Source organism: Pseudomonas sp. Tof1 (assembly GCF_055390395.1).
The window spans coordinates 5,881,028-5,936,067 of the sequence record NZ_AP024344.1 but is presented as its reverse complement, the minus strand read 5'-3'; the positions used below and the strand labels follow the sequence as shown (position 1 = coordinate 5,936,067).

The window sequence follows — 55,040 nt, the reverse complement described above, 5'->3', positions numbered from 1 at the left end:
TGCCGATCGCCAGTTGCAGGCGCCTGGGCAGGCGTGACAGCGGCCAGAGCCCGGCCATGAACAGGGCCGGAAAGGCGATTTCCAGCGGCCGTCGGGGCAATCTCTCGCAGATGTGCTCGGCGGCCTTGTCGGCAGGCCAGCTCAGCGGCATCGGGAAGTCGTTCTTGCGGGTCAGCGGCGTGTCGACGAAGCCTGGGCTGACGATGGTGACGTCGATTCCCTCGTAGGCCAGGTCGATGCGCAGCGATTCGAACAGGTAGCGCATGCCGGCTTTCGAGGCGCCATAGGCCTCGGCGCGCGGCAGTGGCAGGAAGGTCACGGCGCTGGCGATGCCGACCAGGTGCGGTGTGGTGCCGGCCCGCAGCAGCGGCAGGGCGGTCTCGATGCAATAGCTGCTGGCGAGCAGGTTGGTGCGTACCACCCGTTCGACGACCGAGGCATCGAACTCCCGGGCGTCGACATATTCACAGGTGCCGGCATTGAGAATCACCGTGTCGAGGGCGCCCCAGGCCTGGCTGATGCGTTCACCGATCTCGCGCACCTGCTGGTTGTCGGTCAGGTCGCCGGGAACTACAAGCACCTGGCCCGGATAACGCTCGCCGAGCTCCTCCAGGGCCTGTTCATTGCGTGCGCTGACCGCCAGTCGGGCGCCACCCTTGAGCAGCACTTCGGCCACGGCGGCACCGATGCCACTGCTGGCGCCGGTCAGCCAGATGCGGCGTGGGGGTTTGGGACTCATGCCATTCTCCTTTTCAGCCATGCGGTGGCCCAGCCGAGCAACGGCAGGTGGTCGTAGAGCAGGGCGCCGGCATCGAAGTAATCGCGATGGCGATAGACCTTTTCGTGCCAGAGCAGATGGGAACAGCCCTCGACATGGATCGGCTTGCCACCGGCCAGCCTGGGGTGGCGGTAGCTCATGTGCCAGCGCAGGTAGCCTTCGCCGTCGCGAACCGGGTCGAAGCCGTGGAAGTCGAACGCCAGTTCGCTGACGTTGCTGTACAGGTCGGCGAAATAACGGCGCACCGCCGGCAGGCCGTGAACCTCGTGCAGCGGGTCGGTGAAGTGCACGTCCTCGCTGTACAGTTCGTCGAGCAGCCCCAGGTTGTGCCTGTCCACGGCGCAAAAGCGCCGGGCGAAGTCGCGCAGGAACTCACTCATGCAGACCTCCGTCATCCTGGCGCGGCGCCAGGCTCTTGAACGCGGCCAGGGCCCGGTCGCGACTGCTGGCCAGATCGACGATCGGCTGCGGATAACCGGACACGCCGAACAGCCCGCCGAGGGCGGCCGGGTTGTGCACGTCCTTTTTGTTCAGCGCCGCCAGTTCCGGCAGCCAGTGCTTGATGAACAGGCCTTCGCTGTCGAATTTCTGCGACTGGCTGATCGGGTTGAAGATGCGGAAGTACGGCGCCGCATCGGTGCCGGTGGAGGAACTCCACTGCCAGCCGCCGTTGTTGGCCGCCAGGTCGCCGTCGATCAGATGGCGCATGAAGAAGCGCTCGCCCTCGCGCCAGTCGATCAGCAGGTTCTTGGTCAGGAACATCGCCACCACCATGCGCAGGCGGTTGTGCATCCAGCCGGTGTCGAGCAACTGGCGCATGGCGGCGTCGATGATCGGCAGGCCGGTGCGGCCCTGCTGCCAGGCCTCCAGGTCCCGGGGCGCATGGCGCCAGGCCACGGCTTCGGTCTCCGGGCGGAACGCGCGATGCCGCGAGACCCGCGGATAACCGACCAGGATATGTTTGTAGAACTCGCGCCAGAGCAGTTCATTGATCCAGGTGATGGCGCCGGCGTTGCCGCTGTCGAACTCGCCTTGGTTGCTTTGCAGGGCCGCGTGCAGGCATTGGCGCGGGGACACCACCCCAGCGGCCAGGTAGGCGGAGAGTTGGCTGGTGCCGGGCTTGGCCGGGAAGTCGCGTTCGCTCTGGTAGGCGTCGATCTGCTGGTCGGCGAAGTGCTCCAGACGTCGCCGGGCTTCGCTTTCACCGGCGGGCCAGAGGTCGCGCAAGGCTTGGGAGGGGCTGTCGAAACCGTCGATCGCGGCCGGAACCGGGTCGCTCCCGATCGGCAGGGGCGCCTGGGTCGCAGGGGCCGGGACCAACGCCGGTAAGGCGCCATGCAGGCGGCTGTAGCAGACCTTGCGGAACTGGCTGAAGACCTGGAAGTAGCCGCCGGTACGGGTCAGGACACTGCCCGGGCGGAAGAACAGTTGGTCGAGATGGCTGTGGAAGGCGATGCCGTGGGCCTCGACGGTCTTGCTCACGGCGTGGTCGCGGCGGGTTTCGTGTACGCCATATTCCTCGTTGACGTGCACGGCATCAATGCCCAGCGACTGGCACAGTTCGAGCAGGACGGCGGGGGCCTGGTCCCAGGTATCCGCGTGGCGGATCAGCAGCGGGATGTTCAGCCCGGCCAGCGCCTGGCCCAGTTCGTGCAGGTTACGCAGCCAGAAGTCGACCTTGCACGGTGCATCGTCATGGGCCCGCCATTGCCCGGGAGTGAGCAGGTACACCGCCACCGTTGGCCCGCTGCGGGCCGCGGCGCTGAGCGCGGTGTTGTCATGCAGGCGCAGGTCGGTGCGCAGCCAGAACAATTGCATAGTCATTCCTTGGGGCCGGGGAGCATCAGAGCAGGCCGAGCCGGGTGAGGCTCTGGCAGGCCGCCAACGGATCCTGGGCGAGGCTCAGTCCGGGGTGGTCGTCAGTACAGGCGGACAGTTCGGTGGCGTGGATGCACACCGAGGCACCGGCGATCAGTACGGGTTGTTCGATCCCGCCGATCAGCCTGGGCAGCGCCGCCAGATTCAGGGTCTTGCTGGAATACAGCAGCAACGCGCGGGCCTTGAGCTGTTCGACGGCCAGCGCCAGTTCGCCGGGTGGCACCGGCCAGTCGAAGACTTCCACCGGGCAGTCGGCGCTGCTCGCCAGCCAGGCGGTCAGCCACAGGTGGGGTTCGAGCGGCAGGTCCGACTGGTTGACCAGCAGCAGCGGCTGGCCCCTGAGCTGGCGGTTGTTGTGGTAGATCCGTGCGCCCAGCTTGCTGCGCAGCCAGGAATGGAAGAACACCCGCTCCATCTGTCCGCCGAACTGGCCCTGCCAGCGCTGTTCGAGTTCGGCCAGCAGCGGGATCAGCAACTGTTCGCAGACGGTGCGCGGCGGGTACAGCGACATCGCCTGGTTGAAACGGTCGTCGACCTGGCGCTCGTCCAGGCGGCCGATGGCCTGGACCAGGTCCTGGTGCAACCGGTGCCAGTCGTTTTCCGGCGCCTCGGCGGGCGGTTGCGGGGCGTCGAGCAACTGCTTGACCTGGCGCACCGCCACGCCGCGATTCAGCCAGGTCAGGATCGCCTGGATGCGTTGCACGTGGTCGGCGGAGAATAACCGATGACCCTTGGCCGTGCGATGGGGCACGATCAGGCCATAGCGACGTTCCCAGGCACGCAGGGTGACGGCATTGACCCCGGTCTGCCGGGCGACTTCGCGAATCGGCAGCCAGCCGGCGGCCAGGGCGCTGACATAGTCGGGATGGGACTCATCGTCTTCGGGGAGAGGCTTGGACATGATCAGATCGAGTTTCGCAGGCTGAGGTTTTCCGGGTGGGGTTGCAGATAGACCTGCAGGCCCACGTAGGGATCGGGGTATTGGCGGAAGTGGTGCTTGAGCAGGGTCAGCGGCACCACCAGCGGGACGATGCCGAGGCGGTACTGGCCGATGACCTGCTGCATTTCCTGCTTGTCCTCGGCGCTGATGGAATGCTTCAGGTAGCCGCTCAGGTGCTGCAGGACGTTGGTGTGGGTGCGGCGGGTGGCGCATTTCTTCAGGGCGCTCATCAACTGGCTGAAGTAGTGCGGGCCGATCTCGTTCGGATCGGCCCTGCCCATGCTGCCCAGCAGGTTGCCCAGTACCTTGTACTGCTCCGGGTTGTGGGCCATCAGCAGGTATTTGTGGCGCGAGTGAAATTCGGTCAGGGCGCGTCGGCTCAGGCCAGCGGCGAGCAGTTGCTGCCAGTCGGCGTAGGCGAACACCCGGGTCAGGAAGTTCTCGCGCAGCACCGGGTCGTTCAGGCGGCCCTCTTCCTCCACCGGCAGGTCGGGATGCAGGGCGCAGAAGGCGGCGGCGAACAGGCCACGACCGGCGTGCTCGGCGGGCCGTCCGCGATCCTGGTAGACCTTGACCCGCGCCAGTCCGCAGGACGGGGATTTCTGCATGAAGATGTAGCCGCAGATATCCGTCAGTTCATTCGCCATGCGCGTGCCGTAGTCGGTCAGCGCCCGGCTGACGTCCCGCTCCCCATGGACCGTGCCCACGGCCCTGGGCTGCTGCGGGTCACCGACCAGACGGATCGGCTCGCGCGGTGTGCCCAGGCCGATCGCCACTTCCGGGCAGACCGGGAGGAAATCGAAATGCTCGCTGAGGCTCTGGCTGCACAGCCGCGATTCCTTGTGCCCGCCGTTGTAGCGCACTTCGGCACCCATCAGGCAGGCGCTGATGGCGATCTTCGGTTTGGTGCGGGAGACGCTGGACGTGGGCATTGCAGAACCTCGACGATTTACTTGTACAAGCGTGAATTCTTGTACAACTAAGTTTCATCATAGGTTCTATCTTGTACAAGTCAAATTCTTTGTACAGGATTGCCCTGGTCCGCTTATCGCCAGCCCATGCGCCAGCGTTCGGCGTTCTGCAACTGTTGCCAGGGGATGCGCTGGTTGCGGCGGGTCAGTACCGCCTGCAGTTCCAGCTCCAGCAATAGCGTGCCGGTTTCATCGTGGAACAGCTCGGTGACCAGGAAATGTCTTTCCCGGTTCTCCGGCCGGGCTGCTGTCCACTTCGACAGCAGCAGTTTGCGTGGGTTGATGCGATTCATGCCTGGTGTTCCAGCAGCCGGCGGGCGGCTTCCTGGCCGCTGAGCCAGGCGCCTTCGACCCGGCCGGACATGCACCAGTCGCCGCACACGTACAGGCCCAGGTCGGCGTCGGCCAGCGCCCCCCATTCGCGGGCACCGGCCGGCCGTGCATAGAGCCAGCGGTGGGCAAGGGTGAAGGCCGGGGCGGGCATGGTGATGTGCAGCAGTTCGGCGAACGCGCCGTGCAGGTGCTCGATCACCGCTTCCCTGGACAGGTCCAGGTGCTGCTTGCTCCAACTGCTGGTGGCATGCAGGACCCAGGTGTCGAGACGGTTGTCGCGCCCCGGCTTGCTGCGGTTGCGGGCCAGCCAGTCGAGCGGGCTGTCCTGCACGAAGCAGCCTTCCATGGGCGTCTCCAGCGCGCTCTCGAAGGCCAGGGCGACCGCCCAGGTCGGCTCCATCTGGACCCCCGCGGCGGCACCGGCGAGCTTCGGCGCGGCAGCGAGCAGCGCGGTGGCCTGGGGCGCCGGTGTGGCGATGACGACGTGACTGAACGGGCCGTGGGTGACCCCTTCGGCATCCTGCAGGTGCCAGTGCTGTTCACCCCGGAAGACTTCGGTGATCCGACAGCTGAAGTGGCTGTGCAGATCGCCGAGCAGGCCGCGGGTGATGGCGCTCATGCGCGGGGTGCCGACCCAGCGGGTCTGTTCGTCCGGCGATAGATTGAGCTGGCCGTTCTGCCAGGTGTAGAGCTTTGGCGCCCATTCGGCGACCCAGCCCTGGCCTTGCCAGCGCTGCACTTCGTTGACGAAGCGGCGGTCGCGGGCCGTGAAATATTGGGCGCCCATGTCCAGCGACCCGGCGTCGCTGCGTTTGCTCGACATGCGCCCGCCGCTGCCGCGGCTTTTGTCGAACAGCTCGATGGCGTGCCCGGCATCGTGTAACGCGCGAGCGGCTGACAGTCCGGCGATACCGGCACCGATTATTGCGATAGGTACAGTCATAGGGACCTCGTTACCTGTTTGCACAGACTACGCCGTCGGTAAAACCTGTACAATCTTATTTTTAGGTATAAGTCGCGACCATCCTGTCGTCTGAAGCTGTCCTATTGTTAAAACAGTCGAAAAGAAAAGAGCCTTGCCTATAAAAGTAGACTAACGCTCTTGGCAAAACGTTACGCGAGGACGCTCTCATGCACATATTGCTGACAGGCGGTACTGGTTTGATCGGGCGTCGGTTGTGCGAGCACTGGTTGGCGCAAGGTCATCACCTGACGGTGTGGAGTCGCCGGCCCGAGGAGGTTGCCCGCCTGTGCGGAGCCCAGGTGCGTGGCGTGCGGCATCTGGAGGAGTTGGCCGGCGAGCCGCTGGATGCGGTGGTCAATCTGGCCGGTGCGCCGATCGCCGAGCGTCCCTGGACCCATCGGCGCAAGGCGCTGCTGTGGAGCAGTCGGATCCAGCTGACCGAAACCCTGCTGACCTGGCTCGAAGGCCTGGAGCAACGCCCGGCGGTGTTGCTTTCCGGCTCGGCGGTGGGTTGGTATGGCGATGGTGGCGAGCGTGAGCTGAGCGAGGATTCACCACCGGTCAGCGAGGATTTCGCCAGCCAGTTGTGCATTGCCTGGGAGGAGACCGCGCAACGTGCGCAGGCCCTCGGCATGCGCGTGGTGCTGGTGCGAACCGGCCTGGTGCTGGCGGCCGAGGGCGGCTTTTTGTCGCGCCTGCTGCCGCCGTTCAAATGGTGCCTGGGCGGCCCGATCGGCAATGGCCGGCAGTGGATGCCGTGGATTCACCTGCGGGATCAAATCGCCCTGATTGATTTTCTTCTGCACCGCAGCGATGCCAGCGGTCCTTATAATGCCTGCGCGCCCAGGCCGGTGCGCAATCGCGACTTCGCCAGGGCGCTGGGACGGGTGTTGCACCGTCCGGCGCTGATCCCGCTGCCGGCTCCGCTGCTGCGGGTCGGCCTCGGCGAGTTGTCGCAGTTGTTGCTGGGCGGCCAGCGTGCCGTGCCCAAGCGCCTGCTGGCGGCAGGGTTCGAGTTTCAGTTCACCGATCTGCCCGCGGCCCTCGACGATCTGTCGGGTCGCCTCTGATATAGGACATTGCATGACCGATCACGCGTTGCTACTGGTCAACCTGGGCTCGCCGGCCTCTACTTCGGTGGCGGACGTGCGCAGCTACCTCAATCAGTTTCTGATGGATCCGTACGTGATCGATCTGCCCTGGCCGATCCGGCGCCTGCTGGTGTCGCTGATCCTGATCAAGCGGCCCGAGCAGTCGGCCCATGCCTATGCCTCGATCTGGTGGGAGGAAGGGTCGCCGCTGGTGGTGCTGAGCCGACGTCTGCAGCAGCGCATGACCGAGCAATGGCAGCATGGGCCGGTGGAACTGGCGATGCGTTATGGCGAACCGTCGATCGAGTCGACGCTGACCCGGTTGGCGGCACAGGGCATCCGCCAGGTGACGCTGGCGCCGTTGTATCCGCAGTTTGCCGACAGCACGGTGACCACGGTGATCGAAGAGGCGCGGCGGGTGGTCAGGGAGCGGAGGCTGGATGTGCAGTTTTCCATCCTGCAGCCGTTCTACGACCAGCCGGAATACATCGAGGCGCTGGTCGCCAGCACCCGGCCGCACCTGGAACAGGGCTTCGATCATTTGCTGCTCAGCTTCCACGGTTTGCCGGAGCGCCACCTGACCAAGCTCGATCCCACCGGCAGCCATTGCCTCAAGGATGCGGACTGCTGCCGGAATGCCTCGCCAGCGGTGCTTGCCACCTGTTACCGCGCCCAATGTCTGCGTACGGCGGCGGCGTTTGCCGAGCACATGGGCTTGGCGGACGGGCAGTGGTCGGTCTCGTTCCAGTCCCGGCTGGGGCGGGCGAAGTGGATCGAGCCCTACACCGAGGCACGCCTGGATGAACTGGCCAAGGCCGGAGTGAAGAAGCTTCTGGTGATGTGCCCGGCGTTCGTCGCCGACTGCATCGAGACCCTGGAGGAGATCGGTGACCGTGGGCGCGAGCAGTTCATCGAGGCGGGCGGCGAGGAGTTGGTGCTGGTACCGTGCCTGAACGATGACCCGCAGTGGGCGATGGCGCTGAACACGCTCTGTGAGCGGGCTCCGCGTTCCCTGTAGGAGCCGGGCTTGCCCTTGAAGCCGCCAAGCGCTTCGCGGGCAAGCCCGTCTCCTGCAGGGGGGGCGTGGTGAGGTTATGCCAGCGGCTCGTCGGCCCTGTTCTTCTTCCAGCCGTCGTTGCCCGGTAGGATCAGGTTCAGCGCGATCGCGACGACGGCGCACAGGGCGATGCCCTTCAGGCCGAAATCGTCGGGGCCGGTACCACTGCCGACCAGCACACCACCAATGCCGAACACCAGTGTGACCGAGACGATCACCAGGTTGCGCGCTTCGCCCAGGTCGATCCTGTGGCGGATCAGGGTGTTCATGCCCACCGCTGCGATCGAGCCGAACAGCAGGCAGAGGATCCCGCCCATCACCGGTACCGGGATGCTCTGCAGCAGCGCGCCGAACTTGCCGATGAACGCCAGGGCGATGGCGAAGAGCGCCGCCCAGGTCATGATCTTCGGGTTGTAGTTCTTGGTCAGCATCACTGCGCCGGTCACTTCGGCATAGGTGGTGTTGGGCGGGCCACCGAACAGGCCGGCCGCGGTGGTGGCCAGACCGTCACCCAGCAGGGTGCGATGCAGGCCCGGCTTCTTCAGGTAGTCGCGACCGGTCACGCTGCCGACCGCGATCACCCCGCCGATATGCTCGATGGCCGGGGCCAGGGCCACCGGTACGATGAACAGGATCGCCTGCCAGTTGAATTCCGGTGCGGTGAAGTTCGGCAGCGCCAGCCAGGGCGCCGCGGCGATCTTCGCGGTGTCGACCACGCCGAAGTAGAACGACAGGGCGAAGCCCACCAGCACGCCGGAGATGATCGGCACCAGGCGGAAAATCCCCTTGCCGAACACCGCGACGATCAGGGTGGTCAGCAGCGCCGGCATGGAGATCAGCATCGCCGTGCGGTAGGGGATCAGCTCGCTGCCATCGCCGGCCTTGCCCATCGCCATGTTGGCGGCGATCGGCGCCATGGCCAGGCCGATGGAAATCACCACCGGGCCGATCACCACCGGCGGCAGCAGCCGGTCGATGAAGCCGGTGCCCTTGATCTTCACCGCCAGGCCCAGGAAGGTGTAGACGAAGCCCGCCGCCATCACGCCGCCCATGGTCGCAGCGAGGCCGAACTGGCCCTTGGCGAGAATGATCGGGGTGATGAAGGCGAAGCTCGACGCCAGGAACACCGGCACCTGACGGCCGGTGACCAGCTGGAACAGCAGAGTCCCCAGGCCCGCCGTGAACAGCGCGACGTTCGGGTCCAGGCCGGTGATCAGCGGCATCAGCACCAGTGCGCCGAACGCTACGAAGAGCATCTGCGCACCGGACAGCACCGTGCGCCAGAGCGGGTCGTTGAACTCATCCCGCATGTTCAGGCGTCCTTCTGCTTGGTGCCGAAAATCTTGTCGCCGGCATCGCCCAGGCCTGGAATGATGTAGCCGTGTTCGTTGAGTTTCTGGTCGACGGATGCGGTGTAGAGGGTCACGTCGGGGTGGGCCTTCTCGACCGCGGCGATACCTTCCGGCGCGGCGACCAGCACCATGGCGCAGATCTCCTTGCAGCCGGCCTTCTTCAGCAGGTCGATGGTGGCGACCATCGAGCCGCCGGTGGCGAGCATCGGGTCGATGATCATCGCCAGGCGCTCGTCGATTTCCGGCACCAGTTTTTCCAGGTAGGTATGGGCTTCGAGGGTTTCCTCGTTGCGGGCCACGCCCACGGCGCTGACCTTGGCGCCCGGGATCAGGCTGAGTACGCCTTCGAGCATGCCGATACCGGCACGCAGGATCGGTACCACGGTAATTTTCTTACCGGCGATTTTCTCGACTTGTACGGTGCCGCACCAGCCTTCGATGTCATAGGTTTCGAGGGGCAGGTCCTTGGTCGCCTCATAGGTCAGCAACGCTCCGACTTCCTGGGCAAGCTCACGGAAGTTCTTCGTGCTAATGTCTGCGCGGCGCATGAGGCCGAGCTTGTGACGGATCAGCGGGTGGCGGATCTCACGGATGGGCATAGGGAAAGGCTCCGAGGGCGGGCAAAAAAACCGGCCTAGATTAATCTATCCGGGGTTTATGTCCTATAGACCCGTAGTACGTTAGTCCAGAAACGCTTGATCTGACCTGCGCGGGTGCGTACCTTTGCCCGCTTTTCTTGCGCAGCCCCCTGTGCGAGTCCCCTTTGAGCACCCTTTGGAGAGCGCCATGTCCGCTGATCTCGAGCATATCCGTCAAGTCATGCGCGAAGCCGACTGCCTGTACACCAACGCTGAAGTCGAGGCGGCCATCGCCCGTGTCGGCGCCCAGATCAACGCCGACCTGGCCGAGCGCAACCCGGTGGTATTCTGCGTGATGAACGGCGGCCTGATCTTCTCCGGCAAATTGCTGCCCCACCTGGATTTCCCGCTGGAAGCGTCCTACCTGCACGCCACCCGCTACCGTAACGAAACCAGCGGCGGCGAGCTGTTCTGGAAGGCCAAGCCGGAAGTCTCGTTCATCGATCGTGACGTACTGATCATCGACGACATTCTCGACGAGGGTCATACCCTCGGCGCGATCATCGATTTCTGCAAGCACGCCGGTGCCCGCCAGGTGCACACCGCCGTCCTGATCGACAAGGAACACGACCGCAAGGCCCGGCCGGACCTCAAGGCCGACTACGTCGGGCTGCCGTGCATCGACCGCTACATTTTCGGTTATGGCATGGACTACAAGGGCTACTGGCGTAACGCTGCCGGCATCTTTGCCGTCAAGGGCCTGTAACCCATGGCCGGCCCCAGCTTTCTCGACGCTGCGTTGTTCGCCGACCTGGCCGCGAAGGCGGCGGCCAGTCCCCGTGGGCGCACGCACCACAACTTCCATGAGATGGACGAGCCGTGCCACCGCATGGCGGTCGGCCTGCAGCCGGGCACTTATGTGCCGCCCCATCGGCACCTGAGCGCGGACAAGGCGGAAACCCTGCTGGTGCTGCGTGGCAGCCTGGGCCTGCTGGTGTTCGACGAGGACGGTCAGGTCGTTACCCGGCGCGTCCTGCAGGCCGGTGGCGAATGCCCGGCGGTGGACTTGCCGGCCGGCGTGTTCCACGGCCTGGTGGTGCTTGAGCCCGATACCGTGATGTTCGAGTGCAAGGCGGGCCCGTATCGTCCGGTGGGCGAGGGCGAGATGGCCGCCTGGGCCCCGCGTGAGGGCGAGGCCGGAGTCGCTCAGTACCAGGCCTGGATGCGCGCGCAGTTCAACTGAGCCGCTCGGGCAGGATGGCCCGCTTTGCCGTATCATTAGCCTCCTAACGACGGGCAACGGATTCTCAGGGCAATGCTGGCCATCTTTCTCGATACACTGACCATCACCGCTCCGGTCTTCGCCATGTTGTTCCTCGGCGTGGCGCTCAAGCGCGTGGGCTGGATCAACGACAACTTCATCCACACCGCCTCGGCACTGGTATTCAACGTCAACATGCCGGCGCTGCTGTTCCTCGGCATCCTTCACGCCGACCTGCATTCGGCCCTCAAGCCCGGTGTGCTGGGCTACTTCGTCGTCGCCACCCTGGTGACCTTCGCCGGGGCCTGGGGCTGGGCGATCTGGCGCTGCCCCGGGAAGACCGCGGGATCTACACCCAGGGCGCCTTTCGTGGCAACAACGGGGTGATTGGCCTGGCACTGGCGGCCAGCCTGTATGGCGACTACGGCATTTCCCTCGGGGCGATCCTCGCCGCGTTGGTGATCCTGTTCTACAACACCCTGTCGACCATCGTCCTGGCGGTCTACAGCCCGGTGATCAAGTCCGACCCGTGGAGCATCAGCAAGAGTGTGCTGAGCAACCCGCTGATCATCAGCGTGATCGCGGCGGCGCCCTTTGCCTACTTCCAGATCGGCCTGCCCGGTTGGCTGGAAACGTCCGGCAACTACCTGGCGCAGATGACCCTGCCGCTGGCGCTGATCTGCATCGGCGGCACCCTGTCGCTGGCGGCGTTGCGCAAGAGTGGCGACATGGCGTTGAGCGCCAGCCTGGTGAAGATGGTCGGCATGCCGCTGTTCTCGACCCTGGGTGCCTGGCTCTGCGGCTTCCGTGGGGCGGAACTGGGCATCCTGTTTCTCTACTTCGGCAGCCCGACCGCGGCGGCCAGTTTTGTCATGGCCCGTGCCGCCAATGGCAACCACGAACTGGCGGCCGCGATCATCGTGATCACCACGCTGATGGCGGCGGTCACGACGAACATCGGCATTTTCGTCCTGCAGTGGGGGGGCTGGATCTGAGTCAGCCCTGTCGCGCTCAGTCGGCTTTCTGGTAGGCGTCGATCACTTCCTGCGCGGCGCGGAACGCATCGATCGCCGCCGGTACGCCGGCGTACACCGCGCAGTGCAGCAGTGCCTCGCGAATCTCTTCCACCGTGCAGCCGTTGTTCAGGGCGCCGCGCACGTGGCCCTTGAGCTCCTGCGGGCACTTGAGCGCGGTCAGCGCGGCGAGGGTGATCAGGCTGCGGGTCTTGAGCGGCAGGCCGTCACGGTTCCAGACGCCGCCCCAGGCGTGTTCGTTGACGAAGTCCTGCAGGGGCTGGCTGAACTCGGTGGCATTCCCCAGGGCGCGGTCGACGAAGGCATCGCCCATGACCTGACGACGCATTTCGACACCGGTTTTTTTCTGATCGCTCATTGCAGTGGCTCCTAGGAATGTTGGCGACGCCAGGCTCGCAGCGTACTGAACAGCAGATACACCAGCAGCGCCGGCAGGATGAAGAACAGCATCAGGTGTTCCAGCCGCACCGCCATCGGCATGCCGGTGGTGAACCACACCACGTGCAGCCCGTAGGCCAGGTACAGGCCGAGAAACAGCAGGCCCTCGGCACGGGTGATGCGATAGCCGGAGTAGAATACCGGCCAGCACAAGGCCGCGACGGCGAGCATTACCGGCAGGTCGAACGACAACGCGTTGGGCGAGACCGACAGCGGTTGCGGGGCGATCAGCGCGGTCACTCCGAGCACGCCCAGCAGATTGAACAGGTTGCCGCCGATCACGTTGCCGACGGCGATATCGCGCTGGCCGCGGATGGCGGCGATCAGCGACGTGGCCAATTGCGGCAGGGAGGTGCCGACCGCGACCACGGTCAGGCCGATGATCCTTTCCGACAGGCCCAGTTCCGTGGCCACTTCGACGGCGGCATCGAGCAGCAGGTGGCCGGCGAGGGTCAGCAGGGCCAGGCCGAGCAGCATCCAGAACGCACTGCTGAGCCAGGGCGCAGGCCGGCGCTGTGTTTGCAGCACGGGGGCGGGGTGCGGCAGGCCGTGTTGCGAGGTGCGCAGCAGCAACCCCAGGTACAGTGCAAACACCAGCAGCATCAGCACACCGTCGAAGCGGCTCAGCTCTTCGTTGAGGGCCAGGCCGAAGACCATGAGGCTGGCGACGATCATCAGCGGTATGTCCAGGCGCACCAGTTGGCGCGAGACCCGCAGCGGGATGATCAGCGCCGAGAGACCGAGGGTCACCAGGGTGTTGAAGATATTCCCGCCGATCACGCTGCCGACCGCGATGTCGGCGTTTTCCTGGAGGGCGGCCTGCAGGCTGACGGCCATCTGCGGGGCGCTGCTGCCGAAGGCGACGACGGTCAGGCCGATCAGCAGCGGCCGCACTCGCAGGCGGGCGGCCAGGCGCACGGCTGCGCGCACCAGCAGTTCGGCGCCGATGACCAGCAGGAACAGGCCGCCGAGCAGCTGGATCAGGCTCAGGATCGGCAGGTGGGTCAATCCGAAAATGGCGGGGCTCCCCGGGGTCAGTCGCTGAGGCTCTGGACGCGCACGCGCGCGGTACCGCTTTGTAGCATGCCCAGCTCTTCGGCGGCTTGTCGGGAAACATCGATCAGGCGTCCGCGGGTATGCGGGCCGCGATCATTGATACGGACCACGACGCTGCGGTCGTTGGCAAGATTAGTGACTTTTACCCGCGTACCGAACGGCAGTTGGCGATGGGCGGCGGTCAGGCCGTTCTGGTTGAAGGGTTCACCGCTGGCGGTGCGCTTGCCGTGGTGCTGGCGACCGTAATAGGAGGCCGTGCCGGTTTCGTCGTAGCCGCGCGGGTCGATATCGTGAGTGGCACAACCGGCCAGCAGGCTGAGGAAGGCAAGGGCGGCGAACAGGCGTTTCATCTGGGGGCGCTCCCTACAGAGATCGCATGGGGCGATCGATAGGTGGGAGCGGGCTGGCCCGCGAATGCAATGTGTCGGATACATCGTCTTCGCGGGCGAGCCCGCTCCCACAGTGGGCTGGTGTCAGGGCCTGTTTGGCCCGACTCAGCCTTCGAGCTTGCTTTTCAGCAGTTCGTTCACCTGTTGCGGGTTGGCCTTGCCCTTGGAGGCCTTCATCGCCTGGCCGACGAAGAAGCCGAACATCTTGCCGCGCTTGGCTTCGTCCGCCGCACGGTACTGCTCGACCTGCTCGGCGTTGGCCGCCAGCACTTCGTCCAGCACCTTCTCGATCGCACCGCTGTCGGTGACCTGTTTCAGGCCGCGGGCCTCGATCACCTGGTCGGCATTGCCTTCGCCGTTGGCCATGGCTTCGAACACGGTCTTGGCGATCTTGCCCGAGATAGTGTTGTCCTTGATCCGCAGCAGCATGCCCCCCAGTTGCTCGGCAGTGACCGGCGCCTGGTCGATTTCCACGCCCAGCTTGTTCAGCAGGCTGCCCAGCTCGACCATGACCCAGTTGGCCGCCAGCTTGGCGTCGGCGCTGATGGCGACCACCTGTTCGAAGTACTCCGCCTGCTCGCGGCTCGAAGCCAGGACGCTGGCATCGTACAGCGACAGGCCGTACTGCGACTGGAAGCGCTCGCGTTTCTGCGGTGGCAGTTCCGGCAGCTTGGCGCGCACTTCATCCAGGAACGAGTCCTCGATGATCACCGGCAGCAGGTCCGGGTCGGGGAAGTAACGGTAGTCGTTGGCTTCCTCCTTGCTGCGCATCGCCTTGGTCGTATCGGTGTTCGGGTTGTACAGGCGAGTCTGCTGGACGACCTTGCCGCCATCCTCGATCAGCTCGATCTGGCGTTGTACTTCGTAGTTGATCGCCTTCTCGATGAAGCGGAACGAGTTGACGTTCTTGATCTCGCAGCGTGTGCCGAACTCGGCCTGGCCCTTGGGGCGTACCGAGACGTTGCAGTCGCAACGCAGCGAGCCTTCGGCCATGTTGCCGTCGCAGATGCCCAGGTAGCGTACCAGTGCGTGGATCGCCTTGACGTAGGCCACGGCTTCCTTGGCACTGCGCATGTCCGGCTCGGAAACGATTTCCAGCAGCGGGGTACCGGCGCGGTTCAGATCGATCCCGGTGGAGCCGCTGAAGTCTTCGTGCAGGCTCTTGCCGGCGTCTTCTTCCAGGTGCGCACGGGTGATGCCGATACGCTTGACCGTACCGTCTTCCAGAGTGATATCCAGGTGGCCCTTGCCGACGATCGGCAGTTCCATCTGGCTGATCTGGTAGCCCTTGGGCAGGTCCGGGTAGAAGTAGTTCTTGCGGGCGAACACGTTGTGCTGGCCGATCTCGGCGTCGATCGCCAGGCCGAACTGCACCGCCATGTGCACCGCTTCCTGGTTCAGCACCGGCAGCACGCCAGGCATGCCCAGGTCGACCAGGCTGGCCTGGGTGTTGGGTTCGGAGCCGAAGGTGGTCGAACTGCCGGAGAAAATCTTCGATTGGGTGGCGAGCTGGGTGTGAATCTCCAGCCCGATCACGACTTCCCATTGCATGGTGTTTTTCCTCAAATCTTGCCAGGGGACTTTTGAAGCGTCGCGAGCGAAGGTAAGGCAAGGCGAAGGCTGGCGAGTAAGCGCAGTTGACTGTAGTCAATGAGCATTACGAGCCAGCTTTCAACGCAGCATTACCGAGCGCAGCAGCTTCAAAACCCCTGGGGGGTGCGGGTGTGCCAGTCAGTGTTCAACTGATACTGGTGCGCAACATTGAGCAAGCGGCCTTCCTGGAAATACGGGGCAAGCAATTGCACGCCGACCGGCAAGCCGTCGACGAAGCCCGCAGGCATGGACAAGCCCGGCAGACCCGCGAGGTTGGCGGTGATGGTGTAGAAGTCTTCCAGATACTCGGCGACCGGATCGTTGTTCTTGGCACCGATCTTCCAGGCCGGATTCGGCGTGGTCGGGCCGAGGATCACGTCGACTTCCTTGAAGGCGTTCATGAAGTCGTTCTTGATCAGGCGGCGGATCTTCTGGGCCTTGAGGTAGTAGGCGTCGTAGTAGCCGGCCGACAGGGCGTAGGTACCGACCATGATCCGGCGTTGCACTTCGGCACCGAAGCCTTCGCCACGGGAACGCTTGTACAGGTCGGTGAGGTCGACCGGGTTCTCGCAGCGATAGCCGAAGCGTACGCCGTCGAAACGCGACAGGTTGGAGGAGGCCTCGGCCGGCGCGATCACATAGTAGGCGGGGATCGCGTGCTGGTTGTTCGGCAGGCTGATCTCCTTGATCACCGCACCGAGCTTTTCCAGCGCCTTGACGCTGTCGTGCACCCGTTCGGCGATGCGCGGGTCGAGACCGGCGCTGAAGTATTCCTTCGGCACGCCGATGCGCAGGCCTTGCAGCGAGTCGTTCAGGCTGGCGCTGTAGTCCGGCACCGGCTCATCGATGCTGGTGGAGTCCTGCGGGTCGAAACCGGCCATGCCCTGCAGCAGCAGTGCGCAGTCTTCGGCGGTACGGGCCAGCGGGCCACCCTGGTCGAGGCTGGAGGCGTAGGCGATCATGCCCCAGCGCGAAACGCGACCGTAGGTCGGCTTCAGGCCGGTGAGGTTGGTGAACGCCGCCGGCTGGCGGATCGAGCCGCCGGTGTCGGTCGCCGTGGCGGCCGGCAGCAGGCGCGCGGCAACGGCCGCGGCGGAACCGCCCGACGAACCGCCCGGCACGTGCTCCAGGTTCCACGGGTTCTTCACCTTGCCGTAGTAGCTCGACTCGTTGGCCGAACCCATGGCGAACTCGTCCATGTTGGTCTTGCCCAGGGTCACCGCGCCGGCGGCGGCGAGCTTGGCCACCACGGTGGCATCGTAGGGTGCCTTGAAGTTGTCGAGCATCTTCGAGCCGCAACTGGTGCGCACGCCCTGGGTGCAGAACAGGTCCTTGTGGCCGATCGGCGCGCCGAGCAGGGCACCGTTTTCGCCATTGGCGCGACGCACGTCGGCAGCCTTGGCCTGCTGCAGGGCCAGTTCCTCGGTAAGGCTGATGAAGCTGTTGACCTGCGGGTCGAGCTGGGCGATGCGCGCCAGCAGGGTGCGGGTCAGTTCTTCGGCGGAAAACTTCTTGTCGGCGAGTCCGCGGGCGATCTCGGCCAGAGTCATTTGATGCATTGCAGGCTCTTTCCCTTTAGTCGATGACTTTCGGAACCAGGTAGAGGCCGTTTTCGACCGCTGGTGCGATGGACTGATAGGCCTCGCGGTTATTGCGTTCGGTCACGGCGTCGGCGCGCAGGCGCTGGCTCGCTTCCAGAGGGTGGGCAAGGGGTTCGATACCGTCGGTATCGACAGCCTGCATCTGGTCGACCAGACCCAGAATGCTGTTCAGGGCTTCGGTGGTGCGTGGAATATCGTCTGCGACCAGGTCCAGGCGGGCCAGGTGAGCGATTTTTTCCACGTCGGAGCGGTCAAGCGCCATGGGAATCTCCAGTGGAAAACAAAATGGAAGCTGTCCGGATGTTGGATTGGTGGAACACTACCGCATTTGCACGGTCACATGGCCGCGATTGTATGGGATGGTGCTCGGAAAAACGCCTAATTTAACATATTGGCGCCTTGCCCAAAATCCCCGTCGTTGTTAGAGTTTGCCGCACTTTTTTACCCACGCGTTGCCCAGGGTCCCTTTCCAATGTTCAAGAAACTGCGTGGCATGTTTTCCAGCGATCTTTCCATCGACCTGGGTACAGCCAACACCCTTATTTACGTGCGCGAGCGCGGTATCGTCCTGAATGAGCCATCGGTTGTTGCGATTCGCACCCATGGCAACCAGAAAAGTGTCGTCGCCGTCGGTACCGAAGCCAAGCGCATGCTCGGTCGTACGCCGGGCAACATTGCCGCCATTCGTCCGATGAAGGACGGTGTGATTGCCGATTTCAGCGTCTGCGAGAAGATGCTGCAGTACTTCATCAACAAGGTTCACGAAAACAGCTTCCTGCAGCCCAGCCCACGTGTGCTGATCTGCGTGCCCTGCAAGTCGACCCAGGTCGAGCGTCGCGCCATCCGTGAATCGGCGCTGGGCGCCGGTGCCCGTGAAGTGTTCCTGATCGAGGAGCCGATGGCGGCCGCGATCGGTGCCGGCCTGCCGGTCGAGGAAGCCCGTGGCTCGATGGTCGTCGATATCGGCGGCGGTACCACCGAAATCGCGCTGATCTCCCTGAACGGTGTGGTCTATGCCGAATCCGTACGTGTGGGCGGCGACCGCTTCGACGAAGCGATCATCACCTACGTGCGTCGCAACTATGGCAGCCTGATCGGTGAATCCACCGCCGAGCGCATCAAGCAGGAAATCGGTACCGCCTATCCGGGCGGCGAAGTCCGTGAAGTCGACGTCCGCGGTCGTAACCTGGCCGAAGGCGTACCCCGTGCCTTCACCCTCAACTCCAACGAAGTGCTCGAGGCGCTGCAGGAGTCCCTGGCGACCATCGTCCAGGCGGTCAAGAGCGCTCTGGAGCAGTCGCCTCCGGAACTGGCTTCGGACATCGCCGAGCGCGGCCTGGTGCTGACCGGTGGTGGCGCACTGCTGCGTGACCTCGACAAGCTGCTGGCCCAGGAAACCGGCCTGCCGGTGATCGTTGCCGAAGACCCGCTGACCTGCGTGGCCCGCGGCGGTGGCCGTGCCCTGGAAATGATGGACAAGCACACCATGGACCTGCTCTCCAGCGAGTGAGTTCGCTGGCAGACGCTACGACGGTCCGTTCACAGGCAGCACTTTGCAGTGCTGCCTGTTGCGTTTATCTTCTGTCAATCTGCATCCAGGCCGGTTTGATGCCGTATGAATAAAATGTCTATTTGCCTGGGAGGAGCGGCTCATTAAACCGCTTTTCGCCAAAGGCCCCTCATTGGGCGTGCGCCTGCTGGTGCTGGTCGTGCTGTCGGTTGCGCTGATGGTGGTCGATGCCCGCTTCACGGTGCTCAAGCCGATCCGCAGCCAGGCCTCGCTGGTGCTGATGCAATCGTACTGGATCACCGACCTGCCGCAGCGGCTGTGGCAAGGCGTGGCCAGCCAGTTCGGCAGCCGTACCGAACTGGTCGCCGAGAATGAGAAACTCCAGACCGAGAACCTGCTGTTGCAGGGGCGCCTGCAGAAACTGGCCGCCCTGACCGAGCAGAACGTGCGCCTGCGCGAACTGCTGAACTCCTCGGCACTGGTCAACGAGAAGGTCGAGGTCGCCGAACTGATCGGCATGGACCCCAACCCCTTCACCCATCGCATCATCATCAACAAGGGCGAGCGCGATGGCGTGGTGCTTGGGCAACCGGTGCTCGATGCCCGTGGCCTGATGGGCCAGGTGGTCGAGTTGATGCCGTACACCTCCCGTGTGCTGCTGCTGACCGACACCACCCACAGCATTCCGGTACAGGTCAACCGCAACGGCCTGCGGGCGATCGCCAGCGGTACCGGCAACCCCGAGCGCCTGGAGTTGCGTCATGTCGCCGATACCGCGGACATCAAGGAAGGCGACCTGCTGGTCAGTTCCGGCCTGGGCCAGCGGTTCCCGGCCGGCTACCCGGTGGCGACGGTCAAGGAAGTCATCCATGACTCGGGCCAGCCGTTCGCCATTGTTCGCGCCGTGCCGACCGCCGCGTTGAACCGCAGCCGCTACCTGCTGCTGGTGTTCAGCGACAGCCGTACACCGGAAGAGCGGGCCAACGATGCGGCCCAGGCCCAGGAAGCCGACAAGCAGGGTGAAGGCGCGGCGGCGATTCCGGCGACCGTGCCCAAGCCTGCGGCGACCCCGGCCACGCCCGCCGCCACGGCCCCGGTGACCAAGCCGACCGCCCATGGCGCGGCGGCTGCCGCTGCCGCGCAGGGTGCGGCCAACAGCACTCCGGCGCCAAAACCGACCACCGCCAAACCCGCGGCCAAGCCGGCCAGCAGGCCGCCGGCGGCCACTCAACGGCAGGAGGAATGATGGCGGGCGCCACTCTTTCGCGTAACGGCTGGATCGTCTGGCTGACCTTTCTGATCGGCCTGCTGCTCAGTGTCTCGCCGTTGCCGCAGTTCATGGAAATCCTGCGTCCGCTGTGGCTGGCGCTGCTGCTGGCGTTCTGGTCGCTGTACCTGCCGCACAAGATCGGCATGGTCACCGCGTTCCTGCTCGGCCTGGCCGAAGATGTGCTCTATGGCACCCTGCTCGGGCAGAGCGCGCTGATCCTGACGCTGATCACCTTCCTGGTGCTGTCGCTGCAGCAACGGCTGCGCATGTTCCCGATGTGGCAGCAGAGCCTGGTGATCCTGGTGATCTTCGGCCTGGCGCAGTTGGTCCAGCTGTGGCTGAGCGCCCTGACCGGTAACCGCCAGCCCACCCTCGCGCTGGTGCTGCCGGCCCTGGTCAGCGCGCTGCTGTGGCCCTGGGTCAGCTTCGGGCTGCGTGGATTGCGCCGGCGCTACAAGATCAACTGATTGAATCATCGGCCATTTCCCGGTGCCTGATGATCCGCGTGACGAGCCCCGACAAGGAGATGTCCTGATGAACCCGCTCTACCTGGCCTCCGGCTCGCCGCGTCGGCGTGAACTGCTGACCCAGATCGGTGTGCCGTTCACGGCCATCAGTGCCGATATCGATGAAACACCCCTGGGCGACGAATCTCCCGTGGCCTATGTCGAGCGCCTGGCGCGTGGCAAGGCTGCGGCCGGGCGTGCCGCCCTCGGTGCGGATGTCGCGGCCTGTGTGCTGGGTGCCGATACCGCCGTGGTGCTCGATGGGCGAATTCTCGGCAAGCCGCTGGACGAGGCGGACGCGGTCGCCACGCTGCTCGCACTGTCGGGGCGCGAACATGAGGTGCTGACGGCCATCGCGTTGCTCGACGGCGAGCGCTGCGAGTCGCGGGTGGTTCGCAGTCTCGTGAAATTTCGTACTATCAAAATAGAAGAGGCACACACCTACTGGGCCAGCGGCGAACCCCGCGACAAGGCCGGGAGCTATGCCATTCAAGGTCTGGCGGCGGTTTTCGTGGAGAGCCTGAACGGCAGCTATTCGGGCGTTGTCGGCCTGCCTGTGTGCGAAACCGCAGAACTGCTTGGCCGTTTCGACATACCCTGTTGGCAAAACCTTATCGTGCGCTGATTGCCGCACCCCAGTGAACGGCAATAATTGTGAACACGCCTGAACGAGACGCAGCCATGAGTGAAGAGATCCTGATCAACATCACGCCGATGGAATCGCGCGTGGCGGTGGTAGAGAACGGTGTGTTGCAAGAGGTCCATGTCGAGCGGACGCAGAAGCGCGGTATCGTCGGCAATATCTACAAGGGCAAGGTGGTCCGGGTGCTGCCGGGCATGCAGGCGGCGTTCGTCGATATCGGCCTGGACCGGGCTGCGTTCATCCACGCCTCGGAAATCTCCATGCGCGAAGGCCCGGCGGTGGAAAGCATCAGTGCGCTGGTTCACGAAGGGCAGAGCCTGGTGGTGCAGGTCACCAAGGACCCGATCGGTACCAAGGGCGCCCGCCTGACCACGCAGCTGTCGATTCCGTCGCGCTACCTGGTGTACATGCCACGCACCGCACATGTCGGCATTTCGCTGAAGATCGAAGACGAAGCCGAGCGTGAGCGGCTGAAGAAGGTGGTCAGCGACTGCGTGGCCCAGGAAGGCATCAAGGAGGCCGGCGGCTTCATCCTGCGTACCGCCGCCGAGGGCGCCGGGGCCGACGAGATCATGATGGACATCCGTTACCTGCGGCGCCTCTGGGACCAGATCGGTACGCAGATCAAGACCATCGGTGCGCCCAATGTGATCTACGAGGACCTCGGTCTGGCGCTGCGCACCCTGCGCGACCTGGTCAGCCCGAAGATCGAGAAGATCCGTATCGACTCCCGGGAAACCTTTCAGAAAACCACGCAGTTCGTCGCCGAGCTGATGCCGGAAATCGCCGATCGCCTCGAACACTACCCCGGCGAACGACCGATCTTCGATCTGTACGGTGTCGAGGATGAGATCCAGAAGGCCCTGGAGCGCAAGGTCCCGCTCAAGTCCGGCGGCTACCTGGTGGTCGACCCGGCGGAAGCCATGACCACCATCGACGTCAATACCGGGGCTTTCGTCGGTCATCGCAACCTCGAGGAAACCATCTTCAAGACCAACCTCGAGGCGGCCACCGCGATCGCCCGCCAACTGCGCCTGCGCAACCTGGGCGGGATCATCATCATCGACTTCATCGACATGGAGGACGAGGAGCATCAGCGCCAGGTGCTGCGTACCCTGGAAAAGCAGCTGGAACGCGACCACGCCAAGACCAACATCATCGGTATCACCGAACTGGGCCTGGTGCAGATGACCCGCAAGCGCACCCGCGAAAGCCTGGAGCAGGTGTTGTGCGAGCCGTGCAGCAGTTGCCAGGGGCGCGGCAAGCTGAAGACCCCGGAGACGGTTTGTTACGAGATTTTCCGCGAAATCCTCCGCGAGGCCCGTGCCTATCAGGCCGAAGGCTATAGAGTATTGGCCAACCAGAAAGTCGTCGACCGGCTGCTGGATGAAGAGTCGGGCAATGTCGCGGAACTGGAGGCCTTTATCGGGCGCACCATCCGTTTCCAGGTCGAAACCATGTACTCCCAGGAACAATACGACGTGGTGCTGCTCTGATTCCCTGTTCCGTATACATATTGCCCGCACTGCCTGAAGCCGGCCTTTTCATCGAATTCTGCCTGAGGGGCCACTGACATGGAGCGTTTGTCGCGCTTTGTTGCCGCGTTGACCCGCTGGAGCCTGGGCATCTGTGCGTTGCTGCTGGTATTGCTGGCGTTGTACGTCAGCCTGGGGCGGCAACTCGTGCCGCTGGTGGCCGAATACCGGGCCGATGTCGAAACCAGGGCGCAGGCGGCATTGGGCATGCCATTGGCCATCGGCAGCCTGGAAGGGCACTGGAGCGGGTTGGCACCGGTGCTGTCGGCCCACGATGTAATGATCGGTACGGGGGCCTCGGCCCTGCGCCTGGACCATGTGCAGGTGATCCCGGATATCCGCGCCAGCCTGCTGGCCCGCGAGCTGCGTATCGCCCGCCTCGAACTGCATGGGCTGCAGCTCAACCTCAGGCAGGGCGAGGATGGGCAATGGGCCCTCGAAGGCCTGCCGCGCCCGGCTGATGACCAGCCGCTGGACCCTGAACAGGTGCTCAAGCGCCTGCAGGTGATCGAGCAGTTGTCGGTGCTGGACAGTCAACTGACGCTGGAACCTTATGGCGAGTCGCCGCTGACCCTGACCTATGTCGGCCTGAACCTGCGCGTCGGCCCCGGTCGCCAGCGCCTCGATCTGCGCCTGAACCTGCCCGACGGCCAGCCACTGGCGCTCAACCTGACGACCCGCATGCGCCCCAGCGACTGGCGCCATGCGTCCGCCGAAGCCTACCTGAGCCTGCCGCAGAGCGACTGGGCGCGCTGGCTGCCGGCGAGCCTGGCCGGGAAATGGAAGATCGCCGAGCTCAAGGCCGGCGGTGAATTCTGGTTGAAGTGGGCCGATGGCACGGTGCAGAGCGCCGTGGCGCGGCTCAATGCCCCGCAGTTTCGCGGTGGGTACGCCGATCGCCAGCCGGCGAAAATCGACAACCTCGCCCTCAATGCCTATCTGCAACGCAACGACCAGGGCTTTAGCCTGCTGCTCGACTCGCTGGCGATGAACCTGGGGGAGACCCGCTGGGAGTCCCACCTGCAATTGCAGCAGAGTGCCGCGACCGACAAGAGCGGTGAAGTGTGGCACGTGCAGGCCGATCGCCTGGACCTGACGCCGATCACTGCGCTGCTCGACAGCCTGGCGCCGCTGCCGCAAGGGCTGGCCACGGTGATCGACCACCTGAAAGTCACCGGGGCCTTGCGCAATGTGTTGCTCGATTACCGGCCACAGGAAACCGGTGACCGTCGCCTGAGCTTCGAGGCCAATCTCGAGCGGGTCGGTTTCGACGCCTATCACGGTGCGCCGGCGGCGCGCAATGTCACCGGCAGCATCAGCGGCGACCTGGGGCACGGCGAGTTGCGCATGGACAGCAAGGACTTCTCGCTGTTCCTCTATCCGATCTTCAACAAGCCCTGGCAGTACCTGCAGGCTAACGCCCGGCTGACCTGGAAGCTCGATCAGGAGGGCTTTACCCTGATCGCGCCCTATATCAAGGTGCTCGGCGAGGAGGGGCGGATCGCCGCCGACTTCCTGATCCGCCTGCATTTCGCCCCGGAGCAGGAAGACTACATGGACCTGCGGGTCGGCCTGGTCGACGGTGACGGACGTTTCACACCCAAGTACCTGCCGGCGGTGTTGAGCCCCTCCCTCGACGAATGGTTGCGTACCGCGATTCTCCACGGTGCCGTGGACCAGGGTTTCTTCCAGTACCAGGGTTCGCTGAACCACGATGCCGCCGCCGCCGCACGCAGCATCAGCCTGTTCTTCAAGGTCCATGACGCCGAACTGGCCTTCCAGCCGGGTTGGCCCCATGTCGGCAAGGTCAACGGCGATGTGTTCATCGAGGACAGCGGGGTGCGGATCAAGGCCAGCAAGGGCCAGTTGCTCGATACCCAGGTCAGCGATGTGATGGTCAACATCCCGCACTCGACCGCGGGCAAGGCGCCGCACATGTTCCTCGACGGCAACTTTGCCGGCGGTCTCGGCGATGGCCTGAAGATTCTCCAGGAGGCGCCGATCGGTACCGGCCCGACCTTTGCCGGTTGGCAGGGCGAGGGCAGCCTGCAGGGCAAGGTCAGGCTGGATGTTCCGCTGGAGAAGGGCGACGAGCCCAAGGTGCTGGTGGACTTCGCCACCGACCAGGCGCGGCTGAAGCTGGCTGACCCGAGTCTCGAACTGACCCAGCTCAAGGGCAATTTCCGTTTCGACAGCGACAAGGGCCTCAGTGGCGATGGCATCAGCGCCCAGGCGTTCGACCGGCCGATCACCGCGCAGATCAGTGCCGACGGCAAGCCTGGCAGCCTCAGCACCCGGGTCACCGCCAAGGGCCAGGTGGCCCTCAGGAAACTCACCGATTGGCTGGGCGTCAGCCAGCCGCTGCCGGTATCCGGCGACCTGCCGTACCAGCTGCAGTTGAACCTCGACGGTGCCGACAGCCAACTGATGATCAGTTCCAACCTCAAGGGCGTGGCCGTCGATCTGCCCGCTCCTTTTGGCATGCCGGCCAGCCAGGGGCGCGACAGCGTGTTCCGCATGACCCTGCAAGGTGCCGAACGGCGCTACTGGTTCGACTATGGCGAGCTGGCGAACTTCACCTTTGCCGCCCCGGGCGGCAGGTTCGCCGACGGCCGGGGGGAGTTGTTCCTCGGCGATGGCGATGCACAACTGCCGACGGTCAAGGGCCTGCGGGTACGTGGCGTACTCTCGGAACTGGACATGGAACCGTGGAAGGCGGTGATCGACCGCTATGCCGGCCAGGATCCGGGCGGCAATGCCAAACAGTTGCTCAGCAGCGCGGATTTCAAGGTCGACAAGCTCAGCGGTTTCGGCACCCGGTTCGACCAGGTCAGCCTGCAGATGGCCCGCAGTGGCTCGACCTGGGGATTGTTGATCGACAGCCAGCAGGCCAAGGGTAGTGTGACGCTGCCGGATGCCAAGGGGGCCCCGATCGGCGTCAAGCTGGCCTATGTGCGCTTGCCGGCCCCGGACCCGAGCGTGGTCGCCGATGAAAATGCACCGGACCCGCTGGCCTCGGTGGACCCACAGCAGATCCCGGCGCTGGATATCGCCATCGACCAGTTGTTCCAGGGCCAGGACCTGGTGGGCGCCTGGTCGCTGAAGGTGCGGCCGACGCCCAAGGGAATCCAGCTCAACGACCTCAATCTCGGCCTCAAGGGCATGCAGTTGCAGGGCAATGGCGGCTGGGAAGGCGCGCCGGGCAGCAGTGGCAGCTGGATCAATGGGCGCCTGGAGGGCAAGAACCTCGCTGATGTGCTCAAGGCCTGGAGCTTCGCGCCAACCGTGACCAGCGACGAGTTCCACCTCGATGTCGATGGCCGTTGGCCCGGCTCGCCGGCCTGGGTCGGGCTCAAGCGTTTCTCCGGCAGCCTGGATGCGACCCTGCGCAAGGGCCAGTTCGTCGAAGTCGAGGGCGGTGCCCAGGCCTTGCGGGTGTTCGGTCTGCTGAACTTCAACTCCATCGGTCGCCGCCTGCGCCTGGATTTCTCCGACCTGCTCGGCAAGGGCCTGAGCTATGACCGGGTCAAGGGACTGCTGGTAGCCAGCGATGGCGTATATGTCACCCGCGAACCGATCACGTTGACCGGGCCGTCGAGCAACCTGGAACTCAACGGTACGCTGGACATGGTCAGCGACCGGGTCGATGCCAAGCTGCTGGTGACCTTGCCGGTGACCAACAACCTGCCGATCGCCGCGCTGATCGTCGGGGCGCCGGCCATCGGTGGTGCGCTGTTCCTGATCGACAAGCTGATCGGCGACCGGGTCGCGCGGTTCGCCAGTGTGAAGTACAGCGTCACCGGTCCCTGGAAAGAACCGAAAATCACGTTCGACAAACCTTTTGAAAAGTCCAAGTAGCGCCCCATGGAGTAGCATGGTGGCCAGTCTTCCAAGGAGTGTGCCATGACTTTCTCCGTCATCCAGATGGTCAGCCAGGACGATGTGCTGGCCAACCTGACCCAGGCCCGTCGCCTGCTCGAGCAGGCCGCCGAAGGCGGTGCGCGACTGGCGGTGTTGCCGGAAAACTTCGCTGCCATGGGCCGTCGTGACGTCGCCGCGATCGGCCGGGCCGAGGCGCTGGGCGAGGGGCCGATCCTGCCGTGGTTGAAACAGGTCGCCCGCGACCTCAGGTTATGGATTGTCGCGGGTACCCTGCCGTTGCCGCCGGTCGGCCAGCCGGATGCCAAGTCCAGTGCCTGCTCGTTGCTGGTCGATGACCAGGGCGAAACGGTGGCCCGCTACGACAAGCTGCACCTGTTCGATGTGGACGTGGCGGACAATCGGGGTCGTTATCGTGAATCCGATGACTATGCTCATGGTAGCCGGGTAGTGGTGGCCGACACGCCGGTGGGGCGTCTGGGCCTGAGCGTGTGCTATGACCTGCGCTTCCCCGAGCTGTACAGCGAACTGCGGCTGGCCGGTGCGGAACTGATCACCGCGCCCTCGGCCTTCACCGCAGTGACCGGTGCGGCGCATTGGGACGTGCTGATTCGTGCCCGTGCCATCGAGACCCAGTGCTATCTGCTGGCGGCTGCCCAGGGCGGCGTGCATCCGGGGCCGCGCGAGACCTTCGGGCATGCGGCGATCGTCGATCCGTGGGGGCGTGTCCTCGCCCGGCAGGATCAGGGCGAAGCGGTGTTGCTGGCCGAGCGTGACAGTAATGAACAGGCGTCCATCCGGGCGCGGATGCCGGTGGCGAGTCACCGGCGCTTTTTCTCGCAGGGCGCGCAGCGACCTGCATCGCAATGACGAAATAAGGCGCAAAACCTATGAGCGAGTTGTTGTCCTCAGTCAGCGAACACCTGTTGGCGCCGGGTGGCGTGACCATCGAAAACCTTCAATCGGTCCTGGGTGACCTGGCCGGGCCCGGCATCGACGCCGCTGACCTGTATTTCCAGGGGCAGATTTCCGAGTCCTGGGCGCTCGAAGACGGTATCGTCAAGGAAGGCAGCTTCAACCTGGACCAGGGTGTCGGCGTACGCGCGCAATCCGGGGAAAAGACCGGCTTCGCCTATAGCAATGCCATCACCCTTGACGCCCTGGGCGCAGCCGCGCGTGCGGCCCGTTCGATCTCCCGTGCCGGGCAGAACGGCCGGGTGCAGGCGTTCTCCGCCCAGGACGTGGCACAACTCTATGCACCGGACAATCCGCTGGACGTCCTGACCCGCGCCGAGAAAGTCGAGCTGCTCAAGCGCATCGACGTCGCCACTCGCGCCCTCGACCCGCGTATCCAGCAGGTTTCGGTGAGCATGGCCGGCGTCTGGGAGCGCATTCTGGTGGCCTCTACCGACGGTGGCCTGGCGGCGGACGTACGACCGCTGGTGCGTTTCAACGTCAGCGTGATCGTCGAGCACAATGGCCGGCGCGAGCGGGGTGGCCACGGTGGTGGCGGGCGTACCGACTACCGTTATTTCCTCAGTGAAGACCGTGCCATGGGGTATGCCCGCGAGGCCTTGCGCCAGGCGCTGGTCAACCTGGAAGCGGTCCCCGCTCCGGCCGGTACACTGCCGGTGGTGCTCGGTTCCGGCTGGTCTGGCGTCCTGCTGCACGAGGCGGTCGGCCACGGCCTGGAAGGCGATTTCAATCGCAAGGGCAGTTCGGCCTACAGCGGACGGATGGGCGAAAGGGTCGCTTCGAGCCTGTGCACCATCGTCGATGACGGCACCCTGGCCGGCCGTCGCGGCTCGCTGAGCGTCGACGACGAGGGCACTGCGACCGAATGCACCACGCTGATCGAGAACGGCGTGCTCAAGGGCTACATGCAGGACAAGCTCAATGCCCGCCTGATGGGCGTCGCCCGTACCGGCAACGGCCGCCGCGAATCCTATGCGCACCTGCCGATGCCACGCATGACCAACACCTACATGCTCGGCGGCGAAAGCGACCCGGCGGAAATCATCGCCTCGGTGAAGAAGGGGATCTACTGCGCCAACCTCGGCGGCGGCCAGGTCGATATCACCAGCGGCAAGTTCGTGTTCTCCACCAGCGAGGCCTACCTGATCGAGGACGGCAGGATCACTGCGCCGGTCAAGGGGGCGACGCTGATCGGCAATGGGCCGGAAGCCATGAGTCGGGTGTCGATGGTTGGCAACGACCTGGCACTGGACAGTGGTGTGGGCACGTGTGGCAAGGATGGGCAGTCGGTGCCGGTGGGTGTTGGCCAGCCGACCCTGAAGATCGACGCGATCACCGTGGGCGGCACGGGCGCGTAGGGGCCGGAGCGCTTGGGTGAGCCGCTTGCCGGCCCACCCAGGTCGACACTCAGCGCAGGCCGCGTTGGGTGTCGTCCAGCTCCCGGATGTACTTGAAGACTTTACGGCTGGAAGCCGGTGGCTTGTTGTGTGCCAGTTCGTGCTGGGCCTGGCGGATCAGCGAGCGCAGTTGCTGGCGGTCCGCCTCGGGGTACTCGCTGACGAACTTTTCCAGGACGTCGTCGTTGCCCGTGATCAGGCGATCGCGCCAGCGTTCGAGGTTATGGAAGCGTTCATTGTACTGCTTGGTGGAGGCATCGACCTGGTCGAGCACCACCCGGATGGCGTCGATGTCCTGGTCGCGCATCAGCTTGCCGATGAACAGGATGTGCCGTTTGCGCGCGATATGCGCGGTGTGCTTCGGCGCATCGGCCAGGGCACGGCGCAAGCCGTCGGTCAGTGGCAGTTTTGCCAGCAGGTCAGGCTTGAGTGTGGTCAGTCGCTCACCGAGATCAACCAGAGCATGCAGCTCGCGTTTGACCTGGGATTTGCTTTTCTCCCCATCGAGGGAGTCGTCGTAAGAATCAACCATGGTGGCAGTCCGCAAAGAAACGCCGCCATGATAACCAGTCGGGGGCCGCTTGTCCGGCCCGCTCGTTCGATGAGCGTGACTGAAAGCTGCATTTGAGTGGAGAAAGCTGAGTGGAGAAGACCATGAGCGCAGCACAAAGCGTTGGCCCGCAGGCCTTGCCGGCCCTGCAGGAGCAGGTCGAGCAGATTCTTGCCGAGGCCAGGCGCCAGGGGGCCAGTGCCTGTGAGGTGGCGGTGTCCGTGGAGCAGGGGCTGTCGACGTCGGTGCGCCAGCGGGAAGTGGAAACGGTCGAGTTCAACCGTGACCAGGGCTTCGGTATCACCTTGTACGTGGGGCAGCGCAAGGGCTCGGCCAGCACTTCGGCCAGTGGCGCCGAGGCCATTCGCGAAACCGTCGCGGCGGCGTTGGCCATCGCCAGGCACACCTCCGAGGACGAGTGCTCCGGGCTGGCCGATGCGGCCCTGATGGCCAAGCAAATCAAGGATTTCGACCTGTTCCACGAATGGAACATCACCCCGGAGCAGGCGATCGAGCGGGCGCTGATCTGTGAAGCGGCGGCCTTCGACGCCGACAGTCGGATCCGTAACGCCGACGGCACCACGCTGAGCACGTCCCAGGGTTGCCGGGTGTACGGTAACAGCCACGGTTTCATCGCCGGCTCGGCGTCGACGCGCCATAGCCTCAGCTGCGTGATGATCGCCGAAGGCGATGGGCAGATGCAGCGTGACTACTGGTACGACGTCAATCGCCAGGGCGAGCTGCTGGCCGACGCTGTCAGCATTGGCCGCAAGGCCGCGCAGCGGGCGGCCAGCCGCCTGGGCGCGCGTCCGGTGCCGACCTGCGAAGTGCCGGTGCTGTTTTCGGCGGAACTGGCCGGTGGGTTGTTCGGCAGTTTCCTGTCGGCGATTTCCGGCGGCAACCTGTATCGCAAGTCGTCGTTCCTCGAGGGCGCGCTGGGGCAACGGCTGTTCCCGCAGTGGCTGACCATCGATGAGCGTCCACACCTGATGCGGGCCATGAGCAGTTCGGCCTTCGACAGCGATGGCCTGGCGACCTATGCCAAGCCGTTCGTCGAGAATGGCACGTTGGTGTCCTATGTGCTGGGCACCTACTCGGGACGCAAGCTCGGCCTGCCGAGCACCGCCAACGCCGGCGGCGTGCACAACCTGTTCGTCACCCATGGGGTCGAGGACCAGGATGCCCTGATTCGCCGAATGGGGCGCGGCCTGTTGGTGACCGAGCTGATGGGGCATGGGCTGAACATGGTCACCGGAGACTATTCCCGTGGAGCGGCCGGTTTCTGGGTCGAGAATGGCGAGATCCAGTTCCCGGTTCAGGAAGTGACCATTGCCGGCAACCTGCGCGACATGTTCAAGCAGATCGTCGCCGTGGGCAGCGATCTCGAGCTGCGCAGCAACATCCGTACCGGCTCGGTGCTGATCGAGCGGATGACTGTCGCCGGTAGCTGATCCACCGCCGCAACCCGAACGAAAAGGCGCGTCGCTCAAGCGACGCGCCTTTTTTTGTGCCGACGCCACCCTGAGCGAGCCTGTCCCTCAAGGAGGGGGACAGGCTCGCTTCGTCAGCGTTGTTTTGATTATCAATATCGTATAATAATAAATCTCATTATCGAATGAGCCTGGGTCATGAGTTCTGCCTTGCATGAGCAACCCTATTTGGACAGCTGGCGCTGGATGAGCCGCCAGATCCGCTGCGCACTGCTGCCGGACGAGCCCCGGCTGATCGACCATTACCTCGCCGAGGGCCGCTACCTGGCCTGTTGCACACCCACTTCACCCTGGACCATCGCTGCAACGTCCTTTCGCCTGCTGCTCGACACGGCCACCGATACCGCGTTGCCCTGGCACTGGCGGTCGTTATGCCTGGACCAGGCCTGGCGGCCGTTGCGCGATCTGGAGCGCCAGGCGCTATGCAATTGCCGGCTGCGCCGCTGGCAAAGCTTTGCCTGGCAGTTGGCGAACTGCTCGCTGCTGCCTTCCATTCCCCTGACTGAACTGGTGCAAGGATTTCCCGATGAGTAATACCCGTATCGAACGCGACAGCATGGGCGAACTGCAGGTGCCGGCCGAGGCCCTGTATGGCGCCCAGACCCAGCGTGCCGTGGACAACTTCCCCATCAGCCACCAGCGCATGCCGACGCAGTTCATTCGTGCCCTGATCCTGGCCAAGGCGGCTGCGGCACAGGCCAACGTCGAGCTCAGGCAACTGAGCGCAGCCCAGGGCAAGGCCATCGTCGATGCCTGCCAGGGCCTGCTCGAAGGCGATTTCATGCTGCACTTCCCGGTGGATATCTATCAGACCGGCTCCGGCACCAGCTCCAACATGAACGCCAACGAGGTGATCGCGACCCTCGCCAGCCGTCTGCTGGGTGAGCCGGTCAACCCCAATGACCATGTCAACTGCGGCCAAAGCAGCAACGACATCATCCCCACCACCATCCATGTCAGCGCCGCACTGGCCCTGCACGAGCAACTGTTGCCGGCCCTGGCGCACCTGGTGCGGGTCACCGAGGCCAAGGCGGAGCAGGTTCATCCGTTCATCAAGACCGGTCGCACCCACCTGATGGACGCCATGCCGGTGCGTCTGAGCCAGGTGCTCGATGGCTGGGCGGCACAGCTCAAGGCCAACGTCCTGCATCTGCAGAACCTGCTGCCCAGCCTGCAATCCCTGGCCCAGGGCGGTACCGCGGTGGGTACCGGGATCAACGCGCACCCACAGTTCGCCGAACTGTTCAGTCGCCAACTGAGCGCCTTGACCCGTGTACCGTTCACGCCAGGTGGCAACCTGTTCGCCCTGATCGGCTCCCAGGATACCGCGGTCGCCGTTTCCGGCCAGTTGAAGACCACCGCGGTGTCGCTGATGAAGATCGCCAACGACCTGCGCTGGATGAACTCCGGCCCGCTGGCCGGCCTGGCCGAGATCGAGCTGGAGGCCCTGCAGCCCGGTTCGTCGATCATGCCGGGCAAGGTCAATCCGGTGATTCCGGAAGCGACCGCGATGGTCGCCGCCCAGGTGATTGGCAACGACGCGACGATTGCCGTGGCCGGCCAGTCGGGCAACTTCGAACTGAACGTGATGCTGCCGATCATTGCCCACAACCTGCTGGGCAGCATCGAGCTGCTGGCCAATGCCAGTCGTCTGCTGGCCGACAAGGCCATCGCCAGCTTCAAGGTCAACGAGGCCAAGCTCAAGGAGGCGCTGTCGCGCAACCCGATCCTGGTCACCGCGCTGAACCCGATCATCGGTTACCAGAAAGCCGCCGAGATTGCCAAGAAGGCCTATCAGCAAGGTCGGCCGATCATCGAGGTGGCGCTCGAACATACCGATCTGCCCCGTAGCCAACTGGAAACCCTGCTGGATCCGGAAAAGCTCACGGCCGGTGGCGTGTAATCCACTGCATTGTCTGGAGGTTCGTCATGGAACACTGGAGACGCACAATCGAAAGGGCCAACCGCCATTTCAACCTTGGCGAGCTGGTCGATGCCCGCGAGCACTACCTGCAGGCCCTGGCCCTGGCGCAGGTGTTGTTCGAGCGCTGGCCGGATGCCGAGGAGGCGGTGGCCGCCTGCGTGATTTCCCACCACAACCTGGCGGACCTGCACCTGCGCCTCAATCAGCCGGAAGAGAGCGTCGAGTACCTGTGCGCCATTCACCAGCGCCTGCTGCAGGCGATGCAGGACACTCGGCTTCCCGTCGCGCTGCGTGAGGCCGCGCTGCACCAGAGCAGCAAAACCTACGTCGAACTGCTGGCCTTCATCAGCGAGTACGGAGAGTACCCCCGCACCAGCCGCCTGCTGCACAGCCGGACGGCCTCCTCGGGCGCTGTCCCGTCGAGTCATCAACATGGAGTTCATTGAAATGCCCTACGCCTTGCCTGCGCTGCCCTACAGCTACGACGCCCTGGAACCGCATATCGATGCCAAGACCATGGAGATCCACTACACCAGGCACCACCAGACCTACGTCACCAACCTCAATGCGGCTGTCGAGGGATCGCAGTGGGCCGACTGGCCTGTCGAGGCGCTGGTGGCCGCGGTTGGCCAGTTGCCGGAGAACATGCGTCCGGCCGTGATCAACCATGGCGGCGGCCATGCCAACCACTCGCTGTTCTGGGCGGTGATGAGCCCGCTGGGGGGCGGCGAGCCGGAGGCGGCGCTAGGACGAGCCATCGACGAGCAACTGGGCGGCTTCGAGGCGTTCAAGGAAGCCTTCACCAAGGCCGCGCTGACGCGTTTTGGCAGCGGCTGGGCGTGGCTGAGCGTGACGCCGGAGAAAAAACTGGTGGTCGAGAGCAGTGGCAACCAGGACAGCCCGCTGATGAACGGCAATACGCCGATCCTCGGCCTGGACGTCTGGGAGCATGCCTATTACCTGCTGTACCAGAACCGTCGCCCGGAATACATCAATGCTTTCTACAACGTGATCAACTGGCCGGAAGTCGAACGGCGTTATCTCGCGGCCCTGGCGTAAGACAGACTACCCACAAGATCCAGAGCCGATGATGGAGACAGATGCCGTGGCAATGAGCAGAGGGCGGCGATTTCGCCAGGGAGTTGGCTGGCTGTTGTTGCTGGCTGGAGTGGTGCTGCTCGTTGCCCGGTTGTTCGGCTGGCTGGCGGGTGCCTGATCAGCGGCAGGTTATCCGCTGCAGGCAGGCCTGCTGCCCACCGCTGATGGGGGAGCGGGCTTGCCCGCTCCGCAGGGGGGTTATTCGCCTTCGTCGAAGTAGTTGTTGATCAACGCCACCAACGCCGCCATGGCCTCGTCTTCCTGTTCGCCTTCGGTCTTTATGTGGATCCGGGTGCCCTTGCCCGCAGCCAGCATCATCATGGCCATGATGCTCTTGCCGTCGACCATGCTTTCGGGCGTGCGCCCGACCCGGATCTGGCAGGGATACTGGCCGGCAACGCCGACGAACTTCGCTGAAGCGCGGGCATGCAGGCCCAGCTTGTTGATGATTTCGATTTCCAGAGCGGGCATCGCGATGGTGATCCTTTCAGCTAAGGTCGCGGTGGCGGACCTGGACGTTCTTCAGGGACTGCTGCAACAACTGACCCAGGCGCTCGGTCAGGTAGACGGAGCGGTGGTGCCCGCCGGTGCAGCCAATGGCAATGGTGACGTAAGCACGGTTGCTGGCGGCGAAGCGTGGCAACCATTTGAGCAGGTAGCTGGAAATGTCCTGGAACATCTCCTCGACGTCCGGCTGTGCGGCGAGGTATTCGGCTACCGGCTGGTCGAGCCCGGACTGCTCGCGCAGTTCCGGTTTCCAATACGGGTTGGGCAGGCAGCGCACGTCGAACACCAGGTCGGCGTCCACCGGCATGCCGCGCTTGAAGCCGAACGATTCTACCAGAAATGCGGTGCCCGGTTCCGGCTGGTTCAGCAGCCGCAGCTTGATGGTATCGCGCAACTGGTAGAGGTTGAGATTGGTGGTGTTGACCTTGAGGTCCGCCAGGTCGGCAATCGGCCCCAGCAGGTTGCTCTCGTCGCGGATGGCTTCGGCCAACGAGCGGTTGGCGCTGCTCAGGGGGTGGCGTCGACGGGTCTCGGAGAAACGCTTGAGCAGGGTTTCCTCATCGGCATCCAGGTACAGCACGTCGCACTGGATATGTCGGCCGCGGACTTCGTCCAGCAGTTCGGGGAAACGTGACAGGTGGCTGGGCAGGTTGCGCGCGTCGATGGACACGGCGACCAGCGGTTGCGCCAGCTCGGTATGGATCAACGCCCGTTCGGCCAGTTCCGGCAGCAACCCGGCCGGCAGGTTGTCGATGCAGTAATAGCCGCTGTCCTCGAGTACGTCGAGGGCGGTGCTTTTACCTGAGCCGGAGCGGCCGCTGACGATGATCAAGCGCATGGTTACTGACCGTTCTGCACGTCCAGGACAACCTGATACAGGGCTTCATTGCTTGGTGCGCTACGCAGGCGGTCGCGCACCTCCTTGCGGTCCAGCATGCTGGCAATCTGCCGCAGCAGTTCCAGGTGCGCATCGGTGGCAGCCTGCGGGACCAGCAGCACGAACAGCAGGTCGACCGGGGCGCCGTCGATGGCGTCGAAATCGATAGGGGCGTCCAGGTGCATCAGGGCACTGATGGGCGCTTCGCAGCCCTTGAGCCGGCAGTGGGGGATGGCGATGCCATTGCCAAAGCCGGTGGAGCCGAGTTTTTCCCGGGCGATCAGGCTCTCGTAGACATCCTGCATCTCCAGATCGGGCACTTCGCGGCTGATCAGGTTGGCAATTTGTTCGAGTGCACGCTTTTTACTGCCGCCCGGCACGTTCACCAGGGAACGGCCGGGGGTCAGGATATTTTCAAGTCGAATCATGGGAGGGTGTTAACGACCCGTACCTTGGAGCAGGTGCAGGTTCTTTTCCTTGTGCTTTTTCAGTTGGCGGTCGAGCTTGTCGGTCAGCAGGTCGATTGCTGCATACATGTCGTCATGTTCTGCATTGGCAACCACCTCGCCGCCGTGGATATGCAAAGTGGCCTCGATTTTCTGCTTCAGTTTCTCGACGGCCATTGTCACCTGTACGTTGGTGATCTTGTCGAAGTGGCGTTCCAATCGGTCGAGTTTTTCACCGATATAGACACGCAGTGGTTCGGTCACTTCCAGTTGGTGTCCACTGATGTTGACTTGCATACAGCTTCTCCTTCGTTGCCAGTGCATAAAGCGGCAAGCCTGATGGCTTGCCACTGGAACGCTGTGGCACGCCCGGCGGTTACATCAACCGCTTCCGTTCGCTGGAAGGCGCGATTCCGAGGGACTCGCGGTACTTGGCGACGGTACGACGGGCGACCTGAATGCCTTGTGCCTCCAGTAAACCAGCGATCTTGCTGTCACTCAACGGCTTTTTCTGATTTTCCGCCGCCACCAGTTTCTTGATGATCGCGCGGATCGCCGTGGACGAGCATTCGCCGCCTTCGGAAGTGCTGACGTGGCTGGAGAAAAAGTATTTCAGTTCGTAGATACCGCGGGGGGTATGCATGAATTTCTGGGTGGTGACCCGGGAAATGGTCGACTCGTGCATGCCCACCGCTTCGGCGATGTCGTGCAGCACCAGCGGCTTCATCGCCTCGTCGCCGTACTCCAGGAAACCGCGCTGATGCTCGACGATCTGGGTGGCGACCTTCATCAGCGTCTCGTTGCGGCTCTGCAGGCTCTTGATGAACCAGCGCGCCTCCTGCAACTGGTTGCGCATGAAGGTGTTGTCGGCACTGGTGTCGGCACGGCGGACGAAGCCGGCGTACTGCGGGTTGACCCGCAGGCGTGGCACCGATTCCTGGTTCAGTTCCACCAGCCAGCGTTCGTTGTCCTTGCGCACGATCACGTCGGGGACCACGTACTCGGCTTCGGTCGACTCGATCTGCGAGCCGGGGCGCGGGTTGAGGCTCTGTACCAGTTCGATGACCTGGCGCAGTTCGTCTTCCTTGAGTTTCATGCGCCGCATCAACTGACTGTAGTCGCGGCTGCCCAGCAGGTCGATGAAATCGGTGACCAGGCGCTTGGCCTCGTTCAGCCAGGGGGTCTTGGCCGGCAGCTGGCGCAGTTGCAGCAGCAGGCATTCGCCGAGGTTGCGCGCGCCGATACCGGCGGGCTCGAACTGCTGGATGCGATGCAGGACGGCCTCGATCTCGTCGAGTTCGATGTCCAGCTCCGGGTCGAACGCTTCGAGAATCTCTTCGAGGGTCTCGTCCAGGTAGCCCTGGTTGTTGATGCAGTCGATCAGCGTCACGGCGATCAGGCGATCGGTGTCGGACATCGGAGCCAGGTTCAGTTGCCACAGCAGGTGGCTTTGCAGGCTTTCGCCGGCCGAAGTGCGGGTGGTGAAGTCCCACTCGTCGTCATCGTTGCCGGGCAGGCTGCTGGCGCTGGTCTGGTAGACGTCTTCCCAGGCGGTGTCGACCGGGAGTTCGTTCGGAATGCGTTCGCTCCACTCGCCTTCGTCGATGTTGTCGACGGTGGGGGCGGTTTCCTGCTGGTAGGAGGTTTCCGGGATTTCGGGCGTGGTGTTCTGCTCGGCCTTGTCGGCCATTGGATCGCTGTTATCGAAGTCGTCGCCTTCTTCCTGGCGTTCGAGCATCGGATTGGATTCCAGGGCTTCCTGGATTTCCTGCTGAAGATCCAGGGTCGACAATTGGAGCAGGCGGATGGCCTGTTGCAGCTGCGGCGTCATCGTCAGCTGCTGGCCCATTTTAAGGACTAGCGATGGTTTCATGGCAGGGGCTTAACACCTTATTTGCCGGCGCGCATGCGCCATCCACTACAGGGCGCCGGAGCGCCAAACATAAGCAAATTATATGCCCGAAACCGGAGTGTTTGCCTAGAGCGCTGTAACAATAAAAAGCCGGAAAAAGCGGTGGTTTTTATCGAAAACTCATGCGCTCAGGCGGGTATTGGGTTCCCCGATGCTTACAGGCGGAACTCGTGGCCCAGATAGACTTCCTTGACCAGTTCGTTGGCCAGGATGGTTTGCGAATCGCCTTCGGCGATCAGTTGTCCATCGTTGACGATATAGGCGGTTTCACAGATATCCAGGGTCTCGCGGACGTTGTGGTCGGTGATCAGTACACCGATGCCCTTGGCCTTGAGGTGATGGATGATCTGCTTGATGTCGCCCACGGAAATCGGGTCGACGCCGGCGAACGGTTCGTCCAGCAGGATGAACTTCGGCGCGGTGGCCAGGGCACGGGCGATTTCCACGCGGCGTCGTTCACCACCGGACAGGCTCATGCCGAGGTTGTCACGGATGTGGCTGATATGGAATTCCTGCAGCAGGCTTTCCAGCTCCTTGCGACGGGCGGCCTTGTCGAGGTCCTTGCGGGTCTCGAGGATCGCCATGATGTTGTCGGCCACCGACAGCTTGCGGAAAATCGAGGCTTCCTGGGGCAGGTAGCCGATCCCGGCGCGGGCGCGGCCGTGCATCGGCTGGTGGCTGACGTCCTGGTCGTCGATCAGCACGCGACCCTGGTCGGCCTGGACCAGGCCGACGATCATGTAGAAACAGGTGGTCTTGCCAGCACCGTTGGGGCCGAGCAGGCCGACGATCTGTCCGCTTTCGATCGACAGGCTGACGTCACGCACGACCTGGCGACTTTTATAGGCCTTGGCCAGATGCTGGGCTTTCAGAATTGCCATTACTGGGCCTTGTGCTCGTCAGTTTTCTTTTTCGGCTGGATAACCATGTCGATGCGCTGGCGCGGCGTGGTGATCGGGCTGCCGTTGGCGCGACCGGCGGTTGCCACCTGTTTCACCGTGTCGTAGACGATCTTCTCGCCTTCGGTGGTGTTGCCTTCGTTGACCACCTTGGCCTGGTCGATCAGGACGATGCGGTTCTGCTGGGCATGGTACTGGATGGTCTTGCCGTAGCCGCGGACCGGCTGCGGGTCGGTGGCTTTCTGCTTCTGCTCGAAGTAGGCCAGGTTGCCCACGGAGGTCACCACGTCGATGGCGCCGTCCTTGGTCCGGGTGAGCGTCACGGTGTTGCCCTTAACGATCATCGAACCCTGAGTGATGATGACGTCGCCCTTGTAGGTGGCGATGCCCTGCTTGTCATCCAGTTGAGCGTCGTCAGCTTGAATGCGGATGGGCTGCTCGCTGTCGTTCGGCAGAGCCCAGGCGCTCACGCTTCCCAGTGCTGCGCCCAGGCTGAGCAAAATAGGGAGGGTTTTAACGAGACTCATACTGTCCTCTTACGTTCGATAGCAGGTGCATCCTGCTTTCTTCCAGATAGGCTTTCATGCCCTTGCCCGTGGTCACGCCGTTGGGGCCGTCGATTCTAACGGCTTGCTCGGTCTGCGCATATTGCTTCTGTGGGAATACTGTCATCCGGGTCGTGGTAATGATGACATGGCGCTGCTTTTCGTCGGTGCGCGCGACCCGCACCGAGTCGATCAGCTCGACCTCGGTGCCGTCCGGGTTGACCTCGGCGCGTTCGCTCTGGACGTGCCAGGGGAACGCGGTGCCGCGGTAGACCTGCAGGTCCGGCTTGGTCACCAGGGTGACGTCGGAAACCTTGAGATGCTCGACCTTGTCACCGGTCATGTCGTACTGCACCTTGCCGTCGGGCATGTACTGGACGCTATGGGCATTGATCGCATAGTAGTCGATGGCATTGTTGTCCACCGGTGCGGCCGTCTGTTCCAGGAAGCGTTCCGGGCTGATGTTCCAGTAGCCAACGGCCGCGAACAGGGCGGCAATGACTCCGAACAGCAGAATGTTGCGAATCTTCTTGTTCAGCATAAAAGGCTCTACAGGTAGGCGGCGTGGGCCGCTTCAAGGCTGTCCTGGGCGCGCAGGATCAGCTCGCAGAATTCGCGCGCGGCGCCCTCGCCGCCACGTGCCTGGGTCACGCCGTGGGCGTGTTCGCGCACGAAGCTCGCGGCATTGGCCACGGCCATGCCCAGGCCGACGCGGCGGATCACCGGCAGGTCAGGCAGGTCGTCGCCCAGATAGGCGACCTGTTCATAGTCTAGGCCGAGTTGGGCGAGCAGGGCGTCAAGCACCACCAGCTTGTCTTCGCGGCCCTGGAACACATGGGGGATGCCCAGGTTCCTGGCGCGTCGCTCGACCAGCACGGTCTTGCGGCCGCTGATGATAGCGGTTTGCACGCCAGCCGCCATCAGCATCTTGATACCCTGGCCGTCCAGGGTGCTGAACGACTTGAACTCGCTGCCATCCTCGAGGAAGTACAGGCGACCGTCGGTAAGGACGCCGTCGACGTCGAATACCGCCAGCTTGATGTTCTTGCCGCGTTGCAGCAGATCAGTGCTCATTTACATTACTCCGGCGCGCAGCAGGTCGTGCATGTTCAAGGCGCCGACCGGGCGATCCTCGTCATCGACCACCACCAGGGCGCTGATTTTATGGTCTTCCATGATCTTCAGGGCCTCGGCGGCGAGCATCTCGGCCCGGGCGGTCTTGCCGTGAGGGGTCATGACCTCTTCGATCAGGGCGCTGTGGATGTCGATGGTGCGATCCAGGGTGCGACGCAGGTCGCCATCGGTGAAGATCCCGGCGAGGCGACCGTCGGCTTCGACGATCACGGTCATGCCCAGGCCCTTGCGAGTCATTTCCATCAGCGCGTTTTTCAGCAGGGTACCGCGCAGCACCTGTGGCAACTCGTCGCCGGCGTGCATGACGTTTTCCACTTTCAGCAGCAGGCGCCGCCCCAGGGCACCGCCCGGATGGGAGAACGCGAAGTCTTCGGCGGTGAAGCCACGGGCTTCGAGAAGGGCGACGGCCAGGGCATCGCCCATCACCAGGGCCGCGGTGGTCGACGAGGTGGGTGCCAGGTTCAGCGGGCAGGCCTCGTGTTCGATGCGGGCGTTGAGGTTGACTTCGGCAGCCTTGGCCAGCGGCGAGTCCGGGTTGCCGGTCAGGCTGATCAGCTGGATGCCCAGGCGCTTGATCAGCGGCAGCAGGGTGACTATTTCCGAGGTCGAGCCGGAGTTCGACAGGGCCAGGATGACGTCATCGCGGGTGATCATGCCCATGTCGCCGTGGCTGGCTTCGGCCGGGTGGACGAAGAAGGCCGGGGTGCCGGTGCTCGCCAGGGTCGCGGCGATCTTGTTGCCGATGTGCCCGGACTTGCCCATGCCGAGCACGACCACGCGGCCCTTGCTGGCCAGAATCATCTCGCAAGCGCGTACGAAATCTGCGTCGATGTGGGCCAACAAGCCTTCCACGGCTTCTACTTCGAGGCGGATGGTGCGTTGTGCCGATTGAATCAGGTCGCTGGATTGGCTCATGTCAGAAATCGTATAGCCCGATGAAAAGGCGCGATTATAGCGGTAATGAGCAATTCCCTCACGCTTGATCGTTGCTCTTTACGCCGTGGGTGTAGGAGGCGGCTGTCAGTTTTCGCTCGGGTGTGTGTCAAAACCGACTGTCCCTCGCCTGAACAAGCGCGGCTTCGGCCTTGGGCGGCTCGTATCAGCAGTGATATAGTTCGCGACCAGTTCGGCCCGCTCAGGATGTGCGCACCTCGTTTTACAGGGGCCTGGTGTCCGAGACAGAGGCTGCATCGCAAGGAGTCTAGATGAGCGTCGATAACGCCTACGCGGTCGAGCTGAAGGGGGTTACCTTCAAGCGCGGCGCGCGCAGCATCTTCAATAATGTCGATATTCGCATTCCGCGGGGCAAGGTCACCGGCATCATGGGGCCCTCCGGATGTGGCAAGACCACCCTGTTGCGGTTGATGGGCGCGCAGTTGCGCCCCAACAGCGGCGAGGTCTGGGTCAACGGCCGGAACCTGCCGGCGCTGTCGCGCAGCGACCTGTTCGACTCGCGCAAGCACATGGGCGTGCTGTTCCAGAGCGGGGCGCTGTTCACCGATCTGGATGTCTTCGAGAACGTCGCCTTTCCGCTGCGGGTGCACACCGAGCTGCCGGAGGAGATGATTCGCGACATCGTCCTGCTGAAACTGCAGGCCGTTGGCCTGCGCGGCGCGGTCGACCTGATGCCCGACGAGCTTTCCGGCGGCATGAAGCGGCGCGTGGCCCTGGCGCGGGCGATCGCGCTGGATCCGCAGATCCTCATGTACGACGAGCCGTTCGTCGGCCAGGACCCGATCGCCATGGGCGTGCTGGTGCGGCTGATCCGCCTGCTCAACGATGCCCTGGGTATCACCAGCATCGTCGTCTCCCATGACCTGGCGGAAACCGCGAGCATCGCCGACTACCTGTATGTGGTGGGGGACGGGCAGGTGCTGGGCCAGGGCACGCCCGAAGAACTGATGAATGCCGATAACCCGCGCATTCGCCAGTTCATGACCGGCAATCCGGATGGTCCCGTGCCGTTCCATTACCCGGCGCCGGATTACCGCGCAGATCTGTTGGGGAAGCGCTGATGCGCAAGCATTCATTGATCGAGAGAATTCGTCTGTTCGGGCGTTCGGGCATCGACGTGCTCGCGGTGCTCGGGCGTTCGACGCTGTTTCTGTTCCACGTGCTGTTCGGCCGTGGCGGCATCGGCGGCGGTTTCGGCCTGCTGGTCAGGCAGTTGCACGCCGTGGGTGTCATGTCGCTGGTGATCATCGTCGTATCCGGGATCTTCATTGGCATGGTGCTGGCGCTGCAGGGCTTCAATATCCTGTCCAGCTACGGTTCCGAGCAGGCGGTGGGACAGATGGTCGCCCTGACGCTGCTGCGCGAGCTGGGGCCGGTGGTCACCGCCTTGCTGTTCGCCGGCCGTGCCGGCTCGGCCCTGACTGCGGAAATCGGCAACATGAAATCCACCGAGCAGCTTTCCAGCCTGGAAATGATCGGTGTCGATCCGCTCAAGTACATCGTCGCGCCCCGGTTGTGGGCCGGCTTCATTTCCCTGCCGCTGCTGGCGATGATCTTCAGCGTGGTCGGCATCTGGGGCGGTTCGTGGGTGGCGGTGGACTGGCTGGGCGTCTACGACGGCTCCTACTGGGCCAACATGCAGAACAGCGTGACCTTCAACGGCGACGTGCTGAAGGGGATTGTCAAGAGCATCGTGTTCGCCTTCGTGGTGACCTGGATTGCCGTGTTTCAAGGCTACGACTGCGAGCCCACTTCGGAAGGGATCAGCCGTGCCACTACCAAGACCGTGGTCTATGCCTCCCTGGCAGTACTCGGCCTGGACTTTATTCTGACCGCCTTGATGTTTGGAGATTTCTGATGCAAAACCGCACCCTGGAAATCGGTGTCGGCCTTTTCCTGCTGGCCGGCATCCTGGCTTTGCTGTTGCTGGCATTGCGGGTCAGTGGGCTATCCCCTACGGCAAATACTGAAACATATAAACTTTACGCGTACTTCGACAATATCGCCGGTTTGACTGTCAGAGCCAAGGTGACCATGGCCGGTGTGACCATCGGCAAGGTCACGGCGATCGATCTGGACCGCGACAACTTCACGGGGCGGGTGACCATGCAAGTCGACAAGAGCGTGAACAACCTGCCGACTGACTCGACCGCGTCCATCCTCACCGCGGGTTTGCTCGGTGAGAAGTACATCGGTATCAGCGTGGGCGGGGAAGACACCCTGCTCAAGGATGGCGGAACCATCCATGACACCCAGTCGGCGCTGGTACTGGAAGATCTGATCGGTAAATTCCTGCTCAATACCGTTAATAAAGACGCCAAATGAGGAGTTTTTCCATGATCTCTATCTTGCGCCGTAGCCTGCTGGTATTGCTTGCGGCGTTGCCGCTGATGGGCAATGCCGTGGCGGCTCCTTCTGCCCACGACCTGGTGCAGGACACCACCAACAAGATGCTCGCCGATCTCGCGGCGAACCGGGAGAAGTACAAGCAGAACCCGGGTGACTTCTACAACTCGCTGAACGCCATTGTCGGCCCGGTGGTGGACGCCGAAGGCATTTCCAAGAGCATCATGACCGTCAAGTACTCGCGCAAGGCAACGCCCGAGCAGATGGCCCGCTTCCAGGAAAACTTCAAGCGTGGCCTGTTCCAGTTCTATGGAAACGCGCTGCTCGAGTACAACAACCAGGGCATCACCGTCGATGCGCCCAAGGACGAGTCGGGTGACCGCACCAGCGTCGGCATGACTGTCAAGGGCAACAACGGCGCGATCTATCCGGTTTCCTACACCCTTGAGAAGATCAACGGCGAATGGAAACTGCGCAACGTGATCATCAACGGCATCAACATCGGCAAGCTGTTCCGTGACCAGTTCGCTGACGCGATGCAGCGCAACGGCAACAACCTGGACAAGACCATCGACGGCTGGGCGGGTGAGGTGGAGAAGGCCAAGGCCGAATCCGAGAAGAACCCGCAGAAGGATAGCGGCGGTGAGTGAGGCCAGCATTCGCCTGGGTGAGGCGGGTGAACTGCACCTGGCCGGCGTGCTCGACTACAGTACCGGTGCGGCCTTGCGCAAGCAGGGGCAGGTGCTGATCGAGTCGAGCGACGCCGCGGCGCTGGTGGTCGATTGTTCGGCGGTGGAGAAGTCCAGCAGCGTCGGCCTGGCCCTGCTGCTGGCCTTCATGCGCGATGCGGCCAGGCTTGGCAAGTCCTTCAGCATCCGGGGCATGTCCCGGGAAATGCGCGAAATCGCCGAGGTTTCCGAACTGACGGAACTGCTGGGCGTTCAATAATTGGCGCAAGGCTTGAAGCCCCCCGTCAGAGTCCTGCTCATGCGGGGTTCGCAGGCGCGGGGCTTTTTTGTATCATGACCGACCCGCGCGCGTTGGGCGCCGATCGAGGTTGAGCATGCAGGCCACCGAAGTAAAAAGCTTCCTTGAAGAAAAGCTGCCAGGAACCCAGGTTGAAGTTGAGGGCCAGGGCTGCAACTTCCAGTTGAATGTGATCAGTGACGAACTGGCGGCCTTGAGCCCGGTAAAGCGTCAGCAGAGCATCTATGCGCATTTGAACCCATGGATCGCCGATGGCAGCATCCATGCGGTCACCATGAAATTTTTCAGCAGCGCGGCCTGGGCCGAGCGCACCTGAGCCTGAATTGGCGTCGAGATTCCTATGGATAAACTGATTATTACCGGCGGCGTTCGTCTTGATGGCGAAATCCGCATCTCCGGGGCAAAGAACTCCGCCCTGCCGATTCTGGCTGCCACCTTGCTGTGCGATGGCCCGGTCACCGTGGCCAACCTGCCGCACCTGCACGACATCACCACCATGATCGAGCTGTTCGGGCGCATGGGCATCGAGCCTGTGATCGACGAAAAGCTTGCCGTGGAAATCGATCCGCGCACCATCAAGACCCTGGTGGCGCCGTACGAGCTGGTGAAGACCATGCGTGCGTCGATCCTGGTACTGGGCCCGATGGTTGCCCGTTTCGGCCAGGCCGAAGTGGCCCTGCCGGGCGGCTGCGCCATCGGCTCGCGTCCGGTCGACCTGCACATCCGCGGCCTGGAAGCCATGGGCGCGGTGATCGACGTCGAGGGCGGCTACATCAAGGCCAAGGCGCCGGAAGGCGGCCTGCGTGGCGCGAACTTCTTCTTCGATACCGTCTCCGTGACCGGTACCGAGAACATCATGATGGCCGCGGCCCTGGCCCGCGGTCGCAGCGTGCTGCAGAACGCCGCGCGCGAACCGGAAGTGGTCGACCTGGCGAACTTCCTCAATGCCATGGGCGCGAAGATTTCCGGCGCCGGCTCCGACACCATCACCATCGACGGTGTCGAGCGCCTGCATTCGGCGAACTACAAGGTCATGCCTGACCGCATCGAGACCGGCACCTACCTGGTGGCGGCCGCTGTCACCGGTGGCCGGGTCAAGGTCAAGGATACCGATCCGACCATCCTCGAAGCGGTCCTGGAAAAGCTCAAGGAATCCGGCGCGGTCATCACCACCGGCGAGGACTGGATCGAGCTGAACATGCATGGCAAGCGGCCGAAGGCGGTCAACGTGCGCACCGCGCCGTATCCGGCGTTCCCGACCGACATGCAGGCCCAGTTCATCTCCCTCAACGCGATTGCCGAAGGCACTGGCGCGGTGATCGAGACCATCTTCGAAAACCGCTTCATGCACGTGTACGAACTGCACCGCATGGGTGCCAGGATCCAGGTCGAGGGTAACACCGCGATCGTCACCGGCACTGAAGTCCTCAAGGGTGCTCCGGTCATGGCCACCGACCTGCGGGCGTCGGCCAGCCTGGTGATTTCGGCGCTGGCCGCCGAAGGCGACACCCTGATCGACCGGATCTACCACATCGACCGTGGCTACGAGTGCATCGAAGAGAAGCTGCAGATGCTGGGTGCCAAGATCCGTCGCGTTCCGGGCTAGCCATTGCGGGTGACGGTCCGGCTCCGCCCTGGCTGGAGCCGGCTTGCTGGCGATCGCGGTGTGTCACTGACCCATCGCGATCGCCAGCGAGCCGGCTCCTACAGGGAATGCGCTTCGGTCTGTTAGAGTGTTGCAATATCCTGAATTGAAGGACCTAGGTTTCCCCATGCTGACCATTGCACTGTCCAAGGGCCGTATCCTCGACGATACCCTGCCGTTGCTCGCCGAGGCGGGTATCGTGCCCACCGAGAATCCGGACAAGAGCCGCAAGCTGATCATTCCGACGACCCAGGAGGATGTCCGCCTGCTGATCGTTCGTGCCACCGACGTGCCGACCTATGTCGAGCATGGTGCAGCCGACCTCGGCGTCGCCGGCAAGGATGTGCTGATGGAGTACGGCGGCCAGGGACTGTACGAGCCGCTGGACCTGCAGATCGCCCGCTGCAAGCTGATGACCGCTGGCGCCGTCGGTGCGGTCGAGCCCAAGGGCCGGCTGCGGGTGGCGACCAAGTTCGTCAATGTCGCCAAGCGCTACTACGCCGAGCAGGGCCGTCAGGTCGATATCATCAAGCTGTATGGCTCGATGGAGCTGGCGCCGCTGATCGGCCTGGCCGACAAGATCATCGACGTCGTCGACACCGGCAACACCCTGCGGGCCAACGGCCTGGAACCCCAGGAACTGATTGCGACCATCAGCTCCCGCCTGGTGGTGAACAAGGCCTCGATGAAGATGCAGCACGCCCGTATCCAGTCCCTGATCGACACCCTGCGCAAGGCAGTGGAGTCGCGACACCGTAGCTGACACACATGCGCGGCCCTGAGCCGCGCCCATCTATCCGTGTCATAGCCGGAATTCTCAGGTGCCCACGCGGATGGCTTGGTAGTCTGGGGCGCGTGATCGCTATTGAGCGTCAGCGCCCACCGGGCGCCTGAGACTTGCTGTTCCCAAGCATTCGCCAATTATTGAGGCCCTCGCTATGACTACGTCCACCGCCATTCGCCGACTCAACGCTGCCGATCCCGATTTCGCCCATCATCTGGATCATCTGCTGAGCTGGGAAAGCGTGTCCGATGACTCGGTCAACCAGCGGGTGCTGGATATCATCAAGGCGGTGCGCGAGCGCGGCGATGCCGCCGTGGTCGAGTTCACCCAGCGCTTCGATGGCCTGGAGGCGGCCTCGATGGCCGACCTGATCCTGCCGCGCGAGCGCCTGGAACTGGCCCTGACCCGCATCACCCAGGCCCAGCGCGAAGCCCTGGAAAAGGCCGCCGCCCGTGTGCGCAGCTATCACGAACGGCAGAAACAGGACTCCTGGAGCTACACCGAGGCCGATGGCACGGTGCTGGGCCAGAAGGTCACGCCGCTGGATCGCGCCGGCCTGTACGTGCCCGGCGGCAAGGCATCCTACCCATCCTCGGTGTTGATGAACGCGATTCCGGCCAAGGTCGCCGGCGTCGGTGAGGTGGTGATGGTGGTGCCGACCCCGCGTGGCGAGGTCAACGAACTGGTCCTGGCGGCGGCCTGCGTCGCCGGTGTCGACCGGGTGTTCACCATCGGTGGCGCCCAGGCGGTCGCGGCGCTGGCCTACGGTACCGAGAGCGTGCCGCAGGTCGACAAGGTGGTCGGCCCCGGCAACATCTATGTGGCCACCGCCAAGCGCCATGTCTTCGGCCAGGTCGGCATCGACATGATCGCCGGTCCTTCGGAGATCCTGGTGGTCTGCGACGGCCAGACCGATCCGGACTGGATCGCCATGGACCTGTTCTCCCAGGCCGAGCACGATGAAGATGCCCAGGCCATTCTGGTCAGCCCCGATGCGGCGTTCCTCGACCGCGTTGCGGCGAGCATCGACAAGCTGCTGCCGACCATGGACCGTGCACCGATCATCGAGACCTCGATCAATGGTCGCGGCGCGTTGATCCAGGTACGCGACATGCAACAGGCGATCGAGGTCGCCAACCGTATCGCGCCGGAACACCTGGAGCTGTCGGTTGCCGACCCGCAGGCCTGGCTGCCGCAGATCCGCCACGCCGGCGCGATCTTCATGGGCCGTCATACCTCAGAGGCCCTGGGGGACTACTGCGCCGGTCCCAACCACGTGCTGCCGACCTCCGGCACCGCGCGCTTCTCGTCGCCGCTGGGGGTCTACGACTTCCAGAAACGTTCGTCGATCATCTTCTGCTCCGAACAGGGTGCGTCCGAACTGGGCAAGACCGCTTCGGTACTGGCTCGCGGCGAGTCGCTGAGCGCCCATGCCCGCAGCGCGGAATACCGGATCGTCGCCGAAGACCAGGAATAAGGGGAAACAAGCATGAGCAAGTTCTGGAGCAAATTCGTCAAGGACCTGGTGCCCTACGTGCCGGGTGAGCAGCCCAAGCTGACCAAGCTGGTCAAGCTCAATACCAACGAAAACCCCTACGGCCCGTCGCCCAAGGCCCTGGCGGCGATGCAGGCCGAGGTCAACGACAACCTGCGCCTGTATCCCGACCCCAACGGCGACCGACTCAAGCAGGCCGTGGCCGAGTACTACGGCGTGCAGACCAGCCAGGTGTTCCTCGGCAACGGTTCCGACGAAGTCCTGGCCCATATCTTCCACGGCCTGTTCCAGCAGGATCGGCCGCTGCTGTTCCCGGATATCAGCTACAGCTTCTATCCGGTCTACTGCGGCCTGTACGGGATCGACTTCGAGGCGCTGGCGCTGGACGAGCAGTTCCAGATCCGCGTGGCCGACTATGCCCGGCCCAACGGCGGGATCATCTTCCCCAACCCGAACGCGCCAACCGGCTGCCTGCTGGCGCTGGACGCGGTGGAGCAGATTCTCCAGAGCAGCCCGGATTCGGTGGTGGTGGTCGATGAGGCCTACATCGACTTCGGTGGCGAGACGGCCATCCGCCTGATCGATCGTTATCCGAACCTGCTGGTGACCCAGACCCTGTCCAAGTCGCGTTCCCTGGCGGGGCTGCGGGTCGGCCTGGCGGTCGGGCATCCGGACCTGATCGAGGCGCTGGAGCGGGTCAAGAACAGCTTCAACTCCTATCCGCTCGATCGCATGGCGATTGCCGGCGCGGCGGCGGCGTTCGAGGACCGGGCGTATTTCGAGCAGACCTGTCGCCAAGTCATCGAAAGCCGTGAGCGGCTGGTGGCGCAACTGCAGGCCAAGGGGTTCGAGGTGCTGCCGTCGGCGGCGAACTTCATCTTCGCCCGGCACCCGCAGCACGACGCCGCGGCACTGGCAGCGAAGGTACGGGAACAGGGGGTGATCGTGCGTCACTTCAAGCAGGAGCGTATCGCTCAGTTCCTGCGGATCACCATCGGTACACCGGAGCAGAACCAGGCGCTGATCGAGGCTCTGGGCGAGCTTTGATCGCCTGATCCTTTGTAGCCGTATAGAGGGAGCGGCGGCAGGATTTATGGGGGCGTCGGATTTATCCGCGAAAGGGTCCTTGAGGAACGCTAAAAGGCTTCGCGGATAAATCCGGCTCCCACAGAATGGACTGCCATGGAACGCCGCTCCCTCAGGTGGCAGGCGTCTTTGCCTATTCCTCTTCCTGTGGCGCCGTCTGCTGTGGCGGACGCAAGCCGATCTCTGCCGTCAGCTTGAGCTCCTTGCCATTGCGCAGCACCTGGATCGCCACCTTGTCGGTCGGTTTGATCCGCGCTACCTGGTTCATCGACTTGCGCCCGTCATTGGCCGGTTCGCCGTCGATACTCAGGATCACGTCACCCAGCTGCAGGCCGGCCCGTTGCGCCGGCCCGTCACGGAAAATACCCGCCACGACGATGCCCGGACGTCCACTGAGGCCGAACGACTCCGCCAGTTCCTGGGTCAGCGGCTGCACTTCGATACCCAGCCAGCCACGGATCACCTGGCCGTGCTCGATGATCGCCTTCATCACCTCGACCGCCAGATTGATCGGGATCGCGAAGCCGATGCCCTGGGAGCCGCCGGATTTAGAGAAGATCGCCGTGTTGATTCCGGTCAGGTTGCCATTGGCATCGATCAGCGCGCCGCCGGAGTTGCCGGGGTTGATCGCCGCGTCGGTCTGGATGAAGTCTTCGTAGTTGTTCAGGCCCAGCTGGTTGCGCCCGGTGGCGCTGATGATGCCCATGGTGGTGGTCTGGCCGACACCGAAGGGGTTGCCGATGGCCAGCGCGATGTCGCCGATGCGGATCTTGTCCGAACTGCCGATGGTGATCGATGGCAGGTCCGGCAGGTCGATCTTGAGTACCGCCAGGTCGGTTTCCGGATCGCTGCCGATCACCCGTGCCAGGGTCTCGCGACCGTCCTTGAGCGCCACGACGATCTGGTCGGCGCCGGCGGTCACGTGGTTGTTGGTCAGCAGGTAACCGCTCTTGCTCATGATCACCGCCGAACCCAGGCTGGACTCCATGCGCTTCTGCTTGGGCAGGTTGTCGCCGAAGAAACGCCGGAACTGCGGGTCTTCGAACAGCGGATGGCTGTTCTTGTTGACCATCTTGGTGGTGTACAGGTTGGCCACCGCCGGCGCAGCAAGGTTCACCGCATCGGCATAGGACACCGGACCCTGCTGGATGGTCGCGGTCTGCGGGGCCTGTTGCAGGTTCACATCCAGGTCAGGCAGGCCGACCCACTGGGGGTAACGCTGGATAATCAGCAAAGCGGCCAGCACGCCGACCACCAGCGGCCAGCCGAAAAAACGCAGAGCCTTGAGCATTGAACACGTCCTGGGAGGTTGCAGGCCATCCGGGACGGCCCATAATGTCGCGCATTATACGAGGCTGCGAGCGCCTCTGGATGGGATATTGAGGAGTTTTTATGGCCGTTGCCCTGAGTACCCTGGTCGAGGAGGCGAACCGCTTTCTCGGTATTTCGCGAATCGCCGATTACTGCCCCAACGGCCTGCAGGTGGAGGGTCGGCCGCAGGTCTGTCGGATCGTCAGCGGCGTCACCGCCAGCCAGGCGCTGCTCGATGCGGCGGTGGAGGCCGAGGCCGATCTGGTGCTGGTGCATCATGGCTACTTCTGGAAGGGCGAGGACCCTTGTGTCGTGGGGATGAAGCAGCGCCGGCTGAAAACCCTGCTCAAGCACGATACCAGTCTGCTGGCCTACCACCTGCCGCTGGATCTGCACCCGGAAGTCGGCAACAACGTGCAGCTTGCCCGCCAGCTGGATATCACCGTCGAGGGTCCGCTGGACCCGGAGAATCCCAAAGTGGTCGGCCTGGTCGGCTCCCTCGGCGAGCCGATGACCCCGCGCGACTTCGCCCACAAGGTCCAGGGCGTGCTGGGGCGTGAGCCGCTGCTGATCGAGGGCAACGAGATGATCCGCCGGGTCGGCTGGTGCACCGGTGGTGGCCAGGGCTATATCGACCAGGCGGTGCTGGCCGGGGTCGACCTGTACCTGAGCGGCGAGGCGTCCGAGCAGACCTTCCACAGCGCCCGGGAGAACGGCATCAGCTTCATCGCCGCCGGCCATCATGCGACCGAGCGTTATGGCGTCCAGGCCCTGGGCGATTACCTGGCACGGCGCTTCGCCCTGGAACACCTGTTCATCGACTGCCCGAACCCGATATGAGCCCGCCGGGCGGGCCTGCGGAAAAGGGACGGCAGCCAAACGAGGCGATATATTCTTATATCGTTTCGATCTATCCGGCCTAATCAATAGAATAGGTCGCTGTGCTAGCATGCCTGGCTCGAACACGGCCCGCAGGCCGTCCACAAGAACGCTTTTCGTGAGTAGCCATGGTCGACAAACTGACGCATCTGAAACAGCTGGAGGCGGAAAGCATCCACATCATCCGCGAGGTGGCCGCCGAGTTCGACAACCCGGTGATGCTGTACTCCATCGGCAAAGATTCCGCCGTAATGCTGCACCTGGCCCGCAAGGCGTTTTTCCCCGGCAAGTTGCCGTTTCCGGTGATGCATGTCGACACCCAGTGGAAATTCCAGGAGATGTACAAGTTCCGTGATCGCATGGTCGCGGAAATGGGCCTGGACCTGATCACCCACGTCAACCCGGAAGGGGTGGCGCAGGGCATCAACCCGTTTACCCACGGCAGCTCCAAGCACACCGACATCATGAAGACCCAGGGCCTCAAGCAGGCGCTGGACAAGCATGGCTTCGACGCGGCCTTCGGCGGCGCCCGTCGTGACGAAGAGAAGTCCCGCGCCAAGGAGCGCGTGTATTCCTTCCGCGACAGCAAGCACCGCTGGGATCCGAAGAACCAGCGTCCGGAGCTGTGGAACGTCTACAACGGCAAGGTCAACAAGGGCGAGTCGATCCGTGTCTTCCCGTTGTCGAACTGGACCGAGCTGGACATCTGGCAATACATCTACCTCGAAGGCATCCCGATCGTGCCGCTGTACTTCGCCGCCGAGCGTGAAGTCATCGAGAAGAACGGCACCCTGATCATGATCGACGACGAGCGCATCCTCGAGCACCTCAGCGACGAGGAAAAGGCCCGTATCGTCAAGAAGAAGGTGCGTTTCCGTACCCTTGGCTGCTACCCGTTGACGGGCGCGGTGGAGTCCGAGGCCGAAACCCTCACGGACATCATTCAGGAAATGCTCCTGACGCGTACTTCCGAGCGCCAGGGCCGGGTCATCGACCACGATGGCGCCGGTTCCATGGAAGACAAGAAACGTCAGGGCTATTTCTAATTAGGGTCTAAGCATGTCGCACCAATCCGATCTGATCAGCGAGGACATCCTCGCCTACCTGGGCCAGCACGAACGTAAAGAACTGCTGCGCTTCCTGACCTGCGGCAACGTCGATGACGGCAAGAGCACCCTGATCGGGCGCCTGCTGCACGACTCCAAGATGATCTACGAAGACCATCTGGAAGCCATCACCCGCGATTCGAAGAAAGTCGGCACCACCGGTGAGGACGTCGACCTGGCGCTGCTGGTCGACGGCCTGCAGGCCGAGCGCGAACAGGGCATCACCATCGATGTGGCCTACCGCTATTTCTCCACCGCCAAGCGCAAGTTCATCATCGCCGACACCCCCGGCCATGAGCAGTACACCCGCAACATGGCCACCGGTGCCTCCACCTGTGACCTGGCGATCATCCTGGTCGATGCCCGTTACGGCGTGCAGACCCAGACCCGTCGCCACAGCTTCATCGCCTCCCTGCTGGGCATCAAGCACATCGTCGTCGCCATCAACAAGATGGACCTCAAGGACTTCGACCAGGGCGTGTTCGAGTCGATCAAGGCCGACTACCTGAAGTTCGCCGAAGGCCTGAAGATGAAGCCGTCGAGCATGCACTTCGTGCCGATGTCGGCGCTCAAGGGCGACAACGTGGTGAACCGCAGCGAGCGTTCGCCGTGGTACACCGGCCAGTCGCTGATGGAAATCCTCGAGACCGTGGAAGTGGCGGGCGACCGCAACCTCACCGACCTGCGTTTCCCGGTGCAGTACGTCAACCGGCCGAACCTGAACTTCCGTGGTTTCGCCGGCACCCTGGCCAGCGGCATCGTGAAGAAGGGCGACGAGGTCGTGGTCCTGCCGTCGGGCAAGAGCAGCCGCGTGAAGTCCATCGTCACCTACGAGGGCGAACTGGAGCATGCGGGTCCCGGCCAGGCCATCACCCTGACCATGGAAGACGAGATCGACATCTCCCGTGGCGACCTGCTGGTGCATGCCGACAACGTGCCGCCAGTGACCGACAGCTTCGAGGCCATGCTGGTCTGGATGGCCGAGGAGCCGATGCTGCCGGGCAAGAAATACGACATCAAGCGCGCCACCAGCTACGTGCCGGGCTCGATTGCCAGCATCGTCCACCGGGTCGATGTGAACACCCTGGAAGAAGGCTCGGCCAGTGCCCTGCAACTGAACGAGATCGGCAAGGTCAAGATCGCCCTGGATGCACCGATCGCTCTGGATGGTTACGACAGCAACCGCACCACCGGGGCGTTCATCGTCATCGACCGCCTGACCAACGGCACCGTCGGCGCCGGCATGATCGTCGCCCAGCCGCTGGCCCATGGCAGTGCCACCCACCATGGCAAGCTGGCCCATGTCGCGACCGAAGAGCGTGCCCAGCGTTTCGGCCAGCAACCGGCGACCGTGCTGTTCACCGGCCTTTCCGGCGCGGGCAAGAGCACCCTGGCCTATGCCGTGGAGCGCAAGCTGTTCGACATGGGCCGTGCGGTGTTCGTCCTGGATGGCCAGAACCTGCGCCACGACCTGAACAAGGGGCTGCCGCAGGACCGTGCCGGCCGTACCGAAAATTGGCGCCGTGCCGCCCACGTGGCGCGCCAGTTCAACGAAGCCGGCCTGCTGACCCTGGCCGCCTTCGTCGCGCCGGATGCCGAAGGCCGTGAACAGGCCAAGGCTCTGATCGGCGGCGAGCGCCTGGTCACCGTCTACGTCCAGGCTTCGCCGCTGGTCTGCCGCGAGCGTGATCCACAAGGCCTGTACGCGGCCGGTGGCGACAACATCCCCGGCGAGTCCTTCCCGTACGATGTGCCGCTCAATGCCGACCTGGTGATCGACACCCAGGCCCTGTCGCTGGAAGACAGCGTCAAGCAGGTGCTGGATCTGCTGCGTCAGCGCGGCGCGATCTAAGCCTCGCCGGCAACTGAAAAGCCCGCGACCGAGCGATTGGTCGCGGGCTTTTTCATGGGCCTTCAGATCGCTTTCGCGGGCAAGCCACGCTCCTACAGTGCTTCGTCGTTCACAGGACGGGTGCATGGCACAACCCTGTATGGTCGTTCACAGGGCGGGTGCACGGCACAACCCTGTATGGTCG

At 63.8% G+C, this 55,040-nt stretch carries 57 protein-coding genes and 1 pseudogene (1 of these 58 cut by a window edge); 31 read left to right on the top strand and 27 right to left on the bottom strand.

The genetic code is table 11. From position 1 onward, the window contains the following. The 7 genes from ACZ5KU_RS26740 to ACZ5KU_RS26710 all read right to left on the bottom strand — a co-directional run. A protein-coding gene (locus tag ACZ5KU_RS26740; protein ID WP_054060983.1) for an SDR family NAD(P)-dependent oxidoreductase crosses the window boundary here: on the bottom strand, window positions 1–739 show its 5' portion. The gene continues 44 nt to the left of window position 1, outside the view; only the first 739 of its 783 coding nucleotides appear in the window; the start codon lies at window positions 737–739; the stop codon falls past the left edge of the window. Then, window positions 736–1,158, bottom strand: a complete 423-nt coding sequence (locus tag ACZ5KU_RS26735; protein ID WP_054060984.1) for a nuclear transport factor 2 family protein — start codon at window positions 1,156–1,158, stop codon at window positions 736–738. The genes ACZ5KU_RS26740 and ACZ5KU_RS26735 overlap by 4 nt, the downstream gene beginning before the upstream one ends. After that, on the bottom strand, window positions 1,151–2,596 hold the full coding sequence (phrB, locus tag ACZ5KU_RS26730; protein ID WP_464736477.1) for a deoxyribodipyrimidine photo-lyase: 1,446 nt from the start codon (window positions 2,594–2,596) through the stop codon (window positions 1,151–1,153). The genes ACZ5KU_RS26735 and phrB overlap by 8 nt, the downstream gene beginning before the upstream one ends. A gap of 25 nt (window positions 2,597–2,621) precedes the next feature. Then, on the bottom strand, window positions 2,622–3,557 hold the full coding sequence (locus ACZ5KU_RS26725) for a MerR family transcriptional regulator (RefSeq protein ID WP_054060986.1): 936 nt from the start codon (window positions 3,555–3,557) through the stop codon (window positions 2,622–2,624). Window positions 3,558–3,559: 2 nt separating this feature from the next. Next, complete coding sequence (locus ACZ5KU_RS26720) at window positions 3,560–4,528, bottom strand: YbgA family protein (RefSeq protein ID WP_054060987.1); 969 nt, start codon at window positions 4,526–4,528, stop codon at window positions 3,560–3,562. Window positions 4,529–4,641: 113 nt separating this feature from the next. Then, a complete protein-coding gene (locus ACZ5KU_RS26715) occupies window positions 4,642–4,860 on the bottom strand; it encodes a TIGR02450 family Trp-rich protein (RefSeq protein WP_054060988.1) in 219 nt (72 codons plus the stop codon). Continuing rightward, a complete protein-coding gene (locus ACZ5KU_RS26710) occupies window positions 4,857–5,843 on the bottom strand; it encodes an NAD(P)/FAD-dependent oxidoreductase (RefSeq protein WP_273823964.1) in 987 nt (328 codons plus the stop codon). Before ACZ5KU_RS26710 ends, ACZ5KU_RS26715 begins: the two co-directional genes overlap by 4 nt. A 188-nt stretch (window positions 5,844–6,031) precedes the next feature. Between ACZ5KU_RS26710 and ACZ5KU_RS26705 the strand changes: the two genes are divergently transcribed. Together ACZ5KU_RS26705 and hemH are read left to right on the top strand one after the other, a co-directional pair. Further along, window positions 6,032–6,934, top strand: a complete 903-nt coding sequence (locus ACZ5KU_RS26705) for a TIGR01777 family oxidoreductase (RefSeq protein ID WP_054060691.1) — start codon at window positions 6,032–6,034, stop codon at window positions 6,932–6,934. A 13-nt stretch (window positions 6,935–6,947) separates the two neighbouring features. After that, window positions 6,948–7,973 (top strand): ferrochelatase, encoded by a 1,026-nt coding sequence (gene hemH / locus ACZ5KU_RS26700; protein WP_054060692.1) that lies wholly within the window; start codon window positions 6,948–6,950, stop codon window positions 7,971–7,973. Between the two features lie 74 nt (window positions 7,974–8,047). On the opposite strand, the gene ACZ5KU_RS26695 is transcribed toward hemH, so the two are convergent. Further along, a complete protein-coding gene (locus ACZ5KU_RS26695; RefSeq protein WP_054060693.1) occupies window positions 8,048–9,322 on the bottom strand; it encodes a uracil-xanthine permease family protein in 1,275 nt (424 codons plus the stop codon). A 2-nt stretch (window positions 9,323–9,324) separates the two neighbouring features. Next, a complete protein-coding gene (gene upp / locus ACZ5KU_RS26690; RefSeq protein WP_054060694.1) occupies window positions 9,325–9,963 on the bottom strand; it encodes a uracil phosphoribosyltransferase in 639 nt (212 codons plus the stop codon). Window positions 9,964–10,150: 187 nt separating this feature from the next. Here upp and ACZ5KU_RS26685 point away from each other — a divergent pair, with 187 nt between their 5' ends. The 3 genes and pseudogenes from ACZ5KU_RS26685 to ACZ5KU_RS26675 all read left to right on the top strand — a co-directional run bounded on the left by ACZ5KU_RS26685 (window position 10,151) and on the right by ACZ5KU_RS26675 (window position 12,198). Continuing rightward, window positions 10,151–10,708, top strand: a complete 558-nt coding sequence (locus tag ACZ5KU_RS26685) for a hypoxanthine-guanine phosphoribosyltransferase (protein WP_054060695.1) — start codon at window positions 10,151–10,153, stop codon at window positions 10,706–10,708. Between the two features lie 3 nt (window positions 10,709–10,711). Then, window positions 10,712–11,185: a WbuC family cupin fold metalloprotein gene (locus ACZ5KU_RS26680; RefSeq protein WP_054060696.1), complete on the top strand. Its 474-nt coding sequence runs from the start codon at window positions 10,712–10,714 to the stop codon at window positions 11,183–11,185. A gap of 72 nt (window positions 11,186–11,257) precedes the next feature. Continuing rightward, window positions 11,258–12,198: pseudogene (locus ACZ5KU_RS26675) on the top strand (AEC family transporter). Between the two features lie 16 nt (window positions 12,199–12,214). Here the strand turns inward: ACZ5KU_RS26675 and ACZ5KU_RS26670 are convergent. The 6 genes from ACZ5KU_RS26670 to gatC all read right to left on the bottom strand — a co-directional run bounded on the left by ACZ5KU_RS26670 (window position 12,215) and on the right by gatC (window position 17,576). Beyond that, window positions 12,215–12,595, bottom strand: a complete 381-nt coding sequence (locus tag ACZ5KU_RS26670; protein ID WP_054060698.1) for a carboxymuconolactone decarboxylase family protein — start codon at window positions 12,593–12,595, stop codon at window positions 12,215–12,217. A gap of 11 nt (window positions 12,596–12,606) precedes the next feature. Beyond that, window positions 12,607–13,659 (bottom strand): calcium/sodium antiporter, encoded by a 1,053-nt coding sequence (locus tag ACZ5KU_RS26665; RefSeq protein WP_416773557.1) that lies wholly within the window; start codon window positions 13,657–13,659, stop codon window positions 12,607–12,609. A 50-nt stretch (window positions 13,660–13,709) separates the two neighbouring features. After that, entirely contained in the window at window positions 13,710–14,081 is a 372-nt protein-coding gene (locus ACZ5KU_RS26660; protein ID WP_054060699.1) for a septal ring lytic transglycosylase RlpA family protein, read from the bottom strand. Window positions 14,082–14,225: 144 nt separating this feature from the next. Beyond that, entirely contained in the window at window positions 14,226–15,686 is a 1,461-nt protein-coding gene (gene gatB, locus ACZ5KU_RS26655) for an Asp-tRNA(Asn)/Glu-tRNA(Gln) amidotransferase subunit GatB (RefSeq protein WP_275044046.1), read from the bottom strand. Between the two features lie 134 nt (window positions 15,687–15,820). Next, a complete protein-coding gene (gene gatA / locus ACZ5KU_RS26650) occupies window positions 15,821–17,272 on the bottom strand; it encodes an Asp-tRNA(Asn)/Glu-tRNA(Gln) amidotransferase subunit GatA (RefSeq protein WP_464736476.1) in 1,452 nt (483 codons plus the stop codon). Between the two features lie 16 nt (window positions 17,273–17,288). Beyond that, window positions 17,289–17,576 carry an Asp-tRNA(Asn)/Glu-tRNA(Gln) amidotransferase subunit GatC gene (gene gatC, locus ACZ5KU_RS26645; protein ID WP_054061518.1) on the bottom strand — a complete coding sequence of 96 codons (288 nt, stop codon included), beginning with the start codon at window positions 17,574–17,576 and terminating at the stop codon, window positions 17,289–17,291. Window positions 17,577–17,786: 210 nt separating this feature from the next. Here gatC and mreB point away from each other — a divergent pair, with 210 nt between their 5' ends. From mreB to tldD, 8 genes are all read left to right on the top strand, one after another. Next, entirely contained in the window at window positions 17,787–18,824 is a 1,038-nt protein-coding gene (mreB, locus tag ACZ5KU_RS26640) for a rod shape-determining protein MreB (protein ID WP_002555108.1), read from the top strand. Window positions 18,825–18,966: 142 nt separating this feature from the next. Continuing rightward, complete coding sequence (mreC, locus tag ACZ5KU_RS26635) at window positions 18,967–20,070, top strand: rod shape-determining protein MreC (RefSeq protein WP_273824027.1); 1,104 nt, start codon at window positions 18,967–18,969, stop codon at window positions 20,068–20,070. Next, a complete protein-coding gene (mreD, locus tag ACZ5KU_RS26630) occupies window positions 20,070–20,561 on the top strand; it encodes a rod shape-determining protein MreD (RefSeq protein ID WP_019361976.1) in 492 nt (163 codons plus the stop codon). The genes mreC and mreD overlap by 1 nt, the downstream gene beginning before the upstream one ends. Before the next feature lie 67 nt (window positions 20,562–20,628). Then, the gene (locus ACZ5KU_RS26625; protein WP_464736475.1) at window positions 20,629–21,225 is read left to right on the top strand and encodes a Maf family protein; all 597 of its coding nucleotides are present in this window, start codon (window positions 20,629–20,631) and stop codon (window positions 21,223–21,225) included. Window positions 21,226–21,281: 56 nt separating this feature from the next. Further along, window positions 21,282–22,739, top strand: a complete 1,458-nt coding sequence (gene rng / locus ACZ5KU_RS26620) for a ribonuclease G (RefSeq protein WP_054058956.1) — start codon at window positions 21,282–21,284, stop codon at window positions 22,737–22,739. Between the two features lie 78 nt (window positions 22,740–22,817). Further along, on the top strand, window positions 22,818–26,636 hold the full coding sequence (locus ACZ5KU_RS26615; protein WP_054061747.1) for a YhdP family protein: 3,819 nt from the start codon (window positions 22,818–22,820) through the stop codon (window positions 26,634–26,636). A 45-nt stretch (window positions 26,637–26,681) separates the two neighbouring features. Further along, complete coding sequence (locus ACZ5KU_RS26610) at window positions 26,682–27,527, top strand: carbon-nitrogen hydrolase family protein (protein WP_464736474.1); 846 nt, start codon at window positions 26,682–26,684, stop codon at window positions 27,525–27,527. 20 nt (window positions 27,528–27,547) lie between these two features. Further along, complete coding sequence (gene tldD / locus ACZ5KU_RS26605; protein ID WP_054061746.1) at window positions 27,548–28,990, top strand: metalloprotease TldD; 1,443 nt, start codon at window positions 27,548–27,550, stop codon at window positions 28,988–28,990. Window positions 28,991–29,039: 49 nt separating this feature from the next. Here the strand turns inward: tldD and yjgA are convergent, their stop codons facing one another. Then, window positions 29,040–29,561, bottom strand: coding sequence for a ribosome biogenesis factor YjgA (gene yjgA / locus ACZ5KU_RS26600; RefSeq protein WP_054058960.1), 522 nt, complete (start codon window positions 29,559–29,561; stop codon window positions 29,040–29,042). Window positions 29,562–29,683: 122 nt separating this feature from the next. Here yjgA and pmbA point away from each other — a divergent pair, with 122 nt between their 5' ends. The 5 genes from pmbA to ACZ5KU_RS26575 all read left to right on the top strand — a co-directional run bounded on the left by pmbA (window position 29,684) and on the right by ACZ5KU_RS26575 (window position 34,052). Continuing rightward, window positions 29,684–31,030, top strand: a complete 1,347-nt coding sequence (pmbA, locus tag ACZ5KU_RS26595) for a metalloprotease PmbA (protein ID WP_054061745.1) — start codon at window positions 29,684–29,686, stop codon at window positions 31,028–31,030. A gap of 177 nt (window positions 31,031–31,207) precedes the next feature. Then, on the top strand, window positions 31,208–31,603 hold the full coding sequence (locus ACZ5KU_RS26590; RefSeq protein ID WP_054058962.1) for a hypothetical protein: 396 nt from the start codon (window positions 31,208–31,210) through the stop codon (window positions 31,601–31,603). Further along, window positions 31,596–32,972, top strand: a complete 1,377-nt coding sequence (locus ACZ5KU_RS26585; RefSeq protein WP_054058963.1) for a class II fumarate hydratase — start codon at window positions 31,596–31,598, stop codon at window positions 32,970–32,972. Before ACZ5KU_RS26590 ends, ACZ5KU_RS26585 begins: the two co-directional genes overlap by 8 nt. 26 nt (window positions 32,973–32,998) lie before the next feature. Beyond that, window positions 32,999–33,439 carry a hypothetical protein gene (locus ACZ5KU_RS26580; RefSeq protein ID WP_054061744.1) on the top strand — a complete coding sequence of 147 codons (441 nt, stop codon included), beginning with the start codon at window positions 32,999–33,001 and terminating at the stop codon, window positions 33,437–33,439. A 1-nt stretch (window position 33,440) separates the two neighbouring features. Continuing rightward, complete coding sequence (locus ACZ5KU_RS26575) at window positions 33,441–34,052, top strand: superoxide dismutase (protein WP_054058965.1); 612 nt, start codon at window positions 33,441–33,443, stop codon at window positions 34,050–34,052. 237 nt (window positions 34,053–34,289) lie between these two features. On the opposite strand, the gene ACZ5KU_RS26570 is transcribed toward ACZ5KU_RS26575, so the two are convergent. The 10 genes from ACZ5KU_RS26570 to ACZ5KU_RS26525 all read right to left on the bottom strand — a co-directional run bounded on the left by ACZ5KU_RS26570 (window position 34,290) and on the right by ACZ5KU_RS26525 (window position 41,326). Continuing rightward, on the bottom strand, window positions 34,290–34,562 hold the full coding sequence (locus ACZ5KU_RS26570) for an HPr family phosphocarrier protein (RefSeq protein ID WP_054058966.1): 273 nt from the start codon (window positions 34,560–34,562) through the stop codon (window positions 34,290–34,292). A gap of 16 nt (window positions 34,563–34,578) precedes the next feature. Next, on the bottom strand, window positions 34,579–35,436 hold the full coding sequence (gene rapZ / locus ACZ5KU_RS26565; protein WP_017904305.1) for an RNase adapter RapZ: 858 nt from the start codon (window positions 35,434–35,436) through the stop codon (window positions 34,579–34,581). Window positions 35,437–35,438: 2 nt separating this feature from the next. After that, window positions 35,439–35,903 carry a PTS IIA-like nitrogen regulatory protein PtsN gene (gene ptsN / locus ACZ5KU_RS26560; protein ID WP_029532608.1) on the bottom strand — a complete coding sequence of 155 codons (465 nt, stop codon included), beginning with the start codon at window positions 35,901–35,903 and terminating at the stop codon, window positions 35,439–35,441. A gap of 9 nt (window positions 35,904–35,912) precedes the next feature. Next, window positions 35,913–36,218: a ribosome hibernation-promoting factor, HPF/YfiA family gene (hpf, locus tag ACZ5KU_RS26555; protein WP_040064265.1), complete on the bottom strand. Its 306-nt coding sequence runs from the start codon at window positions 36,216–36,218 to the stop codon at window positions 35,913–35,915. A gap of 79 nt (window positions 36,219–36,297) precedes the next feature. After that, entirely contained in the window at window positions 36,298–37,794 is a 1,497-nt protein-coding gene (locus ACZ5KU_RS26550) for an RNA polymerase factor sigma-54 (protein ID WP_054058967.1), read from the bottom strand. A gap of 194 nt (window positions 37,795–37,988) precedes the next feature. Beyond that, window positions 37,989–38,714: an LPS export ABC transporter ATP-binding protein gene (gene lptB / locus ACZ5KU_RS26545; RefSeq protein ID WP_054058968.1), complete on the bottom strand. Its 726-nt coding sequence runs from the start codon at window positions 38,712–38,714 to the stop codon at window positions 37,989–37,991. After that, the gene (gene lptA, locus ACZ5KU_RS26540) at window positions 38,714–39,259 is read right to left on the bottom strand and encodes a lipopolysaccharide transport periplasmic protein LptA (protein WP_054058969.1); all 546 of its coding nucleotides are present in this window, start codon (window positions 39,257–39,259) and stop codon (window positions 38,714–38,716) included. Before lptA ends, lptB begins: the two co-directional genes overlap by 1 nt. Further along, window positions 39,246–39,818, bottom strand: a complete 573-nt coding sequence (gene lptC / locus ACZ5KU_RS26535) for an LPS export ABC transporter periplasmic protein LptC (RefSeq protein WP_054058970.1) — start codon at window positions 39,816–39,818, stop codon at window positions 39,246–39,248. The genes lptA and lptC overlap by 14 nt, the downstream gene beginning before the upstream one ends. Window positions 39,819–39,826: 8 nt before the next feature. Further along, window positions 39,827–40,351, bottom strand: a complete 525-nt coding sequence (locus ACZ5KU_RS26530; protein ID WP_054058971.1) for a KdsC family phosphatase — start codon at window positions 40,349–40,351, stop codon at window positions 39,827–39,829. After that, the gene (locus ACZ5KU_RS26525) at window positions 40,352–41,326 is read right to left on the bottom strand and encodes a KpsF/GutQ family sugar-phosphate isomerase (protein ID WP_054058972.1); all 975 of its coding nucleotides are present in this window, start codon (window positions 41,324–41,326) and stop codon (window positions 40,352–40,354) included. Window positions 41,327–41,616: 290 nt separating this feature from the next. Here ACZ5KU_RS26525 and ACZ5KU_RS26520 point away from each other — a divergent pair, with 290 nt between their 5' ends. The 10 genes from ACZ5KU_RS26520 (at window position 41,617) to hisC (ending at window position 49,669) form a co-directional block, all read left to right on the top strand. Continuing rightward, window positions 41,617–42,426, top strand: coding sequence for an ATP-binding cassette domain-containing protein (locus ACZ5KU_RS26520; RefSeq protein WP_017904297.1), 810 nt, complete (start codon window positions 41,617–41,619; stop codon window positions 42,424–42,426). Continuing rightward, complete coding sequence (gene mlaE / locus ACZ5KU_RS26515; protein ID WP_017904296.1) at window positions 42,426–43,223, top strand: lipid asymmetry maintenance ABC transporter permease subunit MlaE; 798 nt, start codon at window positions 42,426–42,428, stop codon at window positions 43,221–43,223. Before ACZ5KU_RS26520 ends, mlaE begins: the two co-directional genes overlap by 1 nt. After that, window positions 43,223–43,690, top strand: a complete 468-nt coding sequence (gene mlaD / locus ACZ5KU_RS26510; RefSeq protein WP_017904295.1) for an outer membrane lipid asymmetry maintenance protein MlaD — start codon at window positions 43,223–43,225, stop codon at window positions 43,688–43,690. The genes mlaE and mlaD overlap by 1 nt, the downstream gene beginning before the upstream one ends. An 11-nt stretch (window positions 43,691–43,701) precedes the next feature. Beyond that, window positions 43,702–44,361: an MlaC/ttg2D family ABC transporter substrate-binding protein gene (locus ACZ5KU_RS26505; RefSeq protein ID WP_054058973.1), complete on the top strand. Its 660-nt coding sequence runs from the start codon at window positions 43,702–43,704 to the stop codon at window positions 44,359–44,361. Then, entirely contained in the window at window positions 44,354–44,659 is a 306-nt protein-coding gene (locus ACZ5KU_RS26500; RefSeq protein ID WP_416770500.1) for an STAS domain-containing protein, read from the top strand. The genes ACZ5KU_RS26505 and ACZ5KU_RS26500 overlap by 8 nt, the downstream gene beginning before the upstream one ends. A gap of 115 nt (window positions 44,660–44,774) precedes the next feature. Further along, on the top strand, window positions 44,775–45,014 hold the full coding sequence (locus tag ACZ5KU_RS26495; protein ID WP_017904292.1) for a BolA family protein: 240 nt from the start codon (window positions 44,775–44,777) through the stop codon (window positions 45,012–45,014). Between the two features lie 24 nt (window positions 45,015–45,038). Then, window positions 45,039–46,304, top strand: coding sequence for a UDP-N-acetylglucosamine 1-carboxyvinyltransferase (gene murA, locus ACZ5KU_RS26490; protein ID WP_054061742.1), 1,266 nt, complete (start codon window positions 45,039–45,041; stop codon window positions 46,302–46,304). Window positions 46,305–46,470: 166 nt separating this feature from the next. Continuing rightward, window positions 46,471–47,106 (top strand): ATP phosphoribosyltransferase, encoded by a 636-nt coding sequence (hisG, locus tag ACZ5KU_RS26485; RefSeq protein ID WP_054058976.1) that lies wholly within the window; start codon window positions 46,471–46,473, stop codon window positions 47,104–47,106. Window positions 47,107–47,281: 175 nt separating this feature from the next. Beyond that, entirely contained in the window at window positions 47,282–48,604 is a 1,323-nt protein-coding gene (gene hisD / locus ACZ5KU_RS26480) for a histidinol dehydrogenase (RefSeq protein WP_054058977.1), read from the top strand. 12 nt (window positions 48,605–48,616) lie between these two features. Next, the gene (gene hisC / locus ACZ5KU_RS26475; RefSeq protein ID WP_054061741.1) at window positions 48,617–49,669 is read left to right on the top strand and encodes a histidinol-phosphate transaminase; all 1,053 of its coding nucleotides are present in this window, start codon (window positions 48,617–48,619) and stop codon (window positions 49,667–49,669) included. Between the two features lie 172 nt (window positions 49,670–49,841). Here the strand turns inward: hisC and algW are convergent, their stop codons facing one another. Continuing rightward, a complete protein-coding gene (algW, locus tag ACZ5KU_RS26470; RefSeq protein WP_054058979.1) occupies window positions 49,842–50,999 on the bottom strand; it encodes a Do family serine endopeptidase AlgW in 1,158 nt (385 codons plus the stop codon). 101 nt (window positions 51,000–51,100) lie between these two features. Between algW and ACZ5KU_RS26465 the strand changes: the two genes are divergently transcribed. The 3 genes from ACZ5KU_RS26465 (at window position 51,101) to cysN (ending at window position 54,856) form a co-directional block, all read left to right on the top strand. Then, window positions 51,101–51,859, top strand: a complete 759-nt coding sequence (locus ACZ5KU_RS26465; RefSeq protein WP_054058980.1) for a Nif3-like dinuclear metal center hexameric protein — start codon at window positions 51,101–51,103, stop codon at window positions 51,857–51,859. A 167-nt stretch (window positions 51,860–52,026) separates the two neighbouring features. Further along, window positions 52,027–52,944: a sulfate adenylyltransferase subunit CysD gene (gene cysD, locus ACZ5KU_RS26460; RefSeq protein WP_017904285.1), complete on the top strand. Its 918-nt coding sequence runs from the start codon at window positions 52,027–52,029 to the stop codon at window positions 52,942–52,944. Window positions 52,945–52,957: 13 nt separating this feature from the next. Further along, window positions 52,958–54,856 (top strand): sulfate adenylyltransferase subunit CysN, encoded by a 1,899-nt coding sequence (gene cysN / locus ACZ5KU_RS26455; protein WP_054058981.1) that lies wholly within the window; start codon window positions 52,958–52,960, stop codon window positions 54,854–54,856. Window positions 54,857–55,040: the final 184 nt, after the last annotated feature.

Coding starts and splice junctions, on each gene's coding strand:
- ACZ5KU_RS26625 (WP_464736475.1), top strand. CDS start 20,629: ATGAACCCGCTCTACCTGGCCTCCGGCTCGCCGCGTCGGCGTGAACTG.
- hpf (WP_040064265.1), bottom strand. CDS start 36,218: ATGCAAGTCAACATCAGTGGACACCAACTGGAAGTGACCGAACCACTG.
- ACZ5KU_RS26505 (WP_054058973.1), top strand. CDS start 43,702: ATGATCTCTATCTTGCGCCGTAGCCTGCTGGTATTGCTTGCGGCGTTG.
- lptB (WP_054058968.1), bottom strand. CDS start 38,714: ATGGCAATTCTGAAAGCCCAGCATCTGGCCAAGGCCTATAAAAGTCGC.
- rng (WP_054058956.1), top strand. CDS start 21,282: ATGAGTGAAGAGATCCTGATCAACATCACGCCGATGGAATCGCGCGTG.
- rapZ (WP_017904305.1), bottom strand. CDS start 35,436: ATGCGCTTGATCATCGTCAGCGGCCGCTCCGGCTCAGGTAAAAGCACC.
- ACZ5KU_RS26590 (WP_054058962.1), top strand. CDS start 31,208: ATGAGTTCTGCCTTGCATGAGCAACCCTATTTGGACAGCTGGCGCTGG.
- mlaD (WP_017904295.1), top strand. CDS start 43,223: ATGCAAAACCGCACCCTGGAAATCGGTGTCGGCCTTTTCCTGCTGGCC.
- murA (WP_054061742.1), top strand. CDS start 45,039: ATGGATAAACTGATTATTACCGGCGGCGTTCGTCTTGATGGCGAAATC.
- ACZ5KU_RS26530 (WP_054058971.1), bottom strand. CDS start 40,351: ATGAGCACTGATCTGCTGCAACGCGGCAAGAACATCAAGCTGGCGGTA.
- tldD (WP_054061746.1), top strand. CDS start 27,548: ATGAGCGAGTTGTTGTCCTCAGTCAGCGAACACCTGTTGGCGCCGGGT.
- hisD (WP_054058977.1), top strand. CDS start 47,282: ATGACTACGTCCACCGCCATTCGCCGACTCAACGCTGCCGATCCCGAT.
- pmbA (WP_054061745.1), top strand. CDS start 29,684: ATGAGCGCAGCACAAAGCGTTGGCCCGCAGGCCTTGCCGGCCCTGCAG.
- gatC (WP_054061518.1), bottom strand. CDS start 17,576: ATGGCGCTTGACCGCTCCGACGTGGAAAAAATCGCTCACCTGGCCCGC.
- mreB (WP_002555108.1), top strand. CDS start 17,787: ATGTTCAAGAAACTGCGTGGCATGTTTTCCAGCGATCTTTCCATCGAC.
- ACZ5KU_RS26695 (WP_054060693.1), bottom strand. CDS start 9,322: ATGCGGGATGAGTTCAACGACCCGCTCTGGCGCACGGTGCTGTCCGGT.
- ACZ5KU_RS26710 (WP_273823964.1), bottom strand. CDS start 5,843: ATGACTGTACCTATCGCAATAATCGGTGCCGGTATCGCCGGACTGTCA.
- cysN (WP_054058981.1), top strand. CDS start 52,958: ATGTCGCACCAATCCGATCTGATCAGCGAGGACATCCTCGCCTACCTG.
- ACZ5KU_RS26715 (WP_054060988.1), bottom strand. CDS start 4,860: ATGAATCGCATCAACCCACGCAAACTGCTGCTGTCGAAGTGGACAGCA.
- gatA (WP_464736476.1), bottom strand. CDS start 17,272: ATGCATCAAATGACTCTGGCCGAGATCGCCCGCGGACTCGCCGACAAG.
- cysD (WP_017904285.1), top strand. CDS start 52,027: ATGGTCGACAAACTGACGCATCTGAAACAGCTGGAGGCGGAAAGCATC.
- ACZ5KU_RS26580 (WP_054061744.1), top strand. CDS start 32,999: ATGGAACACTGGAGACGCACAATCGAAAGGGCCAACCGCCATTTCAAC.
- ACZ5KU_RS26585 (WP_054058963.1), top strand. CDS start 31,596: ATGAGTAATACCCGTATCGAACGCGACAGCATGGGCGAACTGCAGGTG.
- hisC (WP_054061741.1), top strand. CDS start 48,617: ATGAGCAAGTTCTGGAGCAAATTCGTCAAGGACCTGGTGCCCTACGTG.
- phrB (WP_464736477.1), bottom strand. CDS start 2,596: ATGCAATTGTTCTGGCTGCGCACCGACCTGCGCCTGCATGACAACACC.
- ACZ5KU_RS26660 (WP_054060699.1), bottom strand. CDS start 14,081: ATGAAACGCCTGTTCGCCGCCCTTGCCTTCCTCAGCCTGCTGGCCGGT.
- ptsN (WP_029532608.1), bottom strand. CDS start 35,903: ATGATTCGACTTGAAAATATCCTGACCCCCGGCCGTTCCCTGGTGAAC.
- upp (WP_054060694.1), bottom strand. CDS start 9,963: ATGCCCATCCGTGAGATCCGCCACCCGCTGATCCGTCACAAGCTCGGC.
- ACZ5KU_RS26525 (WP_054058972.1), bottom strand. CDS start 41,326: ATGAGCCAATCCAGCGACCTGATTCAATCGGCACAACGCACCATCCGC.
- ACZ5KU_RS26610 (WP_464736474.1), top strand. CDS start 26,682: ATGACTTTCTCCGTCATCCAGATGGTCAGCCAGGACGATGTGCTGGCC.
- ACZ5KU_RS26680 (WP_054060696.1), top strand. CDS start 10,712: ATGGCCGGCCCCAGCTTTCTCGACGCTGCGTTGTTCGCCGACCTGGCC.
- hemH (WP_054060692.1), top strand. CDS start 6,948: ATGACCGATCACGCGTTGCTACTGGTCAACCTGGGCTCGCCGGCCTCT.
- ACZ5KU_RS26720 (WP_054060987.1), bottom strand. CDS start 4,528: ATGCCCACGTCCAGCGTCTCCCGCACCAAACCGAAGATCGCCATCAGC.
- ACZ5KU_RS26685 (WP_054060695.1), top strand. CDS start 10,151: ATGTCCGCTGATCTCGAGCATATCCGTCAAGTCATGCGCGAAGCCGAC.
- ACZ5KU_RS26550 (WP_054058967.1), bottom strand. CDS start 37,794: ATGAAACCATCGCTAGTCCTTAAAATGGGCCAGCAGCTGACGATGACG.
- yjgA (WP_054058960.1), bottom strand. CDS start 29,561: ATGGTTGATTCTTACGACGACTCCCTCGATGGGGAGAAAAGCAAATCC.
- ACZ5KU_RS26575 (WP_054058965.1), top strand. CDS start 33,441: ATGCCCTACGCCTTGCCTGCGCTGCCCTACAGCTACGACGCCCTGGAA.
- mlaE (WP_017904296.1), top strand. CDS start 42,426: ATGCGCAAGCATTCATTGATCGAGAGAATTCGTCTGTTCGGGCGTTCG.
- ACZ5KU_RS26735 (WP_054060984.1), bottom strand. CDS start 1,158: ATGAGTGAGTTCCTGCGCGACTTCGCCCGGCGCTTTTGCGCCGTGGAC.
- ACZ5KU_RS26615 (WP_054061747.1), top strand. CDS start 22,818: ATGGAGCGTTTGTCGCGCTTTGTTGCCGCGTTGACCCGCTGGAGCCTG.
- ACZ5KU_RS26520 (WP_017904297.1), top strand. CDS start 41,617: ATGAGCGTCGATAACGCCTACGCGGTCGAGCTGAAGGGGGTTACCTTC.
- algW (WP_054058979.1), bottom strand. CDS start 50,999: ATGCTCAAGGCTCTGCGTTTTTTCGGCTGGCCGCTGGTGGTCGGCGTG.
- ACZ5KU_RS26670 (WP_054060698.1), bottom strand. CDS start 12,595: ATGAGCGATCAGAAAAAAACCGGTGTCGAAATGCGTCGTCAGGTCATG.
- ACZ5KU_RS26495 (WP_017904292.1), top strand. CDS start 44,775: ATGCAGGCCACCGAAGTAAAAAGCTTCCTTGAAGAAAAGCTGCCAGGA.
- ACZ5KU_RS26725 (WP_054060986.1), bottom strand. CDS start 3,557: ATGTCCAAGCCTCTCCCCGAAGACGATGAGTCCCATCCCGACTATGTC.
- ACZ5KU_RS26465 (WP_054058980.1), top strand. CDS start 51,101: ATGGCCGTTGCCCTGAGTACCCTGGTCGAGGAGGCGAACCGCTTTCTC.
- ACZ5KU_RS26705 (WP_054060691.1), top strand. CDS start 6,032: ATGCACATATTGCTGACAGGCGGTACTGGTTTGATCGGGCGTCGGTTG.
- lptA (WP_054058969.1), bottom strand. CDS start 39,259: ATGAGTCTCGTTAAAACCCTCCCTATTTTGCTCAGCCTGGGCGCAGCA.
- mreD (WP_019361976.1), top strand. CDS start 20,070: ATGGCGGGCGCCACTCTTTCGCGTAACGGCTGGATCGTCTGGCTGACC.
- lptC (WP_054058970.1), bottom strand. CDS start 39,818: ATGCTGAACAAGAAGATTCGCAACATTCTGCTGTTCGGAGTCATTGCC.
- hisG (WP_054058976.1), top strand. CDS start 46,471: ATGCTGACCATTGCACTGTCCAAGGGCCGTATCCTCGACGATACCCTG.
- ACZ5KU_RS26570 (WP_054058966.1), bottom strand. CDS start 34,562: ATGCCCGCTCTGGAAATCGAAATCATCAACAAGCTGGGCCTGCATGCC.